Annotated in this window: 51 protein-coding genes (2 of these 51 only partly in view); 22 read left to right on the top strand and 29 right to left on the bottom strand. The window is 69.2% G+C overall.

Annotated features, from left to right (window positions below; translation table 11 throughout):
• On the bottom strand, positions 1 to 1104 hold the beginning of the coding sequence (locus AruCF_RS21185) for a molybdopterin-dependent oxidoreductase (protein WP_049075933.1). The gene continues 1215 nt to the left of window position 1, outside the view; 1104 of the gene's 2319 nt are visible here — the first part of the coding sequence; it begins with the start codon at positions 1102 to 1104; its stop codon lies off the left edge, out of view.
• A 235-nt stretch (positions 1105 to 1339) separates the two neighbouring features.
• Here AruCF_RS21185 and AruCF_RS21180 point away from each other — a divergent pair, with 235 nt between their 5' ends.
• A complete protein-coding gene (locus AruCF_RS21180; RefSeq protein ID WP_049075932.1) occupies positions 1340 to 2275 on the top strand; it encodes a 4-hydroxy-tetrahydrodipicolinate synthase family protein in 936 nt (311 codons plus the stop codon).
• A 137-nt stretch (positions 2276 to 2412) separates the two neighbouring features.
• Positions 2413 to 3420: a Bug family tripartite tricarboxylate transporter substrate binding protein gene (locus AruCF_RS21175; RefSeq protein WP_049075931.1), complete on the top strand. Its 1008-nt coding sequence runs from the start codon at positions 2413 to 2415 to the stop codon at positions 3418 to 3420.
• Between the two features lie 44 nt (positions 3421 to 3464).
• Here AruCF_RS21175 and AruCF_RS21170 read toward each other — a convergent pair whose 3' ends face one another.
• The gene (locus AruCF_RS21170) at positions 3465 to 4667 is read right to left on the bottom strand and encodes an MFS transporter (protein ID WP_049075930.1); all 1203 of its coding nucleotides are present in this window, start codon (positions 4665 to 4667) and stop codon (positions 3465 to 3467) included.
• Positions 4668 to 4760: 93 nt separating this feature from the next.
• On the opposite strand from AruCF_RS21170, the gene AruCF_RS21165 reads away from it, so the two are divergent.
• Together AruCF_RS21165 and AruCF_RS21160 are read left to right on the top strand one after the other, a co-directional pair.
• On the top strand, positions 4761 to 5714 hold the full coding sequence (locus tag AruCF_RS21165) for a helix-turn-helix transcriptional regulator (RefSeq protein WP_049075929.1): 954 nt from the start codon (positions 4761 to 4763) through the stop codon (positions 5712 to 5714).
• 119 nt (positions 5715 to 5833) lie between these two features.
• On the top strand, positions 5834 to 7090 hold the full coding sequence (locus AruCF_RS21160; RefSeq protein WP_063569943.1) for an MFS transporter: 1257 nt from the start codon (positions 5834 to 5836) through the stop codon (positions 7088 to 7090).
• A gap of 51 nt (positions 7091 to 7141) precedes the next feature.
• Here the strand turns inward: AruCF_RS21160 and AruCF_RS21155 are convergent, their stop codons facing one another.
• The 4 genes from AruCF_RS21155 to AruCF_RS21140 all read right to left on the bottom strand — a co-directional run bounded on the left by AruCF_RS21155 (position 7142) and on the right by AruCF_RS21140 (position 9586).
• Positions 7142 to 7747: an ATP-dependent Clp protease proteolytic subunit gene (locus tag AruCF_RS21155; protein ID WP_049075926.1), complete on the bottom strand. Its 606-nt coding sequence runs from the start codon at positions 7745 to 7747 to the stop codon at positions 7142 to 7144.
• A gap of 38 nt (positions 7748 to 7785) precedes the next feature.
• The gene (locus tag AruCF_RS21150) at positions 7786 to 8145 is read right to left on the bottom strand and encodes an SRPBCC family protein (protein WP_049075925.1); all 360 of its coding nucleotides are present in this window, start codon (positions 8143 to 8145) and stop codon (positions 7786 to 7788) included.
• Positions 8142 to 8456 carry an ArsR/SmtB family transcription factor gene (locus AruCF_RS21145; RefSeq protein WP_049075922.1) on the bottom strand — a complete coding sequence of 105 codons (315 nt, stop codon included), beginning with the start codon at positions 8454 to 8456 and terminating at the stop codon, positions 8142 to 8144. Before AruCF_RS21145 ends, AruCF_RS21150 begins: the two co-directional genes overlap by 4 nt.
• A gap of 74 nt (positions 8457 to 8530) precedes the next feature.
• Positions 8531 to 9586 (bottom strand): GGDEF domain-containing protein, encoded by a 1056-nt coding sequence (locus AruCF_RS21140; protein ID WP_235432690.1) that lies wholly within the window; start codon positions 9584 to 9586, stop codon positions 8531 to 8533.
• 264 nt (positions 9587 to 9850) lie between these two features.
• Here AruCF_RS21140 and AruCF_RS21135 point away from each other — a divergent pair, with 264 nt between their 5' ends.
• From AruCF_RS21135 to AruCF_RS21125, 3 genes are all read left to right on the top strand, one after another.
• Positions 9851 to 11695, top strand: coding sequence for a methyl-accepting chemotaxis protein (locus tag AruCF_RS21135; protein ID WP_049075919.1), 1845 nt, complete (start codon positions 9851 to 9853; stop codon positions 11693 to 11695).
• Between the two features lie 462 nt (positions 11696 to 12157).
• The gene (locus AruCF_RS21130; protein ID WP_231891665.1) at positions 12158 to 12547 is read left to right on the top strand and encodes a tripartite tricarboxylate transporter TctB family protein; all 390 of its coding nucleotides are present in this window, start codon (positions 12158 to 12160) and stop codon (positions 12545 to 12547) included.
• A 16-nt stretch (positions 12548 to 12563) separates the two neighbouring features.
• Complete coding sequence (locus AruCF_RS21125; RefSeq protein ID WP_049078073.1) at positions 12564 to 14075, top strand: tripartite tricarboxylate transporter permease; 1512 nt, start codon at positions 12564 to 12566, stop codon at positions 14073 to 14075.
• Between the two features lie 50 nt (positions 14076 to 14125).
• Here AruCF_RS21125 and AruCF_RS29705 read toward each other — a convergent pair whose 3' ends face one another.
• Positions 14126 to 15322, bottom strand: a complete 1197-nt coding sequence (locus AruCF_RS29705; protein WP_049075916.1) for an FAD-dependent oxidoreductase — start codon at positions 15320 to 15322, stop codon at positions 14126 to 14128.
• 90 nt (positions 15323 to 15412) lie between these two features.
• On the opposite strand from AruCF_RS29705, the gene AruCF_RS21115 reads away from it, so the two are divergent.
• Positions 15413 to 16246 carry an AraC family transcriptional regulator gene (locus AruCF_RS21115; RefSeq protein ID WP_049078071.1) on the top strand — a complete coding sequence of 278 codons (834 nt, stop codon included), beginning with the start codon at positions 15413 to 15415 and terminating at the stop codon, positions 16244 to 16246.
• Positions 16247 to 16258: 12 nt separating this feature from the next.
• On the opposite strand, the gene AruCF_RS21110 is transcribed toward AruCF_RS21115, so the two are convergent.
• From AruCF_RS21110 to AruCF_RS21095, 4 genes are all read right to left on the bottom strand, one after another.
• A complete protein-coding gene (locus AruCF_RS21110) occupies positions 16259 to 16729 on the bottom strand; it encodes a GNAT family N-acetyltransferase (protein WP_049075914.1) in 471 nt (156 codons plus the stop codon).
• Positions 16730 to 16805: 76 nt separating this feature from the next.
• Positions 16806 to 17156, bottom strand: coding sequence for a DOPA 4,5-dioxygenase family protein (locus tag AruCF_RS21105; protein WP_049075912.1), 351 nt, complete (start codon positions 17154 to 17156; stop codon positions 16806 to 16808).
• Positions 17157 to 17161: 5 nt separating this feature from the next.
• Complete coding sequence (locus AruCF_RS21100; RefSeq protein ID WP_049075911.1) at positions 17162 to 17521, bottom strand: translation initiation factor Sui1; 360 nt, start codon at positions 17519 to 17521, stop codon at positions 17162 to 17164.
• A gap of 74 nt (positions 17522 to 17595) precedes the next feature.
• Positions 17596 to 18498, bottom strand: a complete 903-nt coding sequence (locus tag AruCF_RS21095) for a LysR family transcriptional regulator (protein ID WP_049075909.1) — start codon at positions 18496 to 18498, stop codon at positions 17596 to 17598.
• A gap of 101 nt (positions 18499 to 18599) precedes the next feature.
• On the opposite strand from AruCF_RS21095, the gene dkgB reads away from it, so the two are divergent.
• Together dkgB and AruCF_RS21085 are read left to right on the top strand one after the other, a co-directional pair.
• On the top strand, positions 18600 to 19403 hold the full coding sequence (dkgB, locus tag AruCF_RS21090) for a 2,5-didehydrogluconate reductase DkgB (RefSeq protein ID WP_049075907.1): 804 nt from the start codon (positions 18600 to 18602) through the stop codon (positions 19401 to 19403).
• Positions 19404 to 19532: 129 nt separating this feature from the next.
• Positions 19533 to 20582, top strand: a complete 1050-nt coding sequence (locus tag AruCF_RS21085; protein ID WP_049075905.1) for an NADP(H)-dependent aldo-keto reductase — start codon at positions 19533 to 19535, stop codon at positions 20580 to 20582.
• 69 nt (positions 20583 to 20651) lie between these two features.
• Here AruCF_RS21085 and AruCF_RS21080 read toward each other — a convergent pair whose 3' ends face one another.
• Positions 20652 to 24671 (bottom strand): bifunctional nitrate reductase/sulfite reductase flavoprotein subunit alpha, encoded by a 4020-nt coding sequence (locus tag AruCF_RS21080; RefSeq protein WP_049075903.1) that lies wholly within the window; start codon positions 24669 to 24671, stop codon positions 20652 to 20654.
• Positions 24672 to 25079: 408 nt separating this feature from the next.
• Between AruCF_RS21080 and nirB the strand changes: the two genes are divergently transcribed.
• The 3 genes from nirB to AruCF_RS21065 are packed head-to-tail and all read left to right on the top strand — an operon-like array spanning position 25080 to position 29337.
• Complete coding sequence (nirB, locus tag AruCF_RS21075; protein WP_049075901.1) at positions 25080 to 27632, top strand: nitrite reductase large subunit NirB; 2553 nt, start codon at positions 25080 to 25082, stop codon at positions 27630 to 27632.
• The gene (nirD, locus tag AruCF_RS21070) at positions 27632 to 28036 is read left to right on the top strand and encodes a nitrite reductase small subunit NirD (protein WP_144419163.1); all 405 of its coding nucleotides are present in this window, start codon (positions 27632 to 27634) and stop codon (positions 28034 to 28036) included. The genes nirB and nirD overlap by 1 nt, the downstream gene beginning before the upstream one ends.
• Positions 28037 to 28047: 11 nt before the next feature.
• The gene (locus AruCF_RS21065; RefSeq protein ID WP_049075899.1) at positions 28048 to 29337 is read left to right on the top strand and encodes a nitrate- and nitrite sensing domain-containing protein; all 1290 of its coding nucleotides are present in this window, start codon (positions 28048 to 28050) and stop codon (positions 29335 to 29337) included.
• Here the strand turns inward: AruCF_RS21065 and AruCF_RS21060 are convergent.
• A complete protein-coding gene (locus tag AruCF_RS21060; RefSeq protein WP_049075897.1) occupies positions 29334 to 30146 on the bottom strand; it encodes a metallophosphoesterase in 813 nt (270 codons plus the stop codon). The genes AruCF_RS21065 and AruCF_RS21060 overlap by 4 nt on opposite strands.
• A 72-nt stretch (positions 30147 to 30218) precedes the next feature.
• Here AruCF_RS21060 and AruCF_RS21055 point away from each other — a divergent pair, with 72 nt between their 5' ends.
• The 3 genes from AruCF_RS21055 (at position 30219) to AruCF_RS21050 (ending at position 33806) form a co-directional block, all read left to right on the top strand.
• Positions 30219 to 31196 (top strand): GNAT family N-acetyltransferase, encoded by a 978-nt coding sequence (locus tag AruCF_RS21055; RefSeq protein ID WP_049075894.1) that lies wholly within the window; start codon positions 30219 to 30221, stop codon positions 31194 to 31196.
• 167 nt (positions 31197 to 31363) lie between these two features.
• Positions 31364 to 31522, top strand: a complete 159-nt coding sequence (locus tag AruCF_RS29580; protein ID WP_167385887.1) for a hypothetical protein — start codon at positions 31364 to 31366, stop codon at positions 31520 to 31522.
• A gap of 40 nt (positions 31523 to 31562) precedes the next feature.
• Complete coding sequence (locus AruCF_RS21050; RefSeq protein WP_049075892.1) at positions 31563 to 33806, top strand: phosphocholine-specific phospholipase C; 2244 nt, start codon at positions 31563 to 31565, stop codon at positions 33804 to 33806.
• 13 nt (positions 33807 to 33819) lie between these two features.
• Here the strand turns inward: AruCF_RS21050 and AruCF_RS21045 are convergent, their stop codons facing one another.
• Together AruCF_RS21045 and AruCF_RS21040 are read right to left on the bottom strand one after the other, a co-directional pair.
• Complete coding sequence (locus AruCF_RS21045) at positions 33820 to 35232, bottom strand: DUF2252 domain-containing protein (RefSeq protein WP_049075890.1); 1413 nt, start codon at positions 35230 to 35232, stop codon at positions 33820 to 33822.
• 165 nt (positions 35233 to 35397) lie between these two features.
• Positions 35398 to 36048, bottom strand: a complete 651-nt coding sequence (locus tag AruCF_RS21040) for a response regulator (RefSeq protein ID WP_049075889.1) — start codon at positions 36046 to 36048, stop codon at positions 35398 to 35400.
• A gap of 403 nt (positions 36049 to 36451) precedes the next feature.
• Between AruCF_RS21040 and AruCF_RS21035 the strand changes: the two genes are divergently transcribed.
• Positions 36452 to 37264: a hypothetical protein gene (locus AruCF_RS21035; RefSeq protein ID WP_049075887.1), complete on the top strand. Its 813-nt coding sequence runs from the start codon at positions 36452 to 36454 to the stop codon at positions 37262 to 37264.
• 5 nt (positions 37265 to 37269) lie between these two features.
• Here the strand turns inward: AruCF_RS21035 and AruCF_RS29645 are convergent, their stop codons facing one another.
• On the bottom strand, positions 37270 to 37716 hold the full coding sequence (locus AruCF_RS29645; protein ID WP_172802438.1) for a GvpU-like protein: 447 nt from the start codon (positions 37714 to 37716) through the stop codon (positions 37270 to 37272).
• Positions 37717 to 37890: 174 nt separating this feature from the next.
• Between AruCF_RS29645 and AruCF_RS21025 the strand changes: the two genes are divergently transcribed.
• The gene (locus AruCF_RS21025) at positions 37891 to 38271 is read left to right on the top strand and encodes a hypothetical protein (protein ID WP_049075886.1); all 381 of its coding nucleotides are present in this window, start codon (positions 37891 to 37893) and stop codon (positions 38269 to 38271) included.
• A gap of 33 nt (positions 38272 to 38304) precedes the next feature.
• Here AruCF_RS21025 and AruCF_RS21020 read toward each other — a convergent pair whose 3' ends face one another.
• Positions 38305 to 39321, bottom strand: coding sequence for a helix-turn-helix transcriptional regulator (locus tag AruCF_RS21020; protein ID WP_049078065.1), 1017 nt, complete (start codon positions 39319 to 39321; stop codon positions 38305 to 38307).
• Positions 39322 to 39437: 116 nt separating this feature from the next.
• On the opposite strand from AruCF_RS21020, the gene AruCF_RS21015 reads away from it, so the two are divergent.
• Positions 39438 to 40046 carry a glutathione S-transferase family protein gene (locus AruCF_RS21015; protein WP_049075884.1) on the top strand — a complete coding sequence of 203 codons (609 nt, stop codon included), beginning with the start codon at positions 39438 to 39440 and terminating at the stop codon, positions 40044 to 40046.
• 22 nt (positions 40047 to 40068) lie between these two features.
• Here the strand turns inward: AruCF_RS21015 and AruCF_RS21010 are convergent, their stop codons facing one another.
• Complete coding sequence (locus tag AruCF_RS21010) at positions 40069 to 41388, bottom strand: ParB/Srx family N-terminal domain-containing protein (protein WP_049075882.1); 1320 nt, start codon at positions 41386 to 41388, stop codon at positions 40069 to 40071.
• Positions 41389 to 41662: 274 nt separating this feature from the next.
• Complete coding sequence (locus AruCF_RS21005; RefSeq protein WP_049075880.1) at positions 41663 to 42832, bottom strand: MFS transporter; 1170 nt, start codon at positions 42830 to 42832, stop codon at positions 41663 to 41665.
• A gap of 91 nt (positions 42833 to 42923) precedes the next feature.
• Between AruCF_RS21005 and AruCF_RS21000 the strand changes: the two genes are divergently transcribed.
• On the top strand, positions 42924 to 43712 hold the full coding sequence (locus AruCF_RS21000; protein WP_049075878.1) for an AraC family transcriptional regulator: 789 nt from the start codon (positions 42924 to 42926) through the stop codon (positions 43710 to 43712).
• Here the strand turns inward: AruCF_RS21000 and AruCF_RS20995 are convergent.
• From AruCF_RS20995 to cyoA, 7 genes are all read right to left on the bottom strand, one after another.
• Positions 43709 to 44815, bottom strand: a complete 1107-nt coding sequence (locus AruCF_RS20995) for a porin (RefSeq protein WP_049075876.1) — start codon at positions 44813 to 44815, stop codon at positions 43709 to 43711. The two genes, AruCF_RS21000 and AruCF_RS20995, sit on opposite strands and share 4 nt — an antisense overlap.
• Positions 44816 to 45104: 289 nt before the next feature.
• Entirely contained in the window at positions 45105 to 46283 is a 1179-nt protein-coding gene (locus AruCF_RS20990) for a porin (protein ID WP_049075873.1), read from the bottom strand.
• Positions 46284 to 46566: 283 nt separating this feature from the next.
• Positions 46567 to 47361, bottom strand: a complete 795-nt coding sequence (locus tag AruCF_RS20985) for an SURF1 family protein (RefSeq protein ID WP_049075871.1) — start codon at positions 47359 to 47361, stop codon at positions 46567 to 46569.
• A gap of 4 nt (positions 47362 to 47365) precedes the next feature.
• Positions 47366 to 47764: a cytochrome o ubiquinol oxidase subunit IV gene (gene cyoD / locus AruCF_RS20980; protein WP_049075870.1), complete on the bottom strand. Its 399-nt coding sequence runs from the start codon at positions 47762 to 47764 to the stop codon at positions 47366 to 47368.
• Entirely contained in the window at positions 47761 to 48402 is a 642-nt protein-coding gene (cyoC, locus tag AruCF_RS20975) for a cytochrome o ubiquinol oxidase subunit III (RefSeq protein WP_049075869.1), read from the bottom strand. Before cyoC ends, cyoD begins: the two co-directional genes overlap by 4 nt.
• Entirely contained in the window at positions 48395 to 50398 is a 2004-nt protein-coding gene (gene cyoB, locus AruCF_RS20970; protein ID WP_049075867.1) for a cytochrome o ubiquinol oxidase subunit I, read from the bottom strand. Before cyoB ends, cyoC begins: the two co-directional genes overlap by 8 nt.
• A gap of 80 nt (positions 50399 to 50478) precedes the next feature.
• Complete coding sequence (cyoA, locus tag AruCF_RS20965) at positions 50479 to 51522, bottom strand: ubiquinol oxidase subunit II (protein WP_049078063.1); 1044 nt, start codon at positions 51520 to 51522, stop codon at positions 50479 to 50481.
• A gap of 224 nt (positions 51523 to 51746) precedes the next feature.
• On the opposite strand from cyoA, the gene AruCF_RS20960 reads away from it, so the two are divergent.
• Both AruCF_RS20960 and AruCF_RS20955 read left to right on the top strand, forming a co-directional pair.
• A complete protein-coding gene (locus AruCF_RS20960) occupies positions 51747 to 53081 on the top strand; it encodes an MFS transporter (protein WP_049075865.1) in 1335 nt (444 codons plus the stop codon).
• Positions 53074 to 53475 (top strand): hypothetical protein, encoded by a 402-nt coding sequence (locus tag AruCF_RS20955; RefSeq protein ID WP_144419162.1) that lies wholly within the window; start codon positions 53074 to 53076, stop codon positions 53473 to 53475. Before AruCF_RS20960 ends, AruCF_RS20955 begins: the two co-directional genes overlap by 8 nt.
• A 120-nt stretch (positions 53476 to 53595) precedes the next feature.
• On the opposite strand, the gene AruCF_RS20950 is transcribed toward AruCF_RS20955, so the two are convergent.
• The 3 genes in view from AruCF_RS20950 to AruCF_RS20940 are tightly spaced (at most 31 nt apart) and all read right to left on the bottom strand, a layout consistent with a single transcriptional unit that may run on beyond the window.
• Positions 53596 to 54639 (bottom strand): histone deacetylase family protein, encoded by a 1044-nt coding sequence (locus tag AruCF_RS20950; RefSeq protein WP_049075860.1) that lies wholly within the window; start codon positions 54637 to 54639, stop codon positions 53596 to 53598.
• Between the two features lie 31 nt (positions 54640 to 54670).
• Positions 54671 to 55258, bottom strand: coding sequence for a SanA/YdcF family protein (locus AruCF_RS20945; protein ID WP_049075858.1), 588 nt, complete (start codon positions 55256 to 55258; stop codon positions 54671 to 54673).
• Between the two features lie 31 nt (positions 55259 to 55289).
• Positions 55290 to 55697, bottom strand: partial view of a hypothetical protein gene (locus tag AruCF_RS20940; protein WP_049075857.1) — the final stretch only. It continues 930 nt past the right edge of the window; only the last 408 of its 1338 coding nucleotides appear in the window; its start codon lies off the right edge, out of view — the gene reads right to left on this strand; its stop codon occupies positions 55290 to 55292.

Raw genomic sequence — 55697 nt, 5'->3', positions numbered from 1 at the left:
GCGCGGATTGCCGGCCCCGTTCATCGAGCCATGGCCGAAGGCGAAGCCGCCGCCGGGCAGGCCGATCTGGCCGAGCAGGGCGGCCAGCGCCACGTTGCCCCAGTAAGGCTGTTCGCCGCGATGGCCGCGCTGCAGCGACCACGAGCACGACAGCAGCGTGCGGGTGCCGGCCGCGTCCCGCGCCAGCGCGCGGATGGTATCGGCCGGCACGCCGCAGATGCACGCGGCCCAGGCAGCGTCCTTGGGCTGGCCGTCGGCGCGGCCCAGCAGGTAGTCGGCGTACTGCTCGAAGCCATTGCAGCAGCGGGCCAGGAAGTCGCGGTCGTGGCGGCCCTCGGCCAGCAGGGTGTGGGCCATGCCCAGCATCATCGCGGCGTCGGTGTTGGGACGGATGGGGATCCATTCGGCCGCCAGCGCCGCCGGCGCGTCGCCGCGCGTGGGGCTGACCACCACGGTGCGCATGCCGGCCTGGCGCGCCCGCGCCAGCCAGCCGGGGGCGCTGTGGTCGCCCGCGCCGCCCGAGGCGATCTGGGTGTTGCGCAGCGGGATGCCGCCGAACGCGATCAGCAGCCGGGTGTGCCCGACCACGCTGTTCCAGTCCGTGATGCGGCCGGTCACGGGGGCATAGGTGCCGATGATGTGCGGCAGCAGGAATTGCGCCGCGCCCCAGCTGTAGTTGCCCGACTGGTCGACGCAGCCGCCGCCGGCATACAGGAAGCGGTGTGTCAGCGTGCGGGCGTGGTGCAGGCGGCCGGCGGAAGACCAGCCATACGAGCCGCCGAAGATGGCGGTCGGCCCATGCCGGGCGCGCACCCGTTGCAATTCGTCGTGCACCAGCGCCAGCGCGGTGTCCCAGTCGACCTCCACGTAACCGTCCACGCCGCGCAGCTCGGGCGCGCCGCGATGCTTGAGCCAGCTGGCGCGCACGGCGGGGCGGGCGATGCGCAGCGGCGAATGCACCATGTCGGGCATCGCATGGATAAGCGGGGACGGGGCCTGGTCATGGACGAACGGCTCGCAGCCCACGACACGGCCGTCGCGCACCAGCGCGGTGTACGCGCCCCAGTGGGACAGGGACGGATAACGGGAGATCGCTTCGGACATGCGGGCGGCGCCGTGAAAAGCGTATTGTCATGGAAATCCTCATAACTTAAACGCATTGCCTTAGAAATTCTTTGTCTTTCGGGCCCCTCGAAAGTGTGGAAAATAGAAAAATTTTCGGGGCCGCTCTTCCTATACTGCAAAAGCAGCAAGGGGAATGGCCAGGTGCGGGCGCCAACCATCGCGCGCCAGCCTGGCCTTATTTGATTGAGCAGTCCATCCGCATGTGGAGCAGGTCATGAGCAAAATGAAAATCCAGGGGTCCTTCGTCGCCATCGTCACGCCGTTCAATCGCGACGGCAGCGTCGATTTCAGCGCCTTCCGCAGTCTGTTGAAGTTTCAGGAAGACAACGGCACCGCCGCCGTGCTGATCATGGGCTCCACGGGTGAGGTCTCGATGCTGTCGCCCGAAGAGCGGCGTCAGGTGATCGTCGAGACGGCCAAGATGAAGACCGGCAAGATGAAGCTGTTCTACGGCTGCACCGGCAACAACACCGACACCACCATCGACTATCTGAAGTTCGCGCACGCCAACGGCGCCGACGGCGCGATCCTGGCCGCGCCCGCCTACATCTGCGCATCCGAGGCCGACACCGAAGCCTATTTCCTTGAAGTGGCCGACGCCACCGACCTGCCCCTGGGCATCTACAACAACCCGCCGCGGGTCAAGAGCGACCTGCACTGGGACCAGCTGCTGCGCATCTTCAAGCACCCCAACTACGTGGTGCACAAGGAATCGACCACCCGCGTCGGCCAGGTGGCGCAGGTGCTGCGCGGCCGTCCCGACGTGTCGGTGATGTGCTGCGACTCGCCCAACCTGGGCCTGGTCGTGCCCACCATGAGCCTGGGCGGCCACGGCACCGCCAACATGACCGGCAACATCGCGCCGGCCGAGATGGCCGACATCTCGCGCCCCTGGGACACGCCGGACGTGTCGGTCAGCTTCCGCGAAGGCTACCTGGGCCTGCTGCCGATGCTGCACTACTCGTACTCGGCCATCAACCCGGTCGCCATCAAGTCGCTGATGAAGGCGGTGGGCCTGCCGGTCGGAGACCTGCGCCGCCCGCTGCGCGGCCTGGAGGGCGACGCGCTGGCCAAGGGCCTGCGCATCGTGCGCGAGCTGGGGCTGGACGCCAAGTACGGCTTCAGCTCCGCCCAGCTCAAGGCGGCCTGATTCCCCTGTTCCGGCGGCAATAGCCGCCGGATGCCTATTGACGATCCACGACATGGCGGCCGCGAGCGTCGCGGCCGGTGGCGTGGTCGGCCCCTGCGCGTCCGGAATGGACGCGCCATCGCCTAGAGAGACCCATCATGTTCCGTTCCCCGTCCCGCCCCGCGCCGCTCAAGCGGCTGCTCAGCGCCGCCCTGCTGGCGGTGGGCGTCGTGTCAGGCGCCGCCGCGCTGGCCGACGACAACTATCCGCAGCGCCCGATCACCCTGGTGGTGCCGCACCCGCCCGGCGGCTCCGTCGACGGCGTGGCGCGCCTGTATGCCGAACAGCTGGGCAAGGAGCTGGGCCAGTCGATCGTGGTGGAAAACCGCGCCGGCGCCTCGGGCATGATCGGGGCGGCCTACGTTGCGCGGGCCGCGCCGGACGGCTACACGCTGTACCTGAACGCGTCCATCCACGCCATCAATCCGCTGCTGTACAAGAAGACCATCAAGTTTGATTCGGTCAAGGATTTCACGCCGATCAGCGAGCTGGCGCAGGGCGCGCTGATCTTCAGCGTCTATCCCAAGGTGCCGGCCGAGAACGTGGGCGACCTGGTCAAGCTGCTCAAGGCCGAACCGCAGAAGTACTCCTTCGCCACTTCCGGCTTCGGCTCGGCCGGGCACCTGGCCGCGGCCTCGTTCCTGCATGACAACGGCCTGGACCAGATCCCCATCGTGCTCTATCGCGGCGGCGGTCCGGCGCTGTCCGATCTGGTCGGCGGCCAGGTGCAGGGCCTGATCGATCCGATGCTGTCGTCGCTGCCGATGGTGCGCGCCGGCAAGCTCAAGGCGCTGGCCGTGACCGGCGCCGCGCGCAGTCCGCTGCTGCCCGATCTTGCCACCATGAAGGAGCAGGGCCAGAAGAACTTCGAGTTCTATTCCTGGTATGGCGTGTGGGGGCCGGCCAAGCTGCCGGAGCCGGTACTGCGCAAGCTGGAGGCGGCCTCGGCCAAGGTGATGGCCAACTCCAGGATCGTCGACCAGCTCAATGGCCTGGGCTTTGAACCGTCGGTCAAGAACTCGGCGGCCTTCGCCAGGTTCATCGACGCCGAGATGAAGCGCTACCAGGTCATCATCGACCAGGCCAACATTCACATTACCGAATGATGCGAACCCATTGACCAGGCCCCCCGCCGCGGGGGGCCGTGGCTTCATGGGGCGGCCACGCGCGGCTTGAGCGTCGCGGCCAGCGCCACCAGCAGCAACAGGCTGGCGGCCACCACATAAGGCATCCAGGGTCGCACGCCATACAGCAGCGTGCATACCAGCGGCGCCACCACCATCGCCATGCCCTGCACCGCGATCACCGAGCCGGCGGCGATGCCTTGCTCGTCGGCGGTCACGGCATTGGCCGCCAAGGTCTGGATCGAGGGGAACACCAGGCCCATGCCGGCCGCCATGACGGCGTAGCACGCCACCAGCCCCGCGGTGCCGCCCAGCGCCGGCACCAGCAGGAAGCCGATGCCCGACAGCAGCGCGCCGCCCGCCAGGCAGCGCGGCGCGTTCATCCGGCGCGCCTTGGCCAGCCCCACCTGCACCAGGATCAGCATGACGCCGACGGTGGTCATGGCCCAGCCCGCCGTCCGCGCGGCCGGGCCGGGCGCCTGGCGCAGCGCGTCCATGGCGTAGAAGCCGACGATCATCTGCGCGGTGATGACCGCGCTCATGGCCAGCAGCATCGCGGCCAGCGGCAGGCGCAGCCGGCGGTCGCTCAGCTTGAGCGGCGGCGTGGCGCGCGGCTCGTGCGCGGCATCGGACGGCAGCTTCGCGGCCAGCCACAGCGTGCCCAGCAGCGGCAGCGCGGCGGCGATGTACAGCGGCAGCGTCAGGCTGTCCTTGACCAGCAGGCCGCCGATGGCCGGCCCCAGCACCATGCCCAGGCCGTTGGCCGCGCCCAGCTTGGCCATCATGGCGCCGCGTTGCTCCGGCGCGGTGATGTCGGCGATGCGAGCCGCGCTGACGGTGGGCATGGCGGCGTAGAAGGCGCCGATCAGGGCGCGCAACGCCATCAGCGCCAGCAGCGCCAGCCAGACCGGCGGCGGCTCGCGCAGCATCAGGTCCAGGCCGATGGCCAGCAGCAGGTAACTGGCGATGTAGCCGGCGGCGGCGCGCAGCAGCACGCCGCGGCGGCCGATGCGGTCGCTGCGGCCGCCCCAGTAGCGCGCCATCAGCATCCACAGCACGCCGGCCACGGTGACCACCAGGCCGCCATGCCATTCGGCCAGCCGCAGGCCGCGCACCACCGGGCCGATCACGGGCATGAAGGCCATGATTGCGGTCAGGCACAAGGTGTTGAAGACGAACAGGGCGGCGGCCTCGTTCGGGCGGCGGGCGGTGTCTGGCAAAGGCGGCATGGAAATTTTGATGCGGATGAAAATTGTTATCATCCTGGCCAGGCGGCGGCCGCGCTAGCGAATCCGCGCCGGAAATTGCGGAATTGGAACAAAATGGCCTCTCAGCCCCGTCCTGCCCCGGACCGCCGCGCGCCCCTTACCGCGCAGGACCTGCTGCGCCTGCTGCCGCCGGATTGGCTCAGGATCCGCACCCAGCACGAGCTGCCGGGCGGCATCTCGATCGGCTGCCTCGACGGCCGACCCGAGTCCGACTGGGCCGCCAGCGGCGCCGCCGAATCCAGCGTCGGCGTGGCGATCGTGCTGGAAGGGCAGTTCGGGGTGGGCTTCGAGGGCGGCGCGGCCCTGCGCATCCAGCCGGGCAGCGTGATCCTGCACGGCACGGCCGAGCCGGTGCCGGGATGGGACGAATTCAAGGGCCGCCACAATATCCGCGCCGTCGACATCCGTTTTTTCAGCGACACCGTGCGCGCCCTGTGGCGGCGCACCTTGCGGCAGGTGCCGCCCGCCGCGTTCGCGGCCGACGGCAGCGTGCCGGCGCGTGACGCGCAGTTGGCGACGCTGCCGCTGTGGCCGGGACTGGCGCGCGTGGCCGGCGAGATCCTGGCCTGGAACCAGGACCGTGGCGAGATCGCCGCGCTGTATCTGCAAGGCAAGGCCCAGGAGGCCCTGGCCCTGACCCTGGCGCACCTGGCCGGCCGCGCCGCTGCCGACTTGCCGCCGCCGGCCGACCGCAAGCGGCTGGCCGAGGCCCACCGCCGCATCCAGCACGAATACGCCGATTGCCGCGGCGTGCGGCAGCTGGCGCACGCCGTGGGCCTGAGCGAAAAGCGGCTGCAGGCCGGCTTCATGTCGCTCTACGGGCAATCAGTGCACGGCTGCCTGCTGCAAGCGCGGATGGAGGCGGCCGCCGGCCTGTTGCGGCGCGGCTGCTCGGTCACCGAAACCGCCTACAGCATCGGCTTTTCCAGCCTCAGCCATTTCATCAAGGCCTTCAAGGCGCATCGCGGCGCCACCCCCAAGGCCTGGCTGCGCGGCGCCGCGCGATAGCCGCGCCCGGTGGGGGGTAGCGGCAATACCGGTATCGCGGCTGGCCTTGCTGCGCGCGGCGAGGCTGGCAACAATCGCGCTTTCATCATTCACGCCCGAACGCCACAAGGCCCGCTGCCATGACATCGCCCACATCCCCGGAACCCGCCGACGCGGCCGCGCCCGCCGAGAACATCCACTGGCGGCGCAACCTGGCCGTCTGTTTCGCCGGTTCGTTCAGCACCATCGTGGCAATGACGCTGCTGCTGCCGTTCCTGCCGCTGTATGTGGAAGAGCTGGGCGTGCAGGGCCATGCCGCCATCGTGCAGTGGTCCGGCGTGGCCTATGGCGCCACCTTCTTCGCCGCGGCGCTGGTGGCGCCGCTGTGGGGCCGGCTGGGCGACCGCTACGGGCGCAAGCTGATGCTGGTGCGCGCTTCGTTCGGCATGGCGATCTGCATGTCGCTGACCGGCATGGTGCAGAACGTGTGGCAGCTGGTGCTGCTGCGCTTGCTGGTGGGCCTGGCCGGCGGCTATGCCTCGGGCTCGACCATCCTGGTGGCGATGCAGGCGCCCAAGGCGCGTTCGGGTTGGGCGCTGGGCGTGCTGTCGGCCGGCATCATGGCGGGCAACCTGGTGGGCCCGCTGATCGGGGGCGGGCTGCCGCCGCTGATCGGCATCCGCGCCACCTTCCTGCTGGCCGGCGGCGTGATCTTCCTGGCCTTCCTGGCCACCGTGTTCCTGATCAAGGAGATGCCGCGTCCGGCCAAGCCCGCCCGATCGGATGGCAAGCGGCGCGGCGGCTGGGCGCAGATTCCCGACAAGCGGCCGGTGGCCGCGATGCTGGCGACCGGCATGCTGCTGATGTTCGCCACCATGTCGATCGAACCGATCATCACGGTCTACGTGGGTCAGCTGGTGGACGACCCGGCCCGTGTCACCCTGGTGTCGGGCGTGGTGATGTCGGCGGCGGCGCTGGGCGCCATCCTGTCGGCGTCGCGATTGGGCCGGATGGCCGACCGGGTCGGCCACTGGACGGTGATCATCGGCGCGCTGGCGGTGGCCGCGCTGCTGCTGGTGCCGCAGGCCTTCGTCACCGCCGGCTGGCAACTGGTGGCGCTGCGCTTCCTGATGGGACTGGCGCTGGGCGGGCTGCTGCCATGCGTGACCAGCGTGATTCGCCACAATGTGCCCGACGGCGTGGGCGGCAACGTGCTGGGCATGTCGATCTCGGCGCAGTATGCCGGCCAGGTGGCCGGGCCGCTGCTGGGCGGCTTCATCGGCGGCCATTTCGGCATGCCGGCGGTATTCCTGGGTACCGCGGTGCTGCTGGCGCTGGGGGCGCTGGCCAACGGCGTGCTGCGGGCGCGCCACCAGCGCGCGCTGGCCGAGGCCTAGTGCGCGGCCGTCACGCCGATGGCGCGACGGCGCGGGCCGCGCATGGCCGCCTCAGAAGCCGGCCGAGCGCGCATCCATGACGTGGTCGATCAAGCCCCATTCGACCGCTTCCTCGGCGCTCATGTAGCGGTCACGGTCCAGGCTGCGCTCGACGTCCTCGTAGCTGCGGCCGCAGTGTTCGGCGTACAGGCGGATGATGCGTTGCTTGGTGCGCTGCATTTCCTCGGCATGGATCAGCATGTCCGAGGCCTGCCCCTGGAAGCCGCCCAGCGGCTGGTGCACGTGCAGGCTGGCGTTGGCCAGCGCGGCGCGCTTGCCGGGTTCGCCCGCCATCAGCAGGAACGAGCCCATCGAACGCGCCGTGCCCATGCACAGCGTATGCACCGGCGACTTGATGAACTGCATGGTGTCGTACATGGCCAGGCCGCTGGTGATGACGCCGCCGGGCGAATTGATGTACAGGTGGATCGGCTTGCCGGGGTTCTCGGCTTCAAGGAACAGCAGCTGCGCGCACACCAGGGCCGACACGGCGTCGTTGACCTCGCCGCTCAGGAAGATGATGCGTTCGCGCAGCAGCCGCGAATAGATGTCGAAAGAACGTTCGCCGCGGCCGGACTGTTCCACCACCATCGGGACGAGCTGCATCGTTTCGCTCATGGGCGAACTCCTGTCTTGCGTGAAAGAGGGGCCGGGGGTCAGGCGGCGAGCTTGAAGCCGGACCAGGAATCGTTGGACGCCCGCGGCAGCGGTTGTGTCAGCCGCGCGTCATCGGGCGTGTGGACGATGGTCAGGCGGGTGCCGCCGTCGGCGTTGGGGCTGAGCTGGAACGTGACCACGCTTTCCAGGCAGGGCGGCAGCGTCTCGCGCATGCGGTAGCGGATTTCGACGCCCGGGGTGGCGGCCAGCGGCTCGGGGTCGGCCAGCGCGCCGTCCGGCAGCCATTGCTCGCGCAGGGCGGGAACGCTGATCGCGCGCCAGACTTTCTCGGGCGGCGCATCCAGGTCGTAATCGAGCACCAGCGCGGTGTCCTGCGGGGCGGGGGCCGTCGGGGTCATTGGTCCATGTCCTTGAGCAGTGTCTTCAGGGCGTCGACGCGCGCCGGCCACCAGGCGCGGTACTTGGACAGCCAGCCGGCGAGCAGCGCCAGCCCGTCCGGGTCGACCTGATAGTTGACGAAGCGTCCCTGGCGTTCCTCGCGCACCAGCCGCGCCTGGCGCAGCACCGCCAGGTGCTGCGAAACCGCCGGCTGGCTGATGTCCAGGCCTTCGCGCAGCGCGCTGGCGTTCATGGCGCCCGCCGCCAGCTTGTCGAACAGCGCGCGACGGGTGGGATCGGCCAGGGCCTTGAAGATGTCGTTTTCGATCATGGCAACACATTAGCAAACGCTTATGTGTTGCGCAAGCCCTGACCGGCCGGGGCTTGCGCGCGCCGCCGCCCCTCTCAGTGGATGGTGCGGGACCCCTTGCGGGCGCGCTTGACCTCGTACATGCGGGCGTCGGCCAGGCGCACCGCTTCCTCGGCCGTCAGGCCGCGCGGGTCCAGCGCCACCACGCCGACGCTGGCGCCCTCATACGCCAGGGCCGCCTCGCCGAGCTGGAAGCGGCCCACGGTGGCGGCGGTGGCGCGGTCCTCCAGCGACCGGGCGGCCTCTTCGGCGTCGCCGCGTTCGGCCTCGTGCCCCGGCGCCGCGTCGCCGCGCGCCAGCGCGGGGCCGGGCCCGATCAGCACGAACTCGTCCCCGCCCAGCCGGCCCACCATGTCGGAAGCGCGCAGCGCCATCGCCAGGCGCCGCGCGATTTCCCGCAGGAAGACATCGCCCTGCTGATGGCCATGGGTATCGTTGATGCCCTTGAAGCCGTCCAGGTCGACCATGCCCACCAGCACGCTGCCGCCTTCGCGCAGGGCGCGGCCGCGCAGGCGGTCCAGTTCCTCGTACAAGGCGCGGCGATTGGGCAGGCCGGTCAGCGGATCGGTCAGGGCGAAGGCCATCAACTTGGCGTTGGCATCGCGCAACTGCGCGACAAGTTGTTCGCGTTCGATGAAGTTGGCGATCACGTTGGAGAACAGCCGCAGGATCGATTCGGCCTGGGGCGCGATCGCGCGCTGGCTGGCGCTGGCGCCGCACAGGGTGCCCAGCAACAGGCCGTCGTCGGTGCGGATCGGCGCGCTGACGTAGGTCTGGATGCCGAGCTGGCGGGCCGCGTCGGAGTCGGGCCAGCAGGCGCCGACGTCGCTGGTGGCCATGCGGCCCTCCGCCAGGGCGCGCTTGCACAGGGTGTCCGCCCACGGCACCGACAGGCCTTCGGCGATTTGCAGCGTGCCGGCATTGCGCGCGTAACGCACGTGCTGCAGGTCGGCGTCCAGGTCGATCGACGTGAGGTAGGTGGACTCCAGGCCGGTCACGGCCCCGAGCATGTCCAGGAGGGGGCGCGTCAACTGTTCGACCGATTTGGCGGCCTGCAGCGACGCCGAAAGTTCGGCGAGTATCGGGTCCAACGAAAGCTCCCTGCGTATCACTGTGGCGATGCCGCTCCCGCGCGTCCAGGCGCGTCGTCGCATGCCCGGGCCGCGGTCCGGCCCAACCCCGATTATGCCTTGCCAGAATGGCGGCAACGCCTGTCTTGCGCGGGCGCGTGTCCGGGCCGGTTGCCGGGCCTAAAGTCCCTAGCGGCATTGCCGTAAGCCTGGGTGGCGCGGAGCTTATCGCGTACCTGGATACCCGTGCCCTCCGGCCCGGGCAGTTGCAGTAAGAAGACAAGCATGAAAATCACCTCGTTGCGCAACAGGATCCTGTTGATCACCTGTTTCACCGTCATCGGCGCCCTGGCGCTTTCGGGCATCGCGATCTATCACATCGTGCGCGACAACATGATGGCCACCATCTCCGCGGACCTGGACGCCATCGCCGCCGGCAACGCCAGCGCCATCGACCGCTGGTCGGCGGACAAGGCCCAGGCCGTGTCCGCCACTGCCGCCGTGGTCGAGAAGGGCGACCCGCGCGGCCTGACCCGGCTCATGGGCGAGACCAACGGCTTTCCCATCACCAGCATCGGCTGGAGCGACAAGAGTTATTTCTCGACCGCGCAGACGCCGCCCGACTACGACCCCACGGCGCGCCCCTGGTACAAGAGCGCCGTGGCCGCCGGCAAGCTGACCGTCACCAAGCCCTATGGCGACTCGGGCACCGGCAAGCCCTACGTGGCGTTCACCGCGCCGATCGTGCGCAACGGCCAGACCACCGGCGCCATCAGCGGCGCGGTGGCGCTGGACGGCATCAAGGACGTCATCAAGGCCATCCGCCCCACGCCCGCCAGCACCGCGTTCGTGCTGGCCAGCGACGGCCAGGTGATCTCGCACGTCGATGACAAGCTGGCGCTCAAACCCTCGACCGACGTGGCCGCCGGCCTCACGCCGGCCGCGCTGGCCGAAATGGCGCGCGACGGCGCCGCGCCGATGGCGCTGAGCCTGGGCGGCGTTCCCAAGCTGCTCAAGGCCCGCCGCATCCCCGGCACCGACTGGTTCCTGGTGATCGCGCTGGACGAGGTCGAGGCCACCGCCGGCCTGTCGCAGGTGTTCAACGCCACGCTGGTCTCGCTGGTGGTGCTGACGCTGGTGGCGGTGCTGCTGGCCAGCGTGGTGACCTCGCGCGCCTTCAAGCGTCTGTCGGCGGTGCGCGACGCGATGGACACCATCGGCTCCGGCAACGGCGACATGACGCACCGGCTGGCGGTGGTGGGCCATGACGAAGTGGCGCAGATCTCGTCGTCGTTCAATGCGTTTGTCGACAAGATCAGCCACGTGATGCTGGATGTGCGCAGCGGCGTGCATTCCATGACCTCGGCCACGCGCGAGATCGAGATGGGCAACCGCGACCTGTCGCAGCGCACCGAAGTGTCGGCCGGCTCGTTGCAGGAAACGTCGTCGGCGCTGACCGAGCTGACCTCCAGCGTGCGCCAGACCGAAGAGGCCGCCGAGCACGCCACCCGCCTGGCGACCGAGGCCAGTCTGGCGGCCGAGCGCGGCGGCCAGGTGGTGACCGATGCCGTCACTACCATGGGCGCCATCGCGCAATCGTCCGAGCGCATCACCGAGATCATCAGTGTGATCGACGGTATTGCCTTCCAGACCAACATCCTGGCGCTGAACGCGGCGGTGGAAGCCGCGCGCGCCGGCGAGCAGGGCCGCGGCTTTGCCGTGGTGGCGGGCGAGGTGCGCACGCTGGCGCAGCGCAGCGCCGCCTCGGCGCAGGAAATCCGCGCGCTGATCCAGGCCTCGGTGCAGAACGTCAAGAGCGGCACCGAGCGGGTGCAGGCCGCCGGCTCGACCATGAACGAGATCGTCGAAGGCGTGTCGCGCGTTCAGAAACTTGTCAGCGAGATCCACGGCGCCATGGCCGAGCAGAGCGTGGGCATCAGTCAGATCGACCGCAGCGTGTCCGAGATGGACCAGGCCACGCAGCAGAACGCGGCGCTGGTGGAGCAGTCGGCCGCGGCCTCGGCCATGCTGAGCGACCAGGCCGGCGCGCTGGCCGGCACCGTGGCCCTGTTCAAACTGCGGGAGGACTCGCAAGCCGCCGCGCCCCGAATGGCCGCGCTGCCCGCCTGAGCAGGCCCTGCGCTTTCCGGCGGCGCCTGCCGCCGGATGCCGCCGCGCCACGCCGCGTATGTCGCGGCGCCTGCCGGCCGCCATGCCGACGCCCGCCTCGTGCCGCGTCGGTTTTTTTTCGCCCTTCGCGCCGTGCCGAGATTGGCGATAACCCGGGGTGTTGCCGCCGGCCGCTTTCAGTCTGACATCAATTCAGGAAACAGTCAGCTGAAAACCGCGAGCACTACGGGAAAGCGATAAGTGTTTGACGCGTTTTGCCCCAAAAAGCGAAAGCGGATTGGAAGTGTCGCTCTCTACTATCTGCCGACCCGTCCGCAGCACCGAAATTTTCAGCGGCAAGACAGGCGGGAAAGCCAGGCCGATTGCAAGGATCGGCTGGAGAAAAACAAGCGAGAAAGCGCATTGCCTGGGAGGGCGCGTCGTATGTACTTAAGCAATAGAAACTTCGTTGCGGGGCTCTTCATGATCGCCTTCGCCCTGTTGTTCGGGCTGGCGGCATTGAAGTATCAATTGGGGACTTTCAGCCGGTCGGGGCCTGGCCTGTTCCCGCTCATGGTCAGCTCGCTGCTGGGCGTGATCGGGGTGATCTCGGTGGTGCGTTCGCGCTTCGTGCCGCCCGTGCCGCTGAGCTACAGCATCAAGAACATCGCCATCATCATGCTGAGCCTGTGCGGCTTCGCGGTGGTGTCCGGCCTGATCAACATGATCGTCGGCATCGTCTTCCTGGTGTTCTGCTCCACCTTGGCGGGCACCTCGTATTCGCTGGTGCGCAACGTCAAGATCTCGCTGGGCCTGATCGCGGTGGCGTTCGCCTTCCGCAACCTGCTCGGCCTGAACCTGCCGCTGTTCTGAGGGGAGAGACGCCATGATGGAGATGTTCAACAACCTCGCGTTCGGTTTCGAGCACGCGCTGACGCTGCAGAACCTGATGTACTGCGCCATCGGCTGCGTGGTCGGCACGCTGGTCGGCCTGCTGCCGGGCCTGGGCCCGCTGTCGACCATCAGCCTGCTGCTGCCGCTGACCTATTCCATTCCCACCGGCGGCGCGTTGATCATGCTGGCCGGCATCTACTACGGCGCGCAGTACGGCGATAGCGTCAGCGCGATCACGATGAAGATCCCGCATGCGAGCAGTATCGTCGCCTGCATCGACGGGTATCAGATGAACCTGAAGGGCAAGACCGGCCTGGCCTTGTTCACCGCGGGCGTGTCGAGCTTCATCGGCGGCACCGTGGCGATCGTGGTGCTGTCGACGATGGCGCCGGCGCTGGGCGAAGTCGGTCTGCTGTTTGGCCCGGCCGACTACTGCGCGTTGATGCTGCTGGGCTTTTTCTGCGTCAGCTTCGTCAGCAGCGGCAGCCTGCTCAATGGCCTGGCGATGGCCATGATCGGCATCCTGCTGGGCGTGATCGGCACCGACGTCAACAGCGGCGTGGCGCGCTACACCATGGACCTGGCCTTCCTGCAGGACGGCGTGGGCCTGATCAGCATCGCGCTGGGCTGCTTCGGCATTGCCGAGATCGTCAAGAACCTGGACAACCGCAACACGCTGACGCCGTTCAACGGCAAGATCAAGCTGATCCCGACGTGGCCCGAGTTCAAGCGCATCCTGCCCAGCGCGCTACGCGGCAGCGTGGTCGGTTCGGTGCTGGGCATCCTGCCTGGCGGCGGCCCGACCATCGCGCAGTTCGCCGCCTACGCGGCCGACAAGCGCTTCAGCAAGTACCGCCACGAGATCGGCAGCGGCGCCATCGAGGGCGTCGCGGGCCAGGCGGCGGCCGACGAAGCGGCCGCGCGCACCAGCTTCATCCCGCTGATGGCCATCGGCATCCCCGAGAATGCCGTCATGGCGCTGATGCTGGCCGCGTTCATCGTCAAGGGCATCCAGCCCGGCCCCAACATGATCGGCACCCACCCGGACCTGTTCTGGGGCCTGGTGGCCAGCATGTGGGTGGGCAACTGCTTCCTGCTGATCCTGAACGTGCCGCTGGTGCGCTACTGGCTGTCGGTGTTCAAGATTCCGTACACGGTGCTGTTCCCGGCGATCCTGTTCTTCTGCTGCATCGGCACGTTCAGCATCAACAACAACCTGGACGACATCTACATCACGGCGATCTTCGGCCTGATCGGCTACCTGTTCCTGCGCCTGGGCATGGAAGCCGCGCCGCTGATGCTGGGCTTCATCCTCGGCCCGATGCTGGAAGAGAACTTCCGCCGCGCCATGCTGCTCAGCCGCGGCGAGTTCTGCATCTTCCTGACGCGGCCCATCAGCGGCACGCTGCTGGCGCTGATCGGCGCGGCCGTGGTGTGGCAACTGGTGTCGTTCCTGCGCAAGGCGCGCAAGGCGCCCGCGCTGGAACAGGCGCCGGCCGAGCCCTGAGGCGGCGGGGTTGCGGGCCTGCGCGGCGTTGCTTCTCGCGCGAGCAGGCCCTAGCCCCTGCCGGTGACGCGGGCGGCGGCCTCGGCCGATTGTTGGACGGCCCGGTCGCCGCGAGCGCGCAGATCCACTTCATAGTCTTGCAAGGCCTGCCCCAGCGGCAGGCCTTTGCACACCTGCGCCAGCCGCGTCGCCAGCGATTGCGCATCGGCCAGGGCGGTGTTGGCGCCCAGGCCGCCCGCCGGGCTCATCGCATGTACCGCATCGCCCAGGAAGGTCAGGCCGGCTTGCGTCCATCGCGGCAGGGGCGGCGCCTGGTAGACGGTCTTGAGCGCGATGCCGCGCGGATCGCCGGCGGCCGCCATGGCGGCCAGCGCGGGATGCACCGGCGCCAGCAGGCGCTGCGCGGCCTGCTGCCAGCGCGCGCCCGTCGCGGTGTCGTCCCGCTGGCTCGCGCTGATCGCGGCGTCGTCCGCGCCCAGCACCGCGCGGCGCTCGCCGATGATGGCCCAGTACTGGTAGCCGGGCACGGCCGTCAGCGTGCAAGCCGGCGCGAGGCGCCGCGCCAGCGCCGGTAGCGCCGCCAGTTTCATGGCGTCCAGCACCAGCGCGTAGCCGGCGCCGAACACCACGCCGGCGCCGTCGCGCAGGGCCGGCGGCAGGCCACCGGACGCGAGGCTGCCGGCCGGCGCCATGCCGAAGATCGTCACCGTGCCGCTGTCCTCGGGCACGGCTAGCGGCAGGTGCTGGCGCCGCAGCGCCGAGTGCACGCCGTCGGCGGCCACCACCAGCGTGCCGGGCCGCGCGCGGATGTCCTCCAGGCGCGGGCCGCTGTCATCCATGCCCGCGCAGCCGTGGCCGAAATGCACGCGCCCTTCCAGGCCGGCCAGCAGGATCTCGCGCAGCGTCTGCCGGTGCGCCGAGCGGTCGGGCGGGGTGTCGGCGTCGTCCAGGCGCCAGGTGGCCGAGGCGCGTTGCGGCAGCGGCCGCAGTTGCGCGTCGAGCATCGCGCCGGGGTGGTCGTGGGTCGAGCAGCTTTGCTGGAACAGGGCGTACAGGTCCGGCGGCAGGCAGTGCGCCAGCGCCGCCTGGCCGGTGGCGTCGATGCGCAGGCGGTAGCCCTGCACCCGGCTGTCGGTGCGCGCGTCGCGCTCGTAGACGTCGAAGTCGATGCCGGCGCGCGCCAGCCCCTGCGCCAGGCACAGGCCGCCCAGGCCGGCGCCGATGATGGAAACGTGGAGATTCTGCATAATGTCCTCGAAGCAAGCCGGCGTTGCCGGCACCCCCACAGCTTGCGCGCAAGCGCGCCCGCGCCGGTAATGCCGGCGCGCCAACAAATGATGCGAACCCGCCAGACCGCTGCCCCCGCGCCCGACTACAGCGAATTGCTCGACGGCCCGGCCGTGTGCGTGTTCCATGGCGCCGACGCGCCCGGCAGCGAGTTCCGCCTGGGCTCGCGCGAATACGATTGGCATGCCCATGCCCGCGGGCAGTTGTTCGGGGTGGACAGCGGCGCGATGCGGGTGCGCACCGAGGCCGGCTCGTGGCTGCTGCCGCCGCAGCGCGCGGGCTGGATCCCGCCAGGGCTGCGGCATCGGGTCAGCGTGGCCGGGGCGGCCAGCGGCTGGGTGGCGCTGGTGCATCCGCAGGCCGCCGCGGCGTTGCCGGCGGCGCCCTGCGTGCTGGGGGTGGACGGGGTGTTGCGCGCCATGGTCCTGCGCGCGGCCGATTGGCCGGACAAGTTGGCGCTGGACCCGGCGCGCGCGCGCTTCGCGGCCGTGCTGCTCGACGAAATCGAGGCGGCGCCGCGCGAGCGGCTGCACCTGCCGTGGCCGCGCGACCGCCGGCTGGCCCGATTGGCGCAAGTCCTGGCGGAAAACCCGGCTGACAATCGGCCGCTGGAAGCACTGGCCGCGCAGGCCGGGCTGGCGCCGCGCACCGCGCAGCGACTGTTCCGCGAGGAAACGGGATTGGGCTTCGCGCAGTGGCGCCAGCAACTGCGCCTGATCCATGCGCTGGAGCGCTTGAGCGCGGGCCAGCCGGTGGCGCAGGTAGCCGACGCGCTGGGCTATGCCACGCCCGGCAATTTCATCGCCATGTTCAAGCGCGCCTTCGGCATGACGCCGGGGCGGTACCTGCGGACGCCGCAGGGTGACTTGCCCGATGCGGATTGAACCGCGTTCGCGCTACGCCGCCGACGCGTCCGGGTCGAATCGGTAGGCCAGCACTTCATCGCCAGCCGCGTCGATCTCGCCCGTGGGGGTCCAGCCCAGGTGCCGGTAGAAGCCGTGGGACCGCACTCGGGGATCGGCCGCGCAACTCAGGAACAGGCGCTCATGGCCGAGCCCGCGCAGCGTCCGCATGACCTTGCCCAGCAGTTCGCGGCCGATGCCGCGGCCCTCGTAGGCCGGCAGCAGGGCCAGCACCAGGATCTCGCCGCTGTCGCGATCGCCGAAGCAGTAGCCGGCCAGCTCGCCGTCCGCCAGCGCCACCACGCCGGGCAGCGAGCCGTCGCGGATGCCGCCGCTCCAGCTTTCACGGGTGATGCCGAGTGCGCGCAGGTCTTCGGCGGAGAAGGCGTTCTCGCGGGTGCGGCCGCGCAGGTCGATGCAGGCGGCGGCGTCGTCGGGATGGGCTGGGCGGTAGTGCAGGTTCATGTCGGGCGTCGTCAGGCGGAAGGGGGCGCGTCCGGCGGGTCGCGGATGCGCGCCGAGCACGGCAAGCGCGCGGGGATCAGCCGCCGAGCGCCGCCAGATTCAGCGTGTGGCTGTGGCCGATCCACACCGCGCAGTCGCGGTGGTCGCGCAGCGACTCGCCGGTGTTCGGATGCAGGAACACGTCCAGCGCGCCATGGTTGAGCGTCAGCCAGGTGAGCACGCGCGGCAACGCGGCTGGCGCGAAGGCCAGCTGGTAGCTCCATTGCGGGTGCGGGCCGACCGTGCGCTCGTGGAAGCGGCCCATCTGGATGCTGTCGCCGAAGGCGTCCAGCGCCAGTTCGCGCAGCGCCCAGGCCGCGTCGCGGCTGTCGGCGTTGAAATAGACGTGAGCGTGCCAGCTGTCGACGATGGCGGGGTCCAGGATCATGAGGGTCAACCTCCGGCGCGCTTGGCGCGATGGCCGAGTTTGTCGAGCGCGGCCAGGATGCGGTCGCAGTGATCGCCCTGCACCTCGATGACGCCGTCCTTGACGGTGCCGCCCGAGCCGCAGGCGGTGCGCAGCTGTTTGCCCAGCGCCGCCAGCGCGTTGTCGTCCAGCGGCAGGCCCTTGACCACGGTCACGGCTTTGCCGCCGCGGCCCTTGGTTTCGCGCGAGACGCGCACGCCGCCGGGCGCCGGCACGGGCCGGGCCGCCGCCTTGCACTGGCAGTCGGCGAGCGGGCGGCGGCATTGCGGGCACATCCGGCCGCCGTCGGTGGAGTAGACGAGTCCGCCTGGGGAGCTGCTTTTCATGGGTGATGCGTGAGATTGCGGTTCAGGCAGCCATTATGCCGGAGCCGCCGCCGCGAGCCCGGCGCGGGCGGCGCTCACTCGTCGAAGCCGCGCGGCCCCAGCGATTCGACCAGGTAGTCGATGAAGGACTTGATGCGCGAGGAGATCGCGGTGTTGCGGTAGTACACCGCGTTGACCGGCTGGCGCACGTCCAGCGTCTGGCGCGGGAACAGCTGGCGCAAGGCGCCGGACTGGCGGTCGGCGCGCGTCATGAAGTCCGACAGGCAGACGATGCCGGCGTCGTTCAGCGCCAGTTGCCGCAGCGTTTCGCCGCTGAACGAGCGGATCGACGGTTGGATGTGCAGCGGTTGGCCGTCGGCGTCCTCCAGCGGCCATTCGTTCAGCGATTCCAGTTGCGAGAAGCCGAGCAGGGTGTGCTCGCGCAGATCGGCCACCCGCTTGGGGGCGCCGTGCGCCGCCAGGTAGCCGGGGCTGGCCAGCACGCGCACGCGGCTGCGGCCGATCGGCACCGCGTGCAGCGAAGAATCCTTAAGGCTGCCGATGCGCAGCGCCAGGTCGGTGCGGCGTTCCAGCAGGTCGATGTTGCCCTCGTTGCTGTTCAGTTCCAGCTCGACTTTGGGATAGCGCTTGCGATAGCCCGGCACCAGCGGAACGATGACGTGCAGCATGAAGGGCGAGGCGGCGTCGACCCGCAGCCGCCCGGCCGGCTGGTTGCGGCGCGCGCGCATCTGTTCCTCGGTCTCTTCGACCGCGGCGATGATCTTGCGGGCCTGCTCCAGGTAGGCGCTGCCTTCCTCGGTCAGTTCCAGCCGCCGGGTGGTGCGGCGCATCAGCGTGGTCTGCAGCTTTTCCTCCAGTCGCGTCATGGTGCGGCTGGTGGCGGAAATGGTCTGCTGCAGCGCATCGGCGGCGGCGGTGATGGAGCCGCAGTCCACGATGGCGATGAAGACCTGCATTTCGTCGAGGGTCGTTTTCATATTTGACGTTATATCAAAAGTCTTTCGCCGATACAGGGCTTATTCCGCAAGGATCGCGCGGGCACACTGGGTGCATTCCAACACCTACCCCGGAGTTTTACATGAGCATCCCGTCTTTTGGCGTCGGCACCTTCCGCCTGCAGGGCCAGGTCGTCATCGATTCCGTGCGCAACGCGCTGGACGTCGGCTACCGCGCCGTCGACACCGCCCAGATCTATGAAAACGAAGCCGAGGTCGGCCAGGCCATCGAGGCCAGCGGCGTCGCCCGCGCCGACCTGTTCCTGACCACCAAGATCTGGGTGCCGAACTATGGCCGCGCCAAGCTGGTGCCCAGCCTGAAGGACAGCCTGGCCAAGCTGCGCACCGACTACGTCGACCTGACCCTGATCCACTGGCCCGCGCCCGGCAACGGCGTCGCCATCGCCGAGATGATGGCCGGGCTGATGGACGCCCGCGAACAGGGCCTGACGCGCCAGATCGGCATTTCCAACTTCCCCATCGCCGAGACCCGCGAGGCCATCGCCGCCGTCGGCAAGGAAGCGATCGCCACCAACCAGATCGAGCTCAGCCCGTATCTGCAGAACGCGGCGCTGGTGGACTTCCTGAATCAGCAGGGCATCCACGTCACGTCGTACATGACGCTGGCCTACGGCAAGGTGCTCAAGGACCCGGTGATCGGCCAGATCGCGCAGCGCCACAACGCCACGCCGGCGCAGGTGGCGCTGGCCTGGGCGCTGCAGCGCGGCTTCGCCGTGATCCCGTCGTCCACCAGGCGCGAGAACCTGGCGAGCAACCTGCTGGCCCGCGACCTGCGCCTGACCGACGCCGACATGGCGCGGATCGCCGCGCTGGAACGCAACGGCCGCGAAGTGAGCCCGGAAGGCCTGGCCGCCGCCTGGGACTGAGGCGCGCCGCCGTCGGCTGACGGAGGCGGCGTCCACGGGCTGGGCCAACCGCGCCGCTTCGTCAGCAAAACGCCAACCGAGTTGCGGTAAGGTAATCGTTCCCTTCAGAGATTCCGCACGGAGCAGAACTTGAAATACCGCAAACTCGGCCGTACCGACCTGGACGTCAGCCTCATCGGCCTGGGCACCATGACCTGGGGCGAGCAGAACACCGAGGCCGAGGCCCACCAGCAGCTCGACTACGCGCTGGAGCGCGGCGTCAACCTGGTCGACGTGGCCGAAATGTACCCGGTGCCGCCCAAGCCGGAAACCCAGGGCCTGACCGAAACCTACATCGGCACCTGGCTGGCGCGCAGCAAGCGCCGCCAGGACATCGTGCTGGCCAGCAAGGTGGCCGGCCCGGTGCGCGATCCCAAGCGTCCCGGCCACATCCGCGATGGCAAGACCTTCCTGGACCGCAAGAACCTGACCGAAGCGCTGGACGCCAGCCTCAAGCGTTTGCAGACGGACTACCTGGACCTGTACCAGCTGCACTGGCCCGACCGCACCACCGCCACCTTCGGCCAGCTGTCGTATCCGTGGGTCAAGGACGACCACACCGTGCCGATCGAGGAAACCCTGTCGGTGCTGCAGGACTTCGTGCGCGCCGGCAAGGTGCGCCATGTGGGCGTCTCCAACGAAACGCCGTGGGGCGTGTCGCAGTTCCTGAAGGCCTCCGACAATCTCGGCCTGCCGCGCATCGCCTCGATCCAGAATGCCTACAGCCTGCTCAACCGCGTCTACGAGATCGGCCTGTCCGAATTCAGCCACCACGAAGGCGTGGGCCTGCTGGCCTATTCGCCGCTGGCCATGGGCATGCTCTGCGGCAAGTACCTGGACGGCGCCCGTCCCGCCAATGCGCGCCTGACGCTGTATACGCGCTTCACGCGCTACAGCAATCCGCAGGCCGAGGCCGCCACCCGCGCGTACGTCGAACTGGCGCGCCAGCACGGCGTCTCGCCGACGCACCTGGCGCTGGCCTGGGTCAACCAGCGCCCCTTCGTCACCAGCAACCTGATCGGCGCCACCAACCTCCAGCAATTGAAGGAGAACATCGACAGCGTCGACGTCGAACTGTCGTCCGAGCTGCTGCAGGCCATCGACCAGATCCACGTGCGTCATCCCAACCCGGCGCCCTGATCCCCGCCCGCCGCGCCTGCGCGCAGGCGCGGCCCGGGCCGCCCAACCGGACGGCCCGGCCCCTGTCTCTCAATACACGTCACGCAGGTAGCGCTTGTCGGCCGTCATCCGCGCCACATAGGCTGCCGCCGCGTCGGCGTCCAGGCCGCCATGTTCCGCCACCACCTGCCGGAGCATGGCGTCCACGTCCTTGGCCATGCGTTCGGCATCGCCGCAGACATAGAAATGCGCGCCCTCCTGCAGCCACGCCCAGAGCTGCGCGCCGTGCTCGCGCATGCGGTCCTGCACGTAGACCTTGGTCGCCTGGTCGCGCGAGAACGCCAGGTCCAGCCGTGTCAGCAGGCCATCATCGCGCAGCGCCTGCAATTCGTTGCGATAGTAGAAATCGCTGGCCGCGTGCCGCTCGCCGAAGAACAGCCAGTTGCGGCCGCCATCGCCGCGCGCCCGCCGTTCCTGCAGGAAGGCGCGGAACGGCGCCACGCCGGTGCCGGGGCCGACCATGATCATCGGCGTGTCGCCCTGCCGTGGCGGCCGGAAGTGACTGGCCTCCTGCACGAAGACCGGCACGTCGGCGTCACCCGCGCGGTCGGCCAGGAAGGTCGACGAGACGCCCTTGCGCTGGCGCCGGCCGTTGTCGTAGCGCACGGCGGACACCGTCAGGTGGACCTCGTCGGGATGCGCCTTGGGGCTGGAGGCGATGGAGTACAGGCGCGGCTGCAGGCGCTTGAGCGCGCCCAGCCACGCCTGCGCCGGCAGCGCAGCCGGAAACGCGTGCAGTACGTCGACCAGCTGCTTGCCCCACAACCATTGGCGCAGGTCGGTCCGGCGCTCCTCGGCCAGCAATTGCCGCAGGCCCGGGTCGCGGGTGTGTTCGGCGATCAGCGCCAGCGTGGCGGGGGCGGGACGCGCGATTTCGTAATGCGCGGATAGCGCTTGGGCCAGCGGCATGTCACCGACGCCCGGCACGCTGGCCACGGCGTCGCCGGACAGGCCCGCCTGCGCCAGCAGCTCCTCCACCAGCGCGGGACAGTTCACCGGCCACACGCCCAGCGCGTCGCCGGCCTGGTAGGCCAGCCCCGAGTCCGACGTATCCAGCGCCAGCGCGCGGGTGTCCTTGTCGCCGTGGGCGTTCAGGCGCTGGTTGCCGACCAGGCGCGCGCGGGCCGGGCGCTTGCGGGAGGGCGGCGCGGGACGCATGCCGGGCGGCGAGCCGGCAGGCGTCGGCGGCGCGATGGTCGGCACAATGGCGGACGCGAGGCGCGGCGCCCGCGCCGGCGAGGCACCGGCCGCCAGCGCCCCGGCGATGTCATCCGGCATCAGGCCGCCCGCTGGATGTCCTTGCCGTTCGGCCTCGGCGGCGTGGATGGCGGCAATGGCGCTTTCCAGCCAGGCCTGGGCCGGCGCCTCAAAGTCGGTGTCGCAATCGACCCGCGCCAGCAAGGGCCGCGCGCCCAATTGCGCCAGCCTCTGATCGAGGCGGCGACCATGGCCGCAAAAGGCCTCGTAGTTGCTGTCGCCCAGGGCCAGCACCGCGTGGCGCAGCGACGCCAGTTGCGGCGCGTCGGCGGCCGACAGCGCGCGCCACAGGTCCTGGCCGTTGTCCGGCGCGTCGCCGTCGCCGAATGTGCTGGTGATCAGCAACAGGTACGGGGTGCGCGCCAGGTCGTCGAGCGCATAGTCCGTCATGCAGGCGGTGCGCAGCGCGAAACCGGCCGCGGCCAGCGCGGTGGCGCTGCGTTCCACCAGTGATTCGGCATTGCCGGTCTGCGAGGCCCACAGCAGCGTCACGCGCGGGCGCGGGCCGATGATGCGGATGGCGGCTTCGCCGGTGTCGGCGGCCAGCCCCAGCGGCGCGGCCATGGCCTCGGCCGGCGCGGCGCGGCCTGCCGACACGGCGGGTGGTTCGGCGGCCGTCGTCCTGTCGGCAGGCGCTGACACGCGGCACAGCGCCACCGCGCAGAACTTCAGTTCAGGCTGCTGCGACAATGGATCGATGGCGTCGCTGGTGACGGCGTTGATGCACAGCGCCTCCCCATACAGGTCGTTCCAGTGCATGGGGGCGAAGCAGTTGCCGGGCCGGACACGGTCGGTGACGACGGCGGGAAGCACCGCGCGCCCGCGCCGCGAACGGATCTCGACGCTGTCGCCGGTGGCGATGCCGAGCGCAGTCGCGTCGTCGGGATGGATCTCCACGAACGGCGCGGGATTGAGCTTGTTCAGCATCGGCACCTTGCCGGTCTTGGTCAGCGTATGCCATTGGTGCTGCAGGCGCCCGGTGTTGAGCACCATGGGATAGTCGGCGTCGGGCAGCTCGGCCGGATCGACATGCGGCCGCGCGTGGAATTGCGCGCGGCCATTGGCGGTGGCGAACGCCAGGCGCGGCCGCGCGCCATTCACCTCTTCGCGCCACGGCTGGCTGACGCCGTCGTTGAGATAGCGGATCGGATTGCGGTCCGGACCGTCGGCGCGCGCACAGGGCCATTGCAGCGGCGTCTCGCGCAATCGCGCATGGCTGGCGCCGCGCAGGTCGTAGCCGGTGGCGGGGTTGGAAAAGCCGGCGATCTCATCGAACACCTCGGCCGCGCTGGCGTACTGGAACGCGTGGCCGTAGCCCATCTCGCCGGCCACGGCGGCGATGATGCGCCAGTCGGGCAAGGCGTCGCCGGGCGGCGGCACGGCGCGCGGCATCAGCGTCAGGGTGCGCTCGGAATTGATCATCACGCCGTCGGCCTCGGCCCACAGCGCGCCGGGCAGCAGGATGTCGGCATGGCGATTGGTCTCGGTATCCAGGTAGGCGTCCTGCGCGATCACCAGTTCCGCGGCGCGCAGCCCGGCCAGCACGTTGGCGCGGTTGGCGACGCTGGCCACCGGATTGGTGCAGATGATCCAGCAGGCCTTGATCTCGCCCGCCGCCATGCGCTGGAACAGGTCGATGGTGCCTTGCCCCAGCCGCGCATGCAGCGTGCCGGCCGGCACACCCCAGCGCGCCTCGACAAAGGCGCGGTCGGCGGCCGACAGCACGCTGCGCTGGCCCGGCAGGCCGGGACCCATGTAGCCCATCTCGCGCCCGCCCATGGCATTGGGCTGGCCGGTCAGCGAGAACGGCCCGCTGCCCGGCCGGCAGATGCGGCCGGTGGCCAGGTGCAGATTGCACAGCGCGTTGGTGTTCCAGGTGCCATGGGTGCTCTGGTTCAACCCCATGGTCCAGCAGCTCATCCATTCCGGCGCCGCGCCGATCCAGTCGGCGGCCTGGCGCAGTTGCGCGGCGGCGATGCCGGTCAGCGCCTCGACCCGCTCGGGCGCGTAGTCGCGCAGGAAGTCCGGCATCGCCTCCCAGCCGTCGGTGTGCGCGGCGATGAAGGCCGCGTCGGTCTTGCCGGCCTCATGCAGCAGATGCAGCAGGCCGTTGAGCAGCGCCAGGTCGGTGCCCGGCTTGATCGCCAGGTGCAGGTGCGCCTTCTCGGCGGTGGTGGTGCGGCGCGGATCGACCACGATCAGGCGGGCGCCGGCCTTGACCCGGTCCATCATGCGCAGGTACAGGATCGGATGGCAGTCGGCCATGTTGGCGCCGATCACCAGGAACAGGTCGGCGCGGTCGATGTCCTGGTACGAGCCCGGCGGGGCGTCGGCGCCCAGCGACAGCTTGTAGCCGCTGCCGGCGCTGGCCATGCACAGGCGCGAATTCGACTCGATGTTGTTGGTGCCGATGAAGCCTTTGGCCAGCTTGTTGGCCAGGTACTGGGCCTCGATCGACATCTGTCCGGACACGTACAGCGATACCGCGTCCGGCCCGTGCGCATCGATGACGGCACGCAGCCGGCGGGCGGTCTCGCGCAGGGCGTCCGCCATCGGCCTTGGCGCCAGGTCCTGGCCGCGCCGGTCGCGCGCGTAGGCGTGTTCCAGCCGGCCGGACTGGCGCAGGGCGAGGTGGGCCGAGGAACCCTTGGTGCAGAGGCGGCCGAAGTTGCTGGGATGCTCGCGGTTGCCGGTGATCTTCACCACCTGCTCGCGCTCCACGTGCAGGGTCATGCCGCAGCCCACGCCACAGTAGGGGCAGACGGTGTCCACGGTGCGCGCGTTGCCGTTCATGCTCGGCTCCAAAAAAGAAGGCGCCCTGCCTGCGCGGCCAGTGGCCGGGCGGGCAGGGCGCCATTGCCCTGGTGAGTTCCCGGTGTGGCCGGGTCGATACGTTGTCGATGCAAGTTCCATGCCAGTCGGCCGCCGCCGGCGGACCACGCCGCACGCGGACTGGCGGCGCGCGCGGTGGTGCGCGGCCGCACCGCGTTGGTGCGCCGCCGAACCGTTTGGGTGCGCGGTGGACGCGCCGGCGCGCCACCGCGCGGGGGCCAGCGCGATGGCATGCTTATTGCTTTGTTTGCCACACCGGGCCCGTGTCCGGCCAGACAACGCGAGCATTGCAGGCAACGGCGCCCGGACCCACCAGTCCCGGGCGCCGTTTGTCTTTTGAAACCCGAACGGCCCAGCCTGGATAGCCCCATGAGCACAGCGACCTCCACGACCCCCATGCAGACCCTGATCATCATCGGCAACGGCATGGTCGGCCATCACTGCGTCGAGCAACTGATCGAGCGCGGCGCGCTGGCGCGCTACCGCATCCTGGTGTTCGGCGAAGAGACCCGGCGCGCCTACGATCGCGTGCACCTGTCCGAATACATCGGCGGGCGCGACGCCGAATCGATGGCCATGAGCGACGCCGCGTTCTATGAACGGCCGGGCCTGTCGCTGCGGCTGGGCACGCCGGTGCTGCGCATCGATCGCCACGCGCGGCAGGTGGTGACGGCCGAGGGCAGCCATGGCTACGACAAGCTGGTGCTGGCCACCGGCTCCTATCCCTTCGTGCCGCCGATCGCTGGCGCCGACGGGGCCTCGCGCCTGGTGTACCGCACGCTCGATGACCTGGACCAGATCCGCGCGGCGGCCGATGGCGCCCGGCGCGGCGTGGTGGTCGGCGGCGGCCTGCTGGGCCTGGAGGCCGCCAACGCGCTCAAGTCGCTTGGGCTGGAAGCGCATGTGGTCGAGTTCGCGCCGCGCCTGATGCCGGTGCAGCTGGACGAGGCCGGCGGCGCCGCGCTCAAGGCGCGCATCGAGGCGCTGGGCGTGGGCGTGCACCTGTCGCGCGCCACGCAGGAAATCAAGGAAGGCACGCAATACCGCTACCGCATGCGGTTCGCCGAAGGCGCGCCGCTGGAAACCGACCTGATCGTGTTCTCGGCCGGCATCCGGCCGCGCGACGGCCTGGCGCGCCAGGCGGGACTGACCGTGGCCGAACGCGGCGGCATTGCCGTCGACGGCCATTGCCGCAGCAGCGATGCGTCGATCTACGCCATCGGCGAATGCGCCGCGTTCGACGGCGCCATCTTCGGCCTGGTGGCGCCCGGCTACCAGATGGCGCGCGTCGCCGCCGCCGACCTCTGTGACGACGACAGCGCGCCGTTCGCCGGCGCCGACATGTCGACCAAGCTCAAGCTGCTGGGCGTGGACGTCGGCTCGATCGGCGATGCCCACGGCGCCACGCCGGGCGCGCGCAGCTATCGCTACATCGACGAGGCCGGCGCGTCGTACCGCCGCCTGGTGGTGTCGGCCGACGGCAAGCGCGTATTGGGCGCGGTGCTGGTGGGCGACAACAGCTACTACGACACCCTGCTGCAATACGCGCAGAACGGCATCGCGCCGCCGGCCGACCCGGCCAGCCTGATCCTGCCCGCCGGGCAGGCCGCGCCCATGCTGGGCGCGGCGGCGCTGCCGGCCACCGCCACCATCTGTTCGTGCCACAACGTCAGCAAGGCCGCCATCTGTGACGCGCTGGACGGCGGCTGCGCCGACGTCGCCGGCGTCAAGGCCTGCACCAAGGCCGCCACCGGCTGCGGCGGCTGCGCGGCCCTGCTCAAGCAGGTGGTGGAACACGAACTGGCGAGCCGCGGCGTCGCCGTGGACAAGAGCCTGTGCGAGCACTTCGCCTACACCCGCCAGGAGCTCTACGCGATCGTGCGGGTGCAGGGCATCGAATCGTTCGAGGAACTGCTGGCGCGCCATGGCCGCGGCCACGTCGGCTGCGACCTGTGCAAGCCCACCGTGGCGTCGATCCTGGCCTCGTGCTGGAATCGCCCGATCCAGGATCCTCACCTGGTGCCGCTGCAGGACACCAACGACACCTTCATGGCCAACATGCAGAAGAACGGCACCTATTCGGTGGTGCCGCGCATCCCGGGCGGCGAGGTCACGCCCGACGGCCTGATCGCGATCGGCGCGGTGGCCAAGAAATACAAGCTCTACACCAAGATCACCGGCGGCCAGCGCATCGACCTGTTCGGCGCGCAGTTGCACGAGCTGCCCGACATCTGGGCCGAACTGATCGCCGCCGGCTTCGAGACCGGCCACGCCTATGGCAAGTCCACCCGCACCGTGAAGTCCTGCGTCGGCAGCACCTGGTGCCGCTACGGCGTGCAGGACAGCGTCGCCATGGCGCTGCGCATCGAAGACCGCTATAAGGGCCTGCGCGCGCCGCACAAGCTCAAGTTCGCGGTTTCGGGCTGCACCCGCGAATGCGCCGAGGCGCAAAGCAAGGACATCGGCGTCATCGCCACCGAGAACGGCTGGAACCTGTACGTGTGCGGCAACGGCGGCATGCGGCCGCGCCACGCCGAACTGTTCGCCCAGGACCTGGATGACGCCACGCTGATCCGCTACATCGACCGCCTGCTGATGTTCTACATCCGCACCGCCGACAAGCTGCAGCGCACCTCGGTCTGGCGCGAGTCGCTGGAAGGCGGCCTGGATTACCTGAAGGCCGTGGTCATCGACGACAGCCTGGGGCTGGGCGCCGAACTGGAGGCGCAGATGCAGTTGGTGGTGGACCGCTACGAATGCGAATGGGCCAATGCCCTGTCCGACCCGGAAAAGCTCAAGCGTTTCCGCACCTTCGTCAACAACGCCGCGGCGGACCCGGACATCCGCTTCGTGCAGGAGCGCGGCCAGCCGCGCCCCGCGCCGGCCGCGCGCGTGATTCCCATCGCCGAGGAGCTTGCCTGATGCGCTCGAATGCCGTGATTGCCCTGCGCCCGGAGACCGCACGTGACGCCACGCCCGACGCCGCGTCGTGGCTTCCCGCCTGCACCCGCCGCGATCTGGTCGCCGATTCCGGCGTGGTGGCGCTGGTGGACGGCCGCCAGGTAGCCCTGTTCTATCTGCCCGCCGTTGCCGGTGAAACGCTCTACGCCCTCGACAACCGCGACCCGAAATCCGGCGCCAACGTCATCGGCCGCGGCATCATCGGCCACCTGGCCGGCGAACTGGTGGTGGCCTCGCCGCTCTACAAGCAGCACTTCCGTCTGCGCGACGGCGCCTGTGTCGAATATCCCGATCAATCGCTGCGGGCCTGGCCCGTGCGTTTCAATGGCGATGCGGTGGAAGTCCAACCGCCCGCCATGGCTTGAGGGCGACCGCCATGCCGCAGCACGCCATGCCCTCGACCCTGCGCTTCCTCCTGGCCGCCCGCCGCAGCGAGCTGCACGGGCTGGAGGCGCTGGCCAGCACCTGCGAGCTGGCCACCCTGGTCAGCAAGCTGGTGCACGTGCTGCAGAAGGAGCGCGGTTCGTCCAACCTGTACCTGTGCGGCGGCCAGGACGCGCTGCGCCAGACGCTGGCGGGCCTCAGTTCCGACGCCAGCGCGGTCGAGGAAGAAGTGCGCCGCTTCCTCGACCGGCTGGAACCCGACGCCACCCGCAGCGCCGGCAAGGCGCGCCTGCTCAACTGCATCGCGCACGCACTGTACCGGCTGGACGAACTGCCGCGCACGCGCCGCGCCATCCGCGACCGCCGCGTGGCGGCCGAAGAGGCCGGCGCGGTCTTCACGCGGCTCATCGCCAGCCTGTTCGCGCTGGTGTTCGAAGCCGCCGATTCGTCGCTGGACGCCGGCGTCACGCGGCTGCTGGTGGCGTTGCTGAATTTCATGCAGGGCAAGGAACTGTGCGGCCAGGAGCGCGCCTATGGCGTCATGGGCTACACCGCCGGCTACTTCACCGAGGCGCAGAAGGCTCGCCTGTTGGAACTGGCGGACCTGCAGAAGCGCTGCTTCGACACCTTCGCGCAATACGCCGGCGCGGACGCGCTGGCCGTCTGGGAGCGGGTGGAGCAGGGCGCAGGCCCGGCGCTGCGCATGCGTGACATGGCGCTGCGGACTTCCGCAGCCGAACGCGTCGACGCCGGCCTGGCCGAGCTGTGGTTCGGCCTGTGCACCGAACGCATCGACGCGATGCGCGCGGTCGAGAGCCTGCTGGCCGAGGCCCTCACCCTGCAATGCCACCGCCGCATCGTCGAGACGCGCGCCGAGCTGGACAACCATCGGCTGCTGCTGAGCCGTTTCGCCGACCGCGCCGGCGACGACACGCCGGCGATGCTGTTCCAGCTGCAAGGCCGCATTCTCGACGTGCCGCCGCAGGATGGCGTGGGCGAGGCCATGGAGCGCTCCATCCTCGACCTGATGCGTGATCAGGCGCAACGCCTGCGGCAGTCCGACGACGCGTTGGCGCTGGCGCGTGGCGCGCTGGAGGAGCGGCGCCGGGTCGAGCGCGCCAAGTGGCTGCTGGTCAGCCGCCATGGCCTGAGCGAGCAGGCCGCGCACGATCAGTTGCAGCGCGTTGCGATGGACCGGCGGCGCTCGCTCGACGACGTGGCCCGGCAGGTGCTGGCCGAGCTGGACGGCGCCGGCCTTCCCGATGACGCCTCGGCCGGCTAGGCGTCCGGCACCTGCCACAAGGCGTCGGGCAGGAAGCCTTCCTGTTCGTCCTTCCTGGCGTAGCCCAGCGGATTGGCGACCACGCGGCAACCGTCCTTCACATAGTCCAGCGGACAGTGCAGGTGGCCGTGCATCCAGAGGGCGGCCAGCGGCAGCAGGGTGTCCAGCGCGTTGCAGAAGCCGGCGGTGCCCGGCGTGACGCCATAGCGCGGATCGGCGCTGGCCAGGCTCGGCGCGAAGTGCGTGATGGCCACGGTCGGCCCGGCGAACGGCGTGCGCAGCGCCTGTTCCAGCCAGGCCTGGCAGAGCAGTCCCTGCTCGCGCATCTGTTCGGCCATGAACGGCGCGCCATGGCGCCGCATCTGTGCCTTCTCCAGATAGAAATCGGCGGCCCGGAACGCCTTGCCGCGCTTTGCCAGCACCTGCGTCAAGGTGTCACCCGGCGCGGCCAGCGCGTCGAAATCGGTCCATAGCGTGGTGCCCACCAGGCGCACGCCGTCGAGCACCAGGGTCTCGCGCTCGAGCCAATGGATCCCCAACGCCTCGCACAGCGTGCGCAGCCGGTCGTGGGTCTCGTCGAAATCCAGGTTGTCGTATTCATGATTGCCCGGCACGTAGACCACGGGCGTCGGCCAGCCATGGCGCGGTGAATAGCGGCCCAGGCCGAAGTCGTCCGTCGTCAGCCTGGAGCGCGGCTGGTACGAGCCGATGTCGCCGGCCAGCACCAGCAGGTCCGCGCCCGGGATGGGGTGGGCGACGAAGCCGGGATCGGATTCCAGGTGCAGATCGGACAGCAATTGAATTTTCATGGGCCGGGGGCTTGTTTTGGTTGCGATTCGCAAGTAAATTGGTTGCGACCCGCAACTTCAGGACGCGTCATTATGGATCTTATCGATTTTCCCACCCGTTCCCGGGAACAGACCATCCGCGACCTGCGGGAATTCTCGCGCAAGCTGGTGCGCGAACTGGGTTTCATGCGGCCGTCCCTGGCCGGCAGCGACCTGGCGCCGTCGGCCGTGCACGCGATCATCGAGATCGGCCTGCAGCCTGGTATCCAGGCGCGCGACCTGGCCCTGGTGCTGCGGCTGGACAAGTCCAATACCAGCCGCCAGGTCGCCAAGCTCGAAGCCGCCGGCCTGGTGGCGCGCGAGAGCGACAGCGGCGACGCGCGCGCCTCGCGCCTGTCGCTCACGCCCGCCGGCCTGGACCTGCGCAACCGCATCGACCAGTTCGCCACCGAGCAGGTCTCGCGCGCGCTGCGGCAGCTGGCCCCGCCCGACCAGGAAATCCTGGTGCGCTACCTGTCCTTGTATGCCGACGCCTTGTCGCGCGAAAACCCCAACACCCGCGCCGCGCAGGCCAGCGACGCGATCGAGTCGCAGATCCAGGAAGGCTACGCGCCCGGCTGTATCGGCGACGTGGCCGGCCTGCACGCGCGCTACTACGCCCAGGCCGCCGGCTTCGGCGTGGTGTTCGAGCGCCTGGTGGCGACGGGGCTGGCGGCCTTCGCGGAGAGCCTGCCCGCGCCCGGCAAGAACCTGTGGCGCTACACCGACGGCAACCGCACGCTGGCCTCCATCGCCATCGACAGTGACCTCGCGGCGCGCACGGCGCATCTGCGCTGGTTCATTGTCGATGAATCGCTGCGCGGCATGGGCGTGGGGCGGGCCCTGCTGGCGCGCGCCATGGCCTTCGTCGACGCGCTCGACATTGACGAAACGTATCTGTGGACCTTCAAGGGCCTGGACGCCGCGCGCCACCTGTATGAGTCGGCCGGCTTCGTGCTGACCCAGGAAGCCGAGGGCACGCAATGGGGCGGCGTGGTGGTCGAACAGCGCTTCAGCCGCCCGGCGCGCTGACCTCGCGCTGACGCATCTGGACACACACTGAGGCCGCGCGCACGCGCCGCGGCCCGCTTCGACGCGTCCGCTTTCACGGCGCTGTCACTTCGCATTCCTAGACTCGCTGGGGTCTTGCCGATGCTTCGCGGCAAGGTTGGTCCTCCTCTTTCCAAAGAACCTCCCCCATGCCCTCCACGCGTCTCGCAAGAACCCTTGCCGCGGTCCTGTTCGCCGCCGCCACGCTCGTCGCCTGTGGCGGCGACGACGATTCCCCGGATGATCCCGCCCCGCCGCCGACCACCGAACAACCCAAGCCCGCGCCGCAATTGCGTTGCGCGCCATGAGCGGCGGTTGCGCCGACCTCCACGAATCCGAGTCCACCCGATGACCTCCCGCCGCAACTTTCTCCAGACCGCCGCCGGCGCGGGCTTTGCCGCCGCCGCGCTCGCCGCATTTCCGCCCAGCATCCGCCGCGCCCTCGCCATTCCCGCCAACAACGCCACCGGCACCATCAAGGATGTCGAGCATGTGATCATCCTGATGCAGGAGAACCGCTCGTTCGATCATTACTTTGGCACGCTCAAGGGCGTGCGCGGTTTCGGCGATCGCTTCCCCATTCCGCTGGCCAACGGCCGCAAGGTCTGGCAGCAGCAGCGCGCCAATGGCGCCGTGCTGACGCCGTTCCATATCGACGGCAGCAGCCACAACGCGCAGCGCGCCGCCGGCACGCCGCACAGCTGGGACGACAGCCAGAAGGCCTGGGACGGCGGCCGCATGGCGCAATGGCCCACGCACAAGAACGATATCTCCATGGGCTACTTCAAGGAAAGCGAGATCCCGTTCCAGTTCGCGCTCGCCAACGCCTTCACCCTGTGCGACGCCTACCATTGTTCAATGCACACCGGCACCGACGCCAACCGCTCGTTCCACCTGACCGGCACCAACGGCGCCGTGCCCACCAACACCGCCTTCGTCAACAACGAATGGGACTGGATCGACGGCCTGCCGGCCAACGTCAACAAGGGCTACACCTGGACGACCTATGCCGAGCGGCTGGAACGGGCCGGCGTCAGCTGGATCTCGTACCAGAACATGCCCGATGAATGGGGTGACAACATGCTGGGCGCGTTCCGCGCGTTCCGCCAGGCCAACGTGAATTCCGGCTATCCGGTGTCCAGCGGCGGCGAGCCCGGCGTGCCTTATGCCAACACCGGCCAGGCGCTGCCGTACAAGGCCTACGATCCGGCCACCGACAACGCCGCCAACCCGCTCTACAAGGGCGTGGCCAACACGCTGCCGGGCGCCGCGCCCGAGAACTACCTGGACACCTTCAAGCGCGACATCCGCGAAGGCCGCTTGCCACAGGTAAGCTGGATGAACGCGCCGTCCATCTATTGCGAACACCCGGGCCCGTCCAGCCCCGTGCAGGGCGCCTGGTTCCTGCAGGAAGTGCTGGATGCGCTGACCGCCGTGCCCGAGGTCTGGAGCAAGACGGTGCTGCTGGTGAATTTTGACGAGAACGATGGCTACTTCGACCACGTGCCGTCGCCGTCCGCGCCGTCGCGCGATGCCGGCGGCAACCCCGCCGGCAAGACCACGCTGGCCGATGCCGACATGGCGTTCGAGTACTTCACGCACGCCTCGCCCGCCGGCAGCACGACCCAGCCGGCGACCAAGGACGGCCGCGTCTACGGCCCCGGCCCGCGCGTGCCGATGTACGTGATCTCGCCCTGGAGCCGAGGCGGCTGGGTCAACTCGCAGGTGTTCGACCACACCTCGGTGCTGCGTTTCCTGGAGGCGCGCTTCGGCGTGGCCGAGCCCAACATCAGCCCCTTCCGCCGCGCGGTCTGCGGCGACCTGACCAGCGCCTTCAACTTCAAGACGCCCAACGCCGAGGCGCTGCCGACGCTGGCCGGGCGCGCCACGCGCGCGGCCGCCGACCAGTTGCGCAGCGCGCAGGAAGCCCTGCCGCAGATGCCGCTGCCCACCGACATGCAGCTGCCGCTGCAGGCCAGCGGCACGCGCCCCTCGCGCGCGCTGCCCTACGAACTGCACACCAGCGCGCGCTGCGCCGCGGCCGGCACGGTGGAACTGGTGTTCGCCAACACGGGCACGCAGGGCGCGGTGTTCCACGTCTATGACCGCTATCACCTGGACCGGCTGCCGCGCCGCTACGCGGTCGAGGCCGGCAAGACGCTGTCCGACACCTGGAACGCGCTGCTGGACAACCTGGGCAGGTACGACCTGTGGGTGCTGGGCCCGAACGGCTATCACCGCCATTTCAAGGGCGACACCCACCGCATCGCCGACAGCGGTTCGCTGCCCGAGATCCGGGTCTGCTATGACATTGCCAATGGCGAGGTCTACGCCGAGTTCCTCAACACCGGCGCCAACGCCTGCACCTTCACCGTGACGCCGCAAGCCTACCGGCAGGACGCGCCGTTGGCGCTGGAGGTCGCGGGCGGGGGCAAGGCCACGCGCAATTGGAACCTGGCGGCCAGCGGCCAGTGGTACGACTTCGCTGTCACTTGCTCCAGCGACCCGACGTTCCTCCGCCGCTTCGCCGGCCGCGTCGAGACCGGCGCGCACACGGTCAGCGATCCGGCCATGGGCGTGGCCGACGCCTGACGGACGGGGGCGGTCAGACGCGGAAGTCCGCCGCAATGTCCTCGTCGGTGCGCATGGGCAGCCTGCCCGCGCGGCACGCGTCGAGGAACTGGCGGTAGTCCTTCTCGTTCTGCCGCGCGTAGTCGTGGGCGTAGGTCAGCAGCGCCTCCGGAAAGGCGTTTGCGCGCCCCATGTAGGCGGCCAGTTCCACCGCATGTCCGCTGGCCTTGGCATGGGCGCGCGCCAGCGCCCGGCCGCACATGCGGCCGTATCCCTTCAGGATCTTCTGGTTGAAGCTCTCGATATCCGCCGATACCTTCATGTCGCGCAACTGGCGGAAGTAATAGTGCTTGCCGCGCGGGCCGGTCGACCAGCCCAGGAAGATGTCGCTGGCCGCCTGCAGCAATCGTTGCCCTGTCACCACGCGGAAGCCGCCATGCGGCGGCGCCTTGTCGCGGGCGTACCGCGCGATCACGGACTCGCGCGCCTCCTTGGCCTGCAGGAACAGGGGATTGCCCCAGCTATCGACCAGCAGCGCCACCAGGCACACGGTGCCGACGCTGCCCACGCCCACCACCTTGAACACCACATCCTGCACCGAGAAATGCTTGAGCAGCTCGCGCCGGTCCGGCGTCAGGCTATCGAGATAGCCGCCGAAGCACTTGGCCATCTTCTTTTTCCAGGTGGCGGTGTCGGGCCAGTGTTCGTCCTTGCCCAGCAGGGTGACGGGGCCCGAGGGATGGAACATCGCCGGCGGAGCGTCGCGGATGCGCCACAGACCGCCGTCCTGATACGCCATCTTGCGCAGCATGCTCTCGTTGGTGCGGCCGGCGGCCTTTTCCATCGCCTTGGCGATCAGCCGGCGGCCTTCGGGCGTCTCGGCATCCTGCAGCATGCGTTCGAACGTGAGGCCGTCGTACCAGATGTCCAGGGTGCTGTTCTGCGCGTACTCGTTCATCCGCGACTGGTACTCGGTGGCCGCCGCCATGACGATGTCGGCGCTGTCGCCGCGACCGTAGCCCATGTGCGTCGCCGCCACGGCCAGGCTGGCCGTCAGGCGCTTGATGTCCCATTCCCAGGGGCCCGGGGCGGTTTCGTCGAAATCGTTCAGGTCGAACAGCAACTGGCGCCCGGGCGTGGCGAACCCGCCGAAGTTGAGCAGATGGGCGTCGCCGCACAGCGGAATCGAAATGCCGGTATGAGGCGTGCCGGCCAGGTCGTGCGCCTGCAGGATGGCGGCGCCGCGAAAGAAGGTGAAGGGCGAAGCCGCCATGCGACCGTAGCGCAGGGGAATGAGGGCCTTGACGCGGCCCAGGCTGTTGCTGCGCAGCAGCCTGACCGGATCGCGGTCGACATTGCCGACCGCCGCGTGCGACGAACGCTTGACGAGTTCCCGGGCCTTCTGTCCGGAGGACCTGCGCGCTTGGATGCTGTCTGTCTCGAGCATGGCGGTTCCCTGGTCGCGGACCGGTACCGATGACCGGCCTGACGGCGGCAGTGTAACGGGAGCGCGGCGGCGCGGCCAGCCCTCCGGCGGCCCACCGCCTGGCCGCTGGCCACGTCCGTGGATTGCAGCGTCCTGCCCGTCTACTCGATCGGCTTGATCGAGACTCTACTGGAACATGCCGCTTTCAACGCAGAAGGTGACCAGTTCCTGGTCGGTCTGCACGTTCAGCTTGCGCATGGCCGAGATCTTCTGGCCGCTGACGGTCTTGACGCTGCGCTTGAGGCTGTCGGCCACCTGCATCATCGATTCGCCGCGGATGAAGTGCCGCAGCACCTCGAATTCCTTGGGCGACAGGCTGTTGATGCGCTCGCCGATGAACTTGCTGCGGGCCGCCAGCGTGCCGTCGCGCTGGAAGCCCGGCGGGTAGTACTTGCGGCCCAGTTGCAGCGCATGCAGGGCAGTGACGATCTCGCCCAGGTTGTCGTGCTTGAACACCACCGCGTCGACGCCGGCGTCGTACAGCGCCGAGATGATCATGGGGTTGGACACCATGGTTAGCACCACGATGCGGGTGTCGGCGTAGTGGCGGATCAGGTACTTGATCAGGCGGATGCCATCGCCGTAGATCTCGTCGCCCGGCATCGAATAGTCGGTGATGACGACGTGGGGCTGATCGCGCGCCAGTTGCTCGACCAGCGCGGTCGGCGTACCCAGCGTGGCGACGACGTCGAAGCTCAGGTCTTTGTGCAGCAGGTCGGTCATGGCCATCAGCACCAGCGGGTGGTCGTCGGCGATGACGATGCGGAGTCTTTGCATGCGGGGTGCAGTCAGGTGGGCCGGGTGGGCATACGGATTATTCTGCACCAGGATCCGGACTTGAACCAGAATGTTGCGAGGCCGGGCGTAAGACGAAATCGTATGGTCCACGGCCGGCCCCGGCCATAAGAAGAATCTCAAAAACAGGGACGCTAACGCGGACCCGCGGATTCCCCGGGTTCTCGCCGGGGTTTTTGCCGGATTCGTCCGAGCGAGCGGGCGGATTGAGAATTTTCTTGTTCAATCGTCTGGCGCCGTTTGGCACCATCCTCGTCGTATCCGCTTCCGTCTCGCGGCGCGCCAGGCCGCGCCCGGCATTGCGGCGCTCCCGCGCCCACACGAGGTTCCATGATGTCTTCCTCCACACGCCGCGTCTGGCCGGCGCCTGTGGCCCGGCTTCGCCATGGGTGACGCCGTTTCCCCGTGGCCCCCGCGCGAGGAATCCCTGTTCCTGCGGTTCCAGCCGGTGTTCACGGCGCAGGGCCGGGTGCATGAATACGCGGTGGCCGGCAGCCTGATGCCGGCGCGCGGCGGCGGGCCGGGCCTGTTGTCCCAGCGCGCCCGCTTGCGGGCCACCGCCGCCTTCGCCGCGCAGTTTTCCATTCCCATCGACTTTTCCTTCGAGCACGCCCTGGCCGCGCCTGACGACACCGACCTGGCGCGGCGTCTGTGCGCCGACCTGGATATCGGCCTGATACGCGATCTCCTGTGCTTCGGCGCGCCCGACGCGCTCACGGCGCCGCGCCTGTCCGGCCAGCGGCTGGTGTTCGACCTGCCCCTGTTCCGGCGCCTGTCGCCCCACGCCACCGCGCTGGCCGGCTACACCGAATTCCGCGCCAGCCTGCGCACGCGTCTGTTGCCGGCCAGTTGCGGCGGCAAGTTCGTGCCCGGCGGCAGCCTGCGCGTCGAAGGGCTGACGGTGCGGATTCCGCGTGGGCTGGGCAGCGACCGCGCCCTGCAGCGCCGCTTTCTCTGCCTGATGGGGTGCGCCGCCAGCGCCAGGCTGACGCTGGTGGTGGACGCCATCGACGACATGCACGACTTCGTCTGGCTGCGTCGCCAGGACGGCCTGCTGTTCCGTGGCACGGCATTGTCCGCGCCGCTCAGCGCGCAATGCCTGGAGGTCTGGCTGCGCGCCGACGGCGATGCCTGGCGCAGCTTCAACGCCTGTATCGCACGGCCTGGCTGGACCGACCGCCCGCCGCCCGGGAACTAGCCGTTTCACCCGGCCTGCAGGCGCCCCAGGATGAAGCCATCCACCGCGCTGCTGCGTCCGCGCCACAGCGTGGGTTGGCCCGCGATCGGGGTGCCGTCGGCGGTGAAGAACAGCGCGTCCGCCAGGTGGATGTAGTTGGGCAGCGGCTCGGCCGGTTGCGGCAGGCGGAACACATCGCCCAGCTCGGCCAGCGACGTACGCACCGCTTGCCGCGCCGGCGGCTCCATGTCGGACAGCGAATCGGCGAAGGCCGCGGCGAAGCGGTCGAAATACTCCGCGCCCGACACGATCGAGCCGGACACCAGCATGCCACCCATCTGCAGCGTCACGCCAATGCTTTCCAGCTGTCCGCCGTTGTTCACCAGGTTCACCAGGAACTGCAGGAAGACATCGGCCGGGGGCGTGGGCTGGGCGGGGGATCTGGGGGTGTCGAGGGTCGGGTCGAGACTCATGGCGGCGCATGCTCCGGAATAGGTAAGGGTGACACAAGATACTTGAAGCCGGGCCGGCGCGCATCGGGTGCAATCGGCTGATAAGCGCGGCGATCAGGCGCCTGTCCCGGGCTTCGCCCGGCCGCGATTGCAGTAACTTGCGGACAATCGAGACCCTGCATGCAAAGGCCATTCATGATTGCCATCGATCCCTCGTCCGCCACCCGTTCGTCCGCCACCCGCCAGTCCGCCGCCGGGGCGGACCCCGGCGCGTTCCGCGCCGCCTTCGCCGACGCGCGCCAGCGCGGCGCCTCGGCCCTGGCCGGCGGCCTGGCCGGCGCCGCGCCGTCCGGCGCGTCCGAGTCCGAGCAGGAATTCCTGGACTACGCGTCCATGTCCTTGCAGGACAAGATGTTCTACGCCGCGCTGGCCTCGCTTGGCATCTCCAAGAAGGACTACGACGCCATGTCGGCGGCGGACAAGCTCAAGATCGCCGACAAGGTGGCGCTGGCCCTGCGCCAGCTGGCCGAAGCCGAACAGGCCAAACAGGCCGAGCGGGACGGCCGCGCCGTCTGACCTCGCGGCGCTCGGCCAGGAGCGCCTTGCGCATCAAGGCGCCTGGGGCCGCCGTCCGGCGTGCGCGGCCGGGTCGGATTCGCGCGCGGCATGGCGTTCCAGCATGCGTGCCACCCGTTCGCCCGCCTGCCGCAGGCGCTGCGCCAGCGCGGTCGGCGCCAGCACATCGAATTCCACGTCCAGCGTCATCAGCCAATACGCCAGCGCGTCCGGCGACTGCCCGGCGCAGCGCAACAGGCAGCGGGCCTCGTCCAGCGCTTCCAGTTCGCCGGCCCACGGCGGAATGCGCGCCGCCATGGCCGCGCGCGGCGCATGCAGGACGACGCGGGCGTCCTCGGCGTTGGGCGCGTGGCCCACGGAGCGCGCCACATAGCCGCGCAGGTCGCCGCCATCGGGCGGCGGCCGGGGACGAAAGTGCGCGCCCGGTGTCACCGCGCCGGCGATGCGGTCGAGCCGGAACGTGCGCCAGTCATCGCGCGCCGGGTCCCAGGCCACCAGGTACCAGCGCCAGCCCGTGTGCGCCAGTCCCTGCGGTTCGACCTGGCGCGTGCTGGCCTGGCCGCGGCCGTCGGTGTAGTCGAAGCACACGCGCAACTGGTCGCGGCAGGCGGCGGCCAGCGCGGCCAGCAGGCCGGCATCCACCAGCGGCGTGTGGCGCGCCAGCGGCACCAGCGCCGAGCGCAGCGCATCCATCTTGTGGCGCAAGCGGGCGGGCATCACCTGTTCCAGCTTGACCAGCGCCCGCAGCGCGGCTTCCTCGATGCCGGCGACCGTGCCGGTGGCGGCGGTGCGCAGGGTGATCGCCACCGTCAAGGCTTCGTCGTCGTCCAGCAGCAGGGGCGGCAGCGCATGCCCGGCGCGAAACGCATAGCCGCCCGCCACGCCGCTGCTGGCCTGGATCGGGTAGCCCAGCTCGCGCAGCCGGTCAATGTCGCGCCGCAGGGTGCGGGGGTGGACTTCGAGCGCCTGCGCCAGTTCGCCGCCCGCCCAGTGGCGGCGGGTTTGCAGCAGCGCAAGCAGGCGCAGGAGGCGGTTGCTGGAGGTAAGCATGGCGTCGACGATAAAACCCATCGAGGGCGGAAACTGTCCGCAATGGATTCTACAGTTCATCCCGTCGCCAGCGGCCATGGGGCCGCGGCGGGAATCCCTCGAACGGAGTCTGTCCCATGTCTATCGTCTTCTATTGGCACCCCCAGTCCAGCGCCTCCCCGATCGCCGCCGCCCTGGAGGAACTGCAAGTCCCGCACGAACGCGTGAAGGTGGACATCCGCGCCGGCGAACAGCGCCGGCCCGAATTCCTGGCGATCAATCCGAATGGCAAGGTGCCGACCCTGACCGTGGACGGCGCGCCCTTGTTCGAGGGCCTGGCGATCCAGCTGTGGCTGGGCGAGCAATGGGGCGTCGAACGCGGCCTGTGGCCGGCGGCCGGCACGCCGCAGCGCCTGGCCGCCATGTCCTGGTGCGCCTGGGCCTATGTGTCGTATGGCGCGGTGCTGTGGCGCCTGTTCCATGTGGGCCATGGCGAGGCCGGCCAGCGCGACCCGGGCCAGGCCGAACGGGCGCTGGCCGATCTGGATTCGCTGCTGGCGGTGCTGGACGGGCATCTGGCGCGCCAGCCCTGGATGCTGGGCGCCGAATATTCACTGGCCGACCTGGTGGTGGGATCGGTGATCGGCTACAGCACGATGCTGGGGGCGCCGGCGGCGGCGCACCCCAAGGTGCAGGCCTGGCTGGGCAAGGTGCAGGCCCGGCCGGCCATGCAGATCGACCGCTGAAGCCGGCCCGCGCGCGGCGCGCTTACCAGCCCCAGCAGGTGCCCGCGGCAGGCTTGCCGCAGGCGCGGTAGTTGACCGCGAACCACAGCTTGCCGGCGCCGCGCGGGCTGCCATCGGACTTGACGTCGTTGCGCGGCAGTTCTTCCAGCGTGTCGCGCGCCGTCTTGGTGGGCGAACCGCTGGGCGCGCCCGCCACCAACGCAATGCGGCCCAGGCTGGCGGCCGTGCGGTCCTGGAACACGATGTCGGTGTCGGCCAGCGCACTCATCTTCAATGCGGCGTTGCGCACCGCGGCGGCATAGCCGTCGTTGGCGCCGGTGGGCGCCAGCGCCGAACTCAACGTGCTCACCGTCAGGATCTGCGCCGGCGTGGCCGGGGCCGCCATGGCGTATTGATCCAGGCCCGCCAGCTGGCCGCCGGCCACCTGGCGGCGCAGCCAGTCGCCCCACAGGAATTCAGCGAACTCGGGCAGGTTGCCGTTGCTGTAGGCGATGTCGCGGGTGAAGTACACCAGCGAGCGGTAGCGGTCTTCCTGCATGCCGCCGGCTTCCTGCGCATTGGCGATGCCCAGGCGCGTCGGCAGTTGGTCCACCGTGATGGGCTGGTTCTGGCCATCGCGCAGCCAGGCCTTGCGTTCATCGACCATGCGCTGCCAGAACGCGGCGGCGGTGCCGACGGTGCTGTAGTTGGCGTCGACCTTGACCCACACCGGCAGCTTGGGGCCGCCGTCGGCGATCTCGCGCAGCGACGAGAAGGTGTGATGGCCGTCGGTGAGGTACAGATTGCCATCCCAGCCGACCACCACGGTCTTCAGGCTGGCGGGGTCGGCGCCCATGGCGGCGGTGCAGCCGAACGTGGCGGGCTGGTCCAGGCGCGCGGCCTGCAACTGCGCGATGGTGGTAAAGGGCTGGGACGTGGTGGCGCCCATGTCTTCGCAGTAGTCGCTGAACTTCTTGCCGACCGTGCGGTTCAGGTAGTCCAGCTGCTTGACCGGGTCGGCGGCCCAGGTCGGGCGGTTGAAGTCGCCTTGCCAGCGGCCCAGCTTGTAGTAGATCTGGTCGTAGCCGATCGCGGCCTGGGTCGGACGCAGTTCTTCGATGCGCACCTTGAGCACATCGCCGGCTTTGGCCGCCAGGTAGGCCTGGTTGCGCGTGTCGACCGGCGGCGCCGGGGTTTCGGTCACGGGGCTGGTGACAGGGCTGGCGCCGGGAGCGTCGTCATCGCCGCCGCCGTTGCAGGCGGCCAGCAGCAGCGGCAGCGCGGCCAGGGCCAGGATCCTCAGGGCGGGGCGCCAGCGCGTGGTCAACGGTCGGGGCAGGTCGGGGCAAGGCGTGCGGGTCATGAGTGCGGGGGGCTGGATTCGGGAAGTATCCAATGATGACAGCATCGTGTTTCTCGTTCATTGCACCGTCACGCGACGGACATGGCGGGGGCCTGCCCCGCAACGGGCGAGCCGCCTGGGCGCAGGCAGCATGACGCCGCCCGGGGAGGCGGCCCGCCGACGAATGCGCGCAGGGGCTGGCGGTGCGGACGCCGCCGGTCCGCATGAGGCGCGTCAGCCCCCCGCGCGAAACCGCGCCTTTCGCGCATCCGCGCGGCGCGGCACGGCGTTGCCCCTAGCCGCGCTCACGCGCGGCCAACAGGGACAGCGCCACGGCCAGCCAGGCCGCGCTCAACGGTCGCGGCGTGTCGAAAGGCAGCCACGATGTGGCCGCCAGGCCCAGGCCCAGCAGGCTGTAGTAGCCCAGGCCGAACAGGGCGCCGGCGCGGCCCAGGCAGTGGCCATAGCGGCGCAGCGCCGGCCCCAGCAGATTGGGGATCGCCAGCCCATAGCCGACGAACACCGGCAGGGCCGCGACCGCCCACCACCAGCCGGGTTCCGGCCGCCAGGCCACGGCCAACGCCTGCCCCGCCGCGCCCAGCGCGACGCAACGCAGGCCGTAACGCACCCGCATCGCCGCGTCCGCCGTGGCGGGCAGCCGACGGTTGCAGGCCGCGCCCAGGCTGCCGGCCAGCGCCACGCCCAGGCCCACCCAGCCGAAGCCCAGGCCGGGCAGGGTGCCCGTCATGAATGGCCCGGCGGCATAAAACGAAAACACCAGCAGGTTCAATCCCGCCACCCGCAGCACCGCCAGACGCAATGCGCCATCGGCCAGCATCTGGCGCGCCAGCCGTGCCAGGGGCGCGGGAGCGGTCACGGCCGGCCGGGTTTCGCCCCAGCGCCAGGCGACCGACCCCAGCAGCGCCGCCACCGCCGCCGCGATCGCCGCCAACACGCCGGGATAGCCCTGCCGGTCGGCCAGCAACTGGCCCGCCAGCGGCCCGACGGCGGGCGACCACGCCAGCACCGCGCCCAGCGTGACGAAGTAGCGGGTCAGCCGCGCGCCGTCCAGGCAATCGCGCAGCACGGTCTGCGTCACCACCGAGCAGGCCGCCAGTCCCAGCGCCTGCAGGAAACGGCCGGCCAGCAACCAGGGATAGGCCGGCGCGGCCAACGCGCACAGGGTTCCCGCCAGTCCCAGGGCCAGGCCCGCCAGCATCGCCGGTCGCCGGCCCCGGATGTCGGCCACATGGCCCCACAGCAGCACCCCGGCGGCGAAGCCGACAAAGAAGATGCCCATGACCGGTTGCGTGGCCGCGGCGTCCAGTCGCCAGTGGCGCGCCAGGTCGGGCAGGGCGGGGGCGAGGATGGTTTCGGCGATCTGCGGCAGCGCCAGCAGCGCGATGACGAGCCACGCCGGCGGCAGGGCGCCGGGGGCCGATGATGAGAAGGAAGGGGAAGACATGGTGTCGCCGTCACGCAGAAAAGACGCTAGCGTAGGCGCGTCGCGACGCGCAAAATCACGTCATTGCGCCACAAAACATCGCCAATCGGACATGCCTGTCTATTCCCCCACCACCGTCGAGGATCCGGATACCGTCGCTTGCCCCGTGGTGGGCATGGCGATCGACACGCGCGAGCACGCGTCGGACTGGCACGCGCATCGGCGCACGCAGCTGCTGTACCAGGTGGAAGGCGGTGTCACGCTGTACCTGGCCGACCGGGTCGGACAGTTGGCGCCGCTGCAGGCGGCCTGGCTGCCGGCCGGTTGCGTGCATCGCACCGCCATGCACGGAACGTTTGCCTATCGCAGCCTGTATTTCGACGTCTCCGTCTATCCCGACCTGCCGCGCGAGCCCCGCATCCTTGACGTCAATCCGCTGCTGCGCGAGATGATCGTGCGCATCACGCACTGGCCGTCGGATCGCGCCCTCGACGCGCCGCGCGCGCGCTTGGTGGGCGCGCTGCTCGATGAACTGGCGGCGGCGCCGACGGCGCCCCTGCATCTGCCCATGCCGCGCGACCGGCGGCTGGCGCCCATCGCGCGTGAATTGCTGGAGAATCCGGCCTGCCCGCTGTCGATCGACGATTGGGGTCGGCGGGTGGGGGCCAGCGGCCGCACGCTGGCGCGGATGTTCCTGGCGGAAACCGGCCTGCCCTTCACTCGCTGGCGCGCGCAATGCCGCCTGTTGACGGCGCGGGCCCGGTTGGCCGAAGGCGCTTCTGTGACCGAGGTGGCGCATGCCGTGGGCTATGCCAGCGACAGCGCCTTCATCGCCATGTACCGGCGCGCCTACGGCGAGCCGCCGGGGCGCCGGCGGCGCCGGCGCGATTCCCTGCCTTAGAACACGTGGCGGATGCCGACGCCGGCCGCGGTGCTCTTGAGGCCGTCGATGAACGCGTAGTCCTTGCCGTACGAACCGTAGGCGTACAGATTGGTGCGCTTGGACAGGTCGTAGGTGTAGCCCACGCTCCACACGTTCATGTTGGCGTCGCCGCCGGTCAGGCGGTCGTTGGACGGCGACACGTGCTGCCACGATGCGAACAGGCTGCTGGCGCCGCCCACGGGCATCGTCGCGCCCAGCATGTAGGCGTTGGCCTTGAAGCCGTCGACGTAGCGGTTGGTGCCGAACTCGTCGCTGAACGGCGTGCCGGCCGGCAGGTCCTGGCCGACAAACCAGCCATCGGTGGTGCGGCCGTAGGCGGCGGCCAGCTTCACCACTTCGAGGTCGTACGACACGCCCACGGCGTACTGGCGCGGCGTGGCGTCATGGTCGATCGACGCGCGGTTCGAGCCATTGAGCTGGTCGTAGGTCAACGTGACATTGACCGGGCCTTCCACGTAGCGCAGGCCGGCGGTGATGCCGCGCGAGTTGTCGGCGGTGCGGAAATGGGTTTCGTCGCTGTTGGTATCGTCGACGTTGAAGGAGTAACCCGCGGCGAACTGGAAGCCGCTCATCGAGGGGCTGCGGTACATCACCATGTTGTCCCAGCGCATGGTGTTGGCCGCGCTGAAACCCAGGCCCAGGTTCGATTGGGTATAGCTGGTGTAGAAGGGGTCGATGTCGGCCAGGTAGTTCGAGCCCACCGTGGCCTGGCGACCGAATTCGATCGTGCCCCAGGCGTCGTTGGCCAGCCCGATGGTGGCCTGACGGCCGAACAGGCGGCCGTTCTGGGCGCGGGAACCGTTGCCCGAGTCGAAACCGCTTTCCAGCGTGAACACGGCGCGCAGTCCATCGCCCAGGTCTTCGGATCCGCGCAGGCCCCAGCGGGAGCCGGCCTGGATGCCGTTGATCATGCCGAGCTTGCTGCCGTCATAGCCATTGCCCTTGATCTTGTTGTAGCCAATGCCGGTGTCGATGACACCATAGAGAGTGACTGACGTTTCTGCCTGAGCGACGCCTGCAAAAGTGGTCAACATTGCGGCTGCGAGCAGCGTCTTTTTCATCCGGAGAACTCCTGTAGTGAGGTGGGAAAAAAACAAAGGGAACAGCAGTCAGGCATGATGCCGATTGCGGTTCCCGAGACGCATTGTAGGTCAAAAAGTCCTATTTTCTGACAAAACCTTTGAATTTCTCTCTATTTTCGATGTTTTGAGTGGCGGGTGCGTCAGGCGGAATTTCACGGCGCGAAGGCCCTGGCCGCGCTGGGAAAGGGATCGTGCCAGGAAAAACGCCGCCACGGATCGCTATCCGTGGCGGCGTCCTGGCGTCGACGATGCGGCGCCCCTAGCGGGTTTAGAACCGGTGGTTGATGCCGACGCCACCCGCGGTGCTCTTCAGGCCGTCGACCAGCAGGTAGTTCTTGCCGTACGAACCATAGGCATACAGGCTGGTGCGCTTGGACAGGTCGTAGGTATAGCCCACGCTCCAGACGTTCATCTTGGGATCGTCACTGTCGGTGGAGGCAAGATGCTGCCACGAACCAAACAGGCTGCCTGCGCCGCCCAGCGGCAGCGTGGCACCGAGCATGTAGGAATTGGCCTTGAAGCCGTCGATGTAGCTGTAGGAACCGGCGTTTTCGTTAAGCGAGCCCACCGGCAGATCCTGCATCACAAACAAGCCGTTGGTCGTACGCGCGTAGGCGGCGGCCAGCTTCACGACTTCCAGATCGTACGAGATGCCCAGCGCGTATTGGCGCGGCGTGATGTCGTGGTTGAATTCGACCGGGGTGCCGTTGATGGTGCGTTCGACGCCATTTGCGGCGATTTCGCGAGCCTGGTTCGAACTGTTCAGTTGGTCATAGGTCATCGACACATTCAACGGGCCTTTGACATAGCGCAGGCCCGCCGTGATGCCACGCGCATTGTCGGCGGTGCGGAAGCCGCTCTGGTTCGCGTCGGTGCTGTCGGCGTTGAAGGAATAGCCCACCGCGAACTGGAAGCCGTCGGTCCAGGGGCTGCGGTACATGATCATGTTGTCCCAGCGCATGGTGTTGGCCGCGCTGAAGGTCGTACCGATGTTGGCCTGGGTGAAGCTGGTGTAGAAGGGATCGATTTCCGCCAGGAAGTTGCCGCTGAGGGTGGTCTGGCGGCCGAATTCCAGGGAGCCCCAGCTGTCGTTGGCCAGGCCGACGGTGGCCTGGCGGTTGAACAGGCGGTTCTGCTGCGACTGGCCGTTGCCCGAGTCGAAGCCGCTTTCGAGCACGAACACGGCGCGCAGGCCATCGCCCAGGTCCTCGGAGCCCTTCAGGCCCCAGCGCGAGCCGCCCTGGATGCCGTTGATCATGCCGACCCTGCTACCGCTCAAGTCGACGTCGCGGCTCACGCCGGTATTGCTCGTGAAGGACTCGTGGCCGGAGATTTTGTTGTAGCCGATGCCGGTATCGACGACGCCGTACAGCGTGACCGACGTCTCGGCTTGGGCGGCGCCTGCGAACGAGGCCAGGATGGCGGCGACAAGCAGGGTTTTTTTCATCGTGGAAACTCCTAGAGTTTTTGGAAAAGCCGAAGAACATGCCCCGGGCGTGGTGCACGGGGTGTTCCGATGGCCTGTGTGGATTGCACTGGGCCATTCTCCGGTAACTTCGGTCAACGCTCCGTGATCCGGAGGTGTTCTAGGACGTATCCGAGACGAGTTCGCCACAGGCGGCGAACGGCTGGGCGTTTCGCGACGCATGGGCCGCGACAGGGGGCAGGGGGAGGGCGAGAGGACTCGCCGGAGGCGGACCCCTAGCGGCCGGTGGCCGCGAGGGCAGGGATCAGCGGCGCGCGCGCAGCCGCCGCTCTTCGCGCACCACGATGCCGGCGCCGACGATGATCATCGCGGCCAGGGCGTACCAGGTGATGGCGTAGACCAGGTGGTTGTTGGGGAAGGTCAGCGTCGTCAGGCCGCCGACCGGCGCCTGCGTCGGATCGCGGCCGGCGCCGGGGGCGGCGTCGGCGTCGATGAAGTAGGGCGCCACCTCGCCCAGCCCGCGCGCCTGGGCGATGGCGGGCAGGTCGCGCGAATACCAGAGGTTGGCGGCCGGATCGTTGTTGCGCAGGAAGCCGTTGCCCGGCTCGCCCATGCGCAGCAGGCCGTCGACCTTGACCGGGCCGGCGTCGGCCTCGGCCTGGCCGCCGGCCGCCTGGCGCTTGCGCCACTCGGGCAGCACGAAGCCGCGGTTGACCAGCACCGTGCCGCCGCCATCGGCCAGTCGCAGCGGCGTCATGACCCAGTAGCCGCTGCCCAATTCGGTGGCGGCCTGCACCAGCGTCTGCTTGTCGTACTGGTAGGCGCCGCTGGCCGACACGCGGCGGTATTCGGCGTTGTCGGAGGTCAAGGCCGGCCAGTCGGCGCGCGCGGGGGCGGGCGTGGCGGGCGCGTGCGCCCGCTGGTCCACCTGCGCGATCAGGTTCTGCTTCCAGGCCAGGCGATGCACCTGCCAGGTGCCAAGGGCGCACAGGCCCGCGAACAGCGCGGCCGCAACCACGCCCAGGACGGCCAGGGTGGTTGCGCTGCGGGGATTGCGGGGGGTGTCGCCGGAATGCGTAGAGTCTTTTGTTGCCGCCATCACGTCAGGGCATATTCCGCATGTCGTGGATCGACATGGGCATCATGTTGGAGTTCAAGTGGTACATGATCCAGATGGATCCGCTGAGCGTGATCACGACCAGCACCAGCGTGAATATTAACGCCAACATGTTCCAGCCGCTTTCGGACTTGGCATCCATGTGCAGGAAATAGATGATGTGCACCACGATCTGCACCGCCGCGAACGCCAGGATGATCAGCGCCGTGGTGCGCGAGCTTTCGAACACCCGGTCCATCACCAGCCAGAACGGGATCGCGGTCAGGATGGCCGCCAGGAGGAAGCCGGTGACGTAGCTTTTCAGGGTGCCATGGGCGGCGCCGTCGTCATCGTCGTGATGGCCGTGATCGTGGCCGTGGCCGGCGTGGTCGGCATGGGCGTTCATGGCAGCACTCCCATCAGGTAGACAAAGGTGAACACGCCGACCCAGATCAGGTCCAGGAAGTGCCAGAACATCGACAGGCACATCAGCCGGCGGCGGTTCTCGGGGATCAGGCCGTGCATGCGCACCTGCACCATCATCGTCACCAGCCAGACGATGCCGAACGTGACGTGCAGCCCGTGCGTGCCCACCAGGGTGAAGAACGACGACAGGAAGGCGCTGCGCTGCGGCCCGGCGCCGATGTGAATCAGGTGCGCGAACTCATACAGTTCCAGCGACAGGAAGCCCAGTCCCAGCAGGCCGGTGACCGCCAGCCAGCCCTGTGTGGCGCCGACCCGGTTGCGCCGCATCTCCAGCATGGCGAAGCCGTAGGTGATGGACGACAGCAGCAGCAGCGAGGTATTGACCGCCACCAGCGGCAGGTCGAACAGGTCGGCGCCGGACGGGCCGGCGGCGTAGTTGCGCCCCAGCACGCCGTAGGTGGCGAACAGGCAGGCGAAGATGAGGCAATCGCTCATCAGGTACACCCAGAAGCCCAGCAGCGTGCCGTTCTTCGGGTGGTGTTCGCCGGCCACGTGGAACACGGGCTCGGCGGGCGGCGCGGCGCCGCCGTGCAGGGGGGGAGCCAGGGTATCAGACATGTTTCGCCAACAGGTGGGTGCGGGCGTCCTCCGTGCGCACGACCTCGTCGGCCGGCACGTAGTACTCGCGCTTGTAGTTGAAGGTATGGACGATGGACACGACGATCAGCGCGGCGAACGACAGCACCGCCAGCGGCCACATGTGCCAGATCAGCGCGAAGCCCATCACCACGCTGATGGCCGCCAGCACGATGCCGGCCCAGGTATTCTTGGGCATGTGGATGGGAATGAAGCCGGCCTGCGGGCGCTGGTAGCCGTGCTGCTTCATCTGCCACCAGGCATCCTGGTCATGCACGCGCGGCGTGAAGGCGAAGTTGTAATTGGGCGGCGGCGAGGAGGTGGACCATTCCAGCGTGCGGCCGTCCCACGGGTCGCCGGTGAAGTCGCGCAGCGATTCGCGGCGGCGGTAGCTCACCACCAGCTGGATCAGGAAGCAGGCGATGCCGATGGCGATCAGGAAGGCGCCGAACGCGGCCACCTGGAACCAGATCTGCAGCGACATGTCCTGGAAATGGTTGACGCGGCGCGTCACGCCCATCAGGCCCAGCACGTACAGCGGCATGAAGGCGAAGTAGAAGCCCACCAGCCAGAACCAGAACGAGCACTTGCCCCAGAACGGATCGAGCTTGTAGCCGAAGGCCTTGGGGAACCAGTAGGTGATGCCGGCCATCAGCCCGAACAGCACGCCGCCGATGATGACGTTGTGGAAGTGGGCGATCAGGAACAGGCTGTTGTGCAGCGCGAAGTCGGCCGGCGGCACCGCCAGCAGCACGCCCGTCATGCCGCCGATCACGAAGGTGACCATGAAGCCCAGCGTCCACAGCATCGGCACTTCGAAGCGGATGCGGCCGCGGTACATGGTGAACAGCCAGTTGAAGATCTTGGCGCCGGTCGGGATCGAGATGATCATGGTGGTGATCCCGAAGAACGAGTTCACGCTGGCCCCGGACCCCATGGTGAAGAAGTGGTGCAGCCAAACCAGGTACGACAGCACCGTGATCACGACCGTGGCGTACACCATCGATGCGTAGCCGAACAGGCGCTTGCGGCAGAAGGTGGCGACCACCTCCGAGAAGATGCCGAAGGCCGGCAGGATCAAAATGTAGACCTCGGGGTGGCCCCAGATCCAGATCAGGTTCACGTACATCATGGCGTTGCCGCCAAAGTCGGCCGTAAAGAAGTTGGTGCCGACGTAGCGGTCCATCGACAGCAGCGCCAGCACCGCCGTCAGCACCGGGAACGCCGCCACGATCAGCACGTTGGTGCACAGCGCGGTCCAGGTGAAGATCGGCATGCGCATCAGCGACATGCCGGGCGCGCGCATCTTGACGATGGTGACCAGCAGGTTCACCCCGGACAGCAATGTGCCGACCCCCGCGATCTGCAAGGCCCATATGTAGTAGTCGACCCCCACGTCCGGACTCTGCGCGATGCCCGATAAAGGCGGATACGCCAGCCAGCCGGTGCGGGCGAACTCGCCGACGAACAGCGACATCATCACCAGCACCACGCCGCCGGTGGTCATCCAGAAGCTGAAGTTGTTCAGGAACGGAAAGGCCACGTCGCGCGCGCCGATCTGCAGCGGCACCACGTAGTTCATCAACCCCGTGACCAGCGGCATGGCCACGAAGAAGATCATGATGACGCCGTGCGCGGTGAAGATCTGGTCGTAGTGGTGCGGCGGCAGGTAGCCGGTGGAATCGCCGAAAGCCACAGCCTGCTGCAGCCGCATCATGATGGCGTCGGCGAAGCCGCGCAGCAGCATCACCAGGCCCAGGATCATGTACATGATGCCGATCTTCTTGTGGTCGATGCTGGTGAACCACTCGCGCCACAGGTAGCCCCACTTGCGGTAGTAGGTGATGCCGCCCAGCACCACGATGCCGCCGATCGCCACCATGGCGAAGGTGGCCAGCAGGATCGGCTCGTGGAAGGGGATGGCGTCCCAGGTCAGGCGACCGAAGATCAGCTTGGTGAGGTCTGGTTGATCAGTCATCTCGGTTTCCAGGGCTCGGTTTCCAGGGGGAAGACCTTGATTTCACGCGATGCGACGCTGCGCCGGCGCGGCCGTGTGGGCTACAGCGCCAACTCCGCCGCCGAGGTGCACATGGCGCCGACATACTTGCGCGGCGGCGTATCGGCCAGGCCCAGGCGCTCGCGCGTGGCCTCGTCCAGGCTGGCGATGTTGCGCGCGCCGGGAATGCCCATGCCGCCGCCGGCGTCGATCGCCATGGCGTCCTTCATGCACATGCGGTTCGGTTCCACGCAGCGGTTGACGATGGCGTCGAACAGGCCGGGCGCGACGCTGGCGTAGCGCTGCACCGGGTTGCGTTCGCTGGGCTGCTCCAGTTTCAGGTAGGTGTCGCGGCCAAGCGCGGCGCCGGAGGCGCGGGCGTCGGCGATCCACTTGTCGAAGCCCTGCTGGTCCAGGCCGTGGAAGCGGAAGCGCATGCCGGAAAAGCCCGCGCCGCTGTAGTTGGCCGACAGGCCCTCGTATTCGCCGGGGTGGTTGATGACCGCGTGCAGCGTCGTCTGCATGCCCGGCATGGCGTAGATCTGGCCGGCCAGCGCCGGGATGAAGAAGGAGTTCATCACCGTGGACGAGGTGATCTTGAACTGGATCGGGCGGTCGACCGGCGCGGCCATTTCATTGACCGCGGCCACGCCCTGTTCGGGGTAGAGAAACAGCCACTTCCAGTCCAGCGCCACCACTTCGACCACCAGCGGCTTGGTGCCGGCCGGCACCTCGCGGCCTTCGGACAGGCGCGCCAGCGGCCGGTAGGGATCGAGCTGGTGGGTGCTGACCCAGGTGAGCGCGCCGAGCGCGATGATGATCAGCAGCGGCGCCGCCCAGATCAGCAGCTCCAGCATGGTGGAGTGGTTCCAGTCGGGATCGTAGTGCGCGTCGCGGTTGCTGGCGCGATAGCGCCACGCGAACAGGAAAGTCAGGAAGATCACCGGCACGATGATCAGCAGCATCAGGCCGGTGGAGATGATGATCAGGTTGCGCTGCTGCAGCGCGATGTCACCGGACGGCGAGAGCAATACCGCATTGCATCCGGAGAGCAACGGCAGGGCGGCGAACAGCAACAATCCGCGGAGCCTTGGGAAAGACGGCATGGCCATACCCCGAAACGTAACCGTGGGAGTTAAACGCAACACTACGCTGGAAGCCGCGAAAAATCTAGGGTAAAAAGAGCAAAAGTATGCACGGAAAGGCGGGCGGGGCAGGGCCGGGCGAGATCGCGCCGCGGTCCACGGGGCCTTGGCGCATGTGTGTACGAGTGTGTTGCAAAAAGCGTAGACAAGGCGTTTTTCAAAACCTCCTTTCAGCGAGCACTCACATGGCGACCACCACGCAGTATCCCGGTCATGCCTCCCCCTTGCCCGGTCCGGGCGCGACAGGGGGCGCGGCCAGCCACGCCAAGGTGGCGCCGGGCGAAATCGCCGTGGGGGTCGTCATCGGACGCGCCTCCGAATACTTCGACTTCTTCGTCTTCGGCATCGCCTGCGTGCTGGTGTTTCCACGGGTGTTCTTCCCGTTCGAACCGCAGCTTGAGGGCACGCTGTGGGCATTCGTCATCTTCTCGTTCGCGTTCATCGCGCGTCCCATCGGCACGGCGGTGTCGATGGCGATCCAGCGGCGCTGGGGGCGCGGCACCAAGCTCACCATCGCGCTGTTCCTGCTGGGCACCGCCACGGTCGGCATGGCTTTTCTGCCGGGCTATAACGTCATCGGCTCGCATGCCATCGTGCTGCTGGCGGTGTTCCGTTGCCTGCAGGGGCTGGCCTTCGGCGGCTCCTGGGACGGACTGCCGTCCTTGCTGGCCCTGAACGCGCCGCCCCAGCGCCGCGGCTGGTACGCGATGCTGGGCCAGTTGGGCGCGCCCATCGGCTTCATGATCGCCAGCGCGCTGTTCCTGTTCCTGCACCTGACGCTGACCGAGGCCGACTTTCTCGACTGGGGCTGGCGCTATCCGTTCTTCGTCGCCTTCGCCATCAACGTGGTGGCGCTGTTCGCGCGGCTGCGGCTGGTGCTGACCGAGGAATACACGCAACTGCTCGAAGAAGGCGAACTGGAACCCATCAGCACCACGCAGATGGTGCGCGAGCAGGGTTACAACCTGTTCCTGGGCGCGTTCGCGGCGCTGGCCAGCTATGCGCTGTTCCACCTGGTGACGGTGTTCCCGCTGTCGTGGATCGCGGTCAGCGCCACGCAGCAGATCTCCGATGTGCTGATCGTGCAGATCATCGGCGCGGGCGTGGGCATCCTGGGCACCATCGCCTCGGGCTGGATCGCCGACCGCATCGGCCGGCGCACCACGCTGGGCCTGCTGGCCGCGCTGATCGGCGTGTTCGCGCTGTTCACGCCGTGGCTGCTGGGCGGCAGTCCCAAGGCGCAGGACGCGTTCATCCTGATCGGCTTCGCGCTGCTGGGGCTGTCGTACGGCCAGGCGTCGGGCACCGTCACGGCCAACTTCACCAAGCGCTTTCGCTATACCGGCGCCGCATTGACCACCGACATGGCCTGGCTGGTTGGCGCGGCCTTCGCGCCGCTGGTGGCGTTGGGGTTGTCGGCACGCTTCGGCCTGGTGGCGGTCAGCATCTACCTGCTGTCGGGCACCGCCTGCACGCTGCTGGCGCTGCGCATCAACAAGGCGCTGGAAACGCGTGACTGACGGGAAGAGGACGCCAATACGCGGTAGCGACACGGGGATTTCGTTCAATTGGGCGCGCGCCCTGGTGCTGGGCGCGTTGCTGGTCGCCATCGCCATGTATCGGCCGCTGGATCCGCAGGTCATTCCGGCCTGGTATCGCGCCGCGGGCGACGCGTTCTTCGTCATCGTATGCATGCTGGCCGCGGCGCTGGGCCGTGGCGCGGGCTTTCGCGATATCTGGTCGCGCGGCTTCGTCTCCGGTTTCCTGCTCTACAGCCCGGCCTGGCTGCAAGGCGGCACGCCGCCCGCGGCCGCGCCGTGGCTGCCGACCTTGCTGGTCGGACTGTTGCTCGCCTGGCCCTTGCTGTGGCTGTGCGAGGCGCTGTGGTGGCGGCGCGGGACGCGCGGCGCCTGATCCCGGAAAAGGCCGCCGCGCCCGAGGGCGCGGCAGGCGTGACGCGGACCCGCCGGTCCGGGCCGTCCGCCCGCGTCGCGCCAGTCAACGCCGGCGACCCTGCCATCTGGCCGCGTCCACTCAGCCGGCGTAGCCTTCCAGCACATTGGCGACGTTGGTGCCGACCTCGGCCACCGCGTAGCCGCCTTCCATGGTGAACACCGTGGGCAGGCCCAGCCGGGCCAGCCGCGCGCCCACCCGCAGATAGTCGGCGCTGCGCAGCTTGAATTTCGAGATCGGATCGCCTTCGTAGGTGTCCACGCCCAGCGCGATCACCAGCGCGTCCGGCTGGAAGCGGCCGATGGCGGCCAGGCCCTGTTCCAGCGCCTCGGTCCAGCCGGCGAAGTCGGTGCCCGCCGCCAGCGGCAGGTTCAGGTTGGCGCCCAGGCCGGCGCCCTGGCCGGGTTCGTCCGCATAACCCAGGAAGAAGGGATATTCGGTGGTCGGGTCGCCATGCACCGACACGGTCAGCACGTCGCCGCGCTCGTAGAAGATGCTCTGCGTGCCGTTGCCGTGGTGGTAGTCGATGTCCAGCACCGCGACGCGCTCGGCGCCGGCCTCGCGCAGCGCCTGCGCCGCCAGGGCGGCGTTGTTCAGGAAGCAGTAGCCGCCGAAGAAGTCGGCGCCGGCGTGATGGCCGGGCGGGCGCGTCAGCGCCATGGCGGCGCGCGGACCGTGACCGCCCGCGACCGCGCGCGCGGCGTCGATGGCGCAGGCCGCGCCGGCGGCGGCGGCTTCCCAGGTGCCCGACGTCAGCGGGCTGCCGCTGTCGAACGAGAACAGGCCGACGCGCGCGGCGAAATTGCTGGGCGCGATGTCGTGGCGGAAGCCGCGCACCGGCCATACCGACGGCAGGATGTCGAGCTCGGCGTTGGCCGGGTCCAGCGCGATCCAGTCGGCCCAGGCGCGTTGCAGGAAGTCGACGTAGCGCGGGCTGTGCACGCGGCGGATCAGGTCCAGGTCGGGCGCGGCCGGCGCCCGCAGCGTGCCGATGCCGCGCTCGCGCAGGGCGTCCAGCACGTATTCGAGCCGGGCCGGGGTCTCGTGACAGGGCACCAGCCTGCCGCGGAACATTTCCTGGCGGCCATCGTGTTTGCCGTGGACGGGATTGTGGAAGATAAGCACGGTAGCGTCTGTGGAAAGAGAGGAAGGGAAACTATAGCGGCCGCAGTGCGTACCAGGCGATGGCCGGCAGCTCGCGCAGGATCGAATACAGGTCGCGCGCCTCGGCGTAGCGGGGGGAGGCGCCGCCGACCTGTTGCACGCCGTGGCGCCTGAGCGCCAGCATGGTGCGCGGCACGTGGAAGTACTGCGTGATGGCCATGGCGCTGGCGTAGCCATGTTCGCGCATATAGGCGCTGGCGTGGGTGGCGGTGGCCCAGGTGTCGTTGCCGAGACTGTCGGCCACCACCCGGCCGGCCGGCACGCCGCGCGCGATCAGGTAGTCGCGCATCACCGCCGCTTCATCGTGGCCGGCCGGATCGACGCCGCCGCTGACGAACAGCACGCGGCAGCGCGCGGCGGCGTAGCAATCGTAGGCGCGATCGAGCCGGGCGGCCAGGCGCGGCGACGGGCGGCCATCGGGCGCCACGGTGTTGCCCAGCACCACCGCGACGTCGGCCTCGGGACCGTCCGCCAGCAAGCCGGCGGCGATCAGGGCGCAGGCGGCCAGCAGGACGGCCGCGCACAGGCCCGCGCCGATGGCGCGGGCGCGGCGGCGCCAATGGGAGGCGGGGGCGGTCATGCCTGCGGGCGGCGGCGGCGCGGGGCCGGGATCATTGCCGTTTGGGGAAGGGCAGGTCGACCTCGATGGCGTTCGAGTAGACCGGCCCGGTCGCGGCGGCTGGGTCGGTCAGCACCACCACCAGGCGGTAGCGGCCCGGCGCCAGGTCGGGGAAGAACGGCACGTATTGGCCGTTGCTGGCGCTGACGCGGTAGCCGAAGTCGCCACGGTCATCCTGGCGCCACAGCACCGGGTCGTCGGCCCATTGGGCGACATGGGGCGCCGTCGCGGGCGGGGCGGGCCGCGCCGCGCTGTCGCCGTACGCGGGCCGGGGCGGCGCGGCGGCGTCCTTTTCGGCGGGCGCGGCCAGCGTCACCGCGGGACGCTGGTACAGGGGTTGCAGCGTGCGGCGGTCCTGTGAGTCGATGAACAGCAGCCAGACGCGCGGCGATTGCAGGCG

The organism is Achromobacter ruhlandii (assembly GCF_002082135.1).
Taxonomy (GTDB): Bacteria; Pseudomonadota; Gammaproteobacteria; order Burkholderiales; family Burkholderiaceae_B; genus Achromobacter; species Achromobacter ruhlandii.
The sequence above is the reverse complement of the archived record's forward strand: the minus strand, read 5'-3'. Positions and strand labels throughout refer to the sequence as shown.

Excerpts from the sequence above, each read along its gene's own strand:
- AruCF_RS21125 (WP_049078073.1), top strand. The coding sequence starts at position 12,564 with ATGGAGATGTTCAACAACCTCGCGTTCGGTTTCGAGCACGCGCTGACG.
- AruCF_RS21105 (WP_049075912.1), bottom strand. The coding sequence starts at position 17,156 with ATGATCCTGGACCCCGCCATCGTCGACAGCTGGCACGCTCACGTCTAT.
- AruCF_RS21015 (WP_049075884.1), top strand. The coding sequence starts at position 39,438 with ATGTCTATCGTCTTCTATTGGCACCCCCAGTCCAGCGCCTCCCCGATC.
- AruCF_RS20960 (WP_049075865.1), top strand. The coding sequence starts at position 51,747 with ATGGCGACCACCACGCAGTATCCCGGTCATGCCTCCCCCTTGCCCGGT.
- AruCF_RS21050 (WP_049075892.1), top strand. The coding sequence starts at position 31,563 with ATGACCTCCCGCCGCAACTTTCTCCAGACCGCCGCCGGCGCGGGCTTT.
- AruCF_RS21005 (WP_049075880.1), bottom strand. The coding sequence starts at position 42,832 with ATGTCTTCCCCTTCCTTCTCATCATCGGCCCCCGGCGCCCTGCCGCCG.
- dkgB (WP_049075907.1), top strand. The coding sequence starts at position 18,600 with ATGAGCATCCCGTCTTTTGGCGTCGGCACCTTCCGCCTGCAGGGCCAG.
- AruCF_RS21045 (WP_049075890.1), bottom strand. The coding sequence starts at position 35,232 with ATGCTCGAGACAGACAGCATCCAAGCGCGCAGGTCCTCCGGACAGAAG.
- AruCF_RS21020 (WP_049078065.1), bottom strand. The coding sequence starts at position 39,321 with ATGCTTACCTCCAGCAACCGCCTCCTGCGCCTGCTTGCGCTGCTGCAA.
- AruCF_RS21170 (WP_049075930.1), bottom strand. The coding sequence starts at position 4,667 with ATGCCGCCTTTGCCAGACACCGCCCGCCGCCCGAACGAGGCCGCCGCC.
- AruCF_RS21095 (WP_049075909.1), bottom strand. The coding sequence starts at position 18,498 with ATGAAAACGACCCTCGACGAAATGCAGGTCTTCATCGCCATCGTGGAC.
- AruCF_RS21040 (WP_049075889.1), bottom strand. The coding sequence starts at position 36,048 with ATGCAAAGACTCCGCATCGTCATCGCCGACGACCACCCGCTGGTGCTG.
- AruCF_RS20995 (WP_049075876.1), bottom strand. The coding sequence starts at position 44,815 with ATGAAAAAGACGCTGCTCGCAGCCGCAATGTTGACCACTTTTGCAGGC.
- AruCF_RS20990 (WP_049075873.1), bottom strand. The coding sequence starts at position 46,283 with ATGAAAAAAACCCTGCTTGTCGCCGCCATCCTGGCCTCGTTCGCAGGC.
- nirD (WP_144419163.1), top strand. The coding sequence starts at position 27,632 with ATGCGCTCGAATGCCGTGATTGCCCTGCGCCCGGAGACCGCACGTGAC.
- AruCF_RS29705 (WP_049075916.1), bottom strand. The coding sequence starts at position 15,322 with ATGCAGAATCTCCACGTTTCCATCATCGGCGCCGGCCTGGGCGGCCTG.
- AruCF_RS21165 (WP_049075929.1), top strand. The coding sequence starts at position 4,761 with ATGGCCTCTCAGCCCCGTCCTGCCCCGGACCGCCGCGCGCCCCTTACC.
- AruCF_RS29645 (WP_172802438.1), bottom strand. The coding sequence starts at position 37,716 with ATGAGTCTCGACCCGACCCTCGACACCCCCAGATCCCCCGCCCAGCCC.
- AruCF_RS21180 (WP_049075932.1), top strand. The coding sequence starts at position 1,340 with ATGAGCAAAATGAAAATCCAGGGGTCCTTCGTCGCCATCGTCACGCCG.
- AruCF_RS21065 (WP_049075899.1), top strand. The coding sequence starts at position 28,048 with ATGCCGCAGCACGCCATGCCCTCGACCCTGCGCTTCCTCCTGGCCGCC.
- AruCF_RS21160 (WP_063569943.1), top strand. The coding sequence starts at position 5,834 with ATGACATCGCCCACATCCCCGGAACCCGCCGACGCGGCCGCGCCCGCC.
- AruCF_RS21000 (WP_049075878.1), top strand. The coding sequence starts at position 42,924 with ATGCCTGTCTATTCCCCCACCACCGTCGAGGATCCGGATACCGTCGCT.
- cyoC (WP_049075869.1), bottom strand. The coding sequence starts at position 48,402 with ATGTCTGATACCCTGGCTCCCCCCCTGCACGGCGGCGCCGCGCCGCCC.
- cyoA (WP_049078063.1), bottom strand. The coding sequence starts at position 51,522 with ATGCCGTCTTTCCCAAGGCTCCGCGGATTGTTGCTGTTCGCCGCCCTG.
- AruCF_RS21135 (WP_049075919.1), top strand. The coding sequence starts at position 9,851 with ATGAAAATCACCTCGTTGCGCAACAGGATCCTGTTGATCACCTGTTTC.
- AruCF_RS21055 (WP_049075894.1), top strand. The coding sequence starts at position 30,219 with ATGGATCTTATCGATTTTCCCACCCGTTCCCGGGAACAGACCATCCGC.
- AruCF_RS21150 (WP_049075925.1), bottom strand. The coding sequence starts at position 8,145 with ATGACCCCGACGGCCCCCGCCCCGCAGGACACCGCGCTGGTGCTCGAT.
- AruCF_RS21010 (WP_049075882.1), bottom strand. The coding sequence starts at position 41,388 with ATGACCCGCACGCCTTGCCCCGACCTGCCCCGACCGTTGACCACGCGC.
- nirB (WP_049075901.1), top strand. The coding sequence starts at position 25,080 with ATGAGCACAGCGACCTCCACGACCCCCATGCAGACCCTGATCATCATC.
- AruCF_RS21155 (WP_049075926.1), bottom strand. The coding sequence starts at position 7,747 with ATGAGCGAAACGATGCAGCTCGTCCCGATGGTGGTGGAACAGTCCGGC.
- AruCF_RS21130 (WP_231891665.1), top strand. The coding sequence starts at position 12,158 with ATGATCGCCTTCGCCCTGTTGTTCGGGCTGGCGGCATTGAAGTATCAA.
- AruCF_RS21110 (WP_049075914.1), bottom strand. The coding sequence starts at position 16,729 with ATGAACCTGCACTACCGCCCAGCCCATCCCGACGACGCCGCCGCCTGC.
- AruCF_RS21115 (WP_049078071.1), top strand. The coding sequence starts at position 15,413 with ATGCGAACCCGCCAGACCGCTGCCCCCGCGCCCGACTACAGCGAATTG.
- AruCF_RS21060 (WP_049075897.1), bottom strand. The coding sequence starts at position 30,146 with ATGAAAATTCAATTGCTGTCCGATCTGCACCTGGAATCCGATCCCGGC.
- AruCF_RS21035 (WP_049075887.1), top strand. The coding sequence starts at position 36,452 with ATGGGTGACGCCGTTTCCCCGTGGCCCCCGCGCGAGGAATCCCTGTTC.
- cyoD (WP_049075870.1), bottom strand. The coding sequence starts at position 47,764 with ATGAACGCCCATGCCGACCACGCCGGCCACGGCCACGATCACGGCCAT.
- AruCF_RS29580 (WP_167385887.1), top strand. The coding sequence starts at position 31,364 with ATGCCCTCCACGCGTCTCGCAAGAACCCTTGCCGCGGTCCTGTTCGCC.
- AruCF_RS20985 (WP_049075871.1), bottom strand. The coding sequence starts at position 47,361 with ATGGCGGCAACAAAAGACTCTACGCATTCCGGCGACACCCCCCGCAAT.
- AruCF_RS21100 (WP_049075911.1), bottom strand. The coding sequence starts at position 17,521 with ATGAAAAGCAGCTCCCCAGGCGGACTCGTCTACTCCACCGACGGCGGC.
- AruCF_RS21025 (WP_049075886.1), top strand. The coding sequence starts at position 37,891 with ATGATTGCCATCGATCCCTCGTCCGCCACCCGTTCGTCCGCCACCCGC.
- AruCF_RS21175 (WP_049075931.1), top strand. The coding sequence starts at position 2,413 with ATGTTCCGTTCCCCGTCCCGCCCCGCGCCGCTCAAGCGGCTGCTCAGC.
- AruCF_RS21145 (WP_049075922.1), bottom strand. The coding sequence starts at position 8,456 with ATGATCGAAAACGACATCTTCAAGGCCCTGGCCGATCCCACCCGTCGC.
- AruCF_RS20945 (WP_049075858.1), bottom strand. The coding sequence starts at position 55,258 with ATGACCGCCCCCGCCTCCCATTGGCGCCGCCGCGCCCGCGCCATCGGC.
- AruCF_RS21080 (WP_049075903.1), bottom strand. The coding sequence starts at position 24,671 with ATGAACGGCAACGCGCGCACCGTGGACACCGTCTGCCCCTACTGTGGC.
- cyoB (WP_049075867.1), bottom strand. The coding sequence starts at position 50,398 with ATGACTGATCAACCAGACCTCACCAAGCTGATCTTCGGTCGCCTGACC.